This window comes from Thalassotalea insulae (assembly GCF_030161395.1).
GTDB lineage: Bacteria > Pseudomonadota > Gammaproteobacteria > Enterobacterales > Alteromonadaceae > Thalassotalea_E > Thalassotalea_E insulae.
Genome location: NZ_BSST01000001.1, coordinates 3,631,865 through 3,689,535, shown reverse-complemented (window position 1 = coordinate 3,689,535; position 57,671 = coordinate 3,631,865). Strand labels below are relative to the sequence as shown.

Sequence of the window (57,671 nt, the reverse complement as noted above, 5' to 3'; positions counted from 1 at the left end):
AGCATATGAAGCCAGGTCAGTTATATCGAATCTATTTACCCTATAATAATCAACCACTAAAACTTAGAGTTAAAATGCCTGATGAAACCTTTGCTTTTAGTTGGCTATGGATTGATCCATATACCGCCGAGGTGATCAAAAGCTACGATGCCAGCAAGGCTAATTTGGCCACCCGAATTTGGAATTTTAAATATTCGTTTCATACTGGTGATTTTTTCGGCATCGGCCTTAAATTTATTTGGTTACTATTGGCTTTATTACCCGGGATTTTTGCCATCACAGGACTTTGGCTGTTCGCTAAAAGAACCCAATCAAGTAAGATTAAAGCTATTTAATACCAATAAGTTATACATTACTTCACCCTAGCTCAGTTTAATATACCTGTGCAATAAAATGACAGAACACAGAGTGGTTTAACTCGCTTCCACTTCTTCACTTAATCAAATAATCATAAAAATAATATTTAGTACTTGAAATCCCTTGCAGATCTAAATGATAATAATTATCAGACGCATTTGAATTATATCGGTAACACATCGACACTCTGGAACATCAATTTAATTAAAGGGATAAATTTATGACAATCACACGTATGAACTCAGTTGGCGCTAGAGCAGATCATTTTACTTTACAAAGTTTTTTGAATTGTTATCTACGCGAATATGCCAGGCCACAAAATCATCTTAGCTTTACTCAACAGCCAGATCTTAAATACTGGCCCTTATCTTTGCGTCAACAATGGGCTAAATGTGCAGGTTATGTATTGCGTATTCATTTGCCTTTACAGCAGCAACAAGCATTAATATTGGTAGACAATAACAACCCACAAATTAACTTGCGTTATTTATCAGCTTGCTATCTTGGAACTAGCCCAGAGAAAGCCTCAAGCAGTGACATAATTACACTGTTTATCCGAGAGCTATGCCTCCATTTTCAACAACCTTTGAATGATGAATTAATCGCACAAATAGCTAATAGCAGAGAGTTTTTGTTTAAGTTGCTAAGCTCAGCGCCCGTTTGTCAACGTATGGCCTCTGTTAGTCAGGACTATTTAAGTAGTGAACAACAAATGGCGCTAGGTCATGCTTTTCACCCTGCTCCTAAAGCAAGAGTGGGTTTTACCGATGCGCAGCTACGGCAATACTCGCCAGAGTTTGGTACCGGCTTTCAGCTCCATTATTTTGCCGTACCGCTGGAACTTATTCAGCAAAAGGGCTTATCAGATATTTGTGCTAAAGAGATTATTAATACTGACTTACCAGCCGAACTTACATTAGCTGACAATGAACAGGCTATTCCCTGCCACCCTTGGCAAGCTCAATATATTAAACAGTTGCCTCAGCTCGCAACACTAATTGAGACAGGAGTCATAAGAGATCTTGGTTGTTTAGGGCATACTTTTTATGCCACCTCTTCTGTACGAACCTTATACTGCCCTTACAGTAACTATTTCTATAAAGGCTCATTACATATCAGGTTAACCAACTGTCTACGTAAAAATGCAATTTATGAATTAGATACTGCCATCGCACTGAGTGATATTTTAAGTAAAGAAACCGTACTCACTAAAAAATTTCCACAGTTAGTGTTACTACAGGAACCGGCCTATATTACCGTTAACCCAAACTTGGCTAATGCTGAAGAAAATAAAGCAGTACAGGAAGCATTTGCGATAATATTTCGTGAAAACTTTTCTGATGATCAATTGCACTTAAATCAACCTAAAGTCGCTGGCGCCTTGTTTTCTGAAAACCCCTTTGGGCCAAATCGCGCTCGTAGCCTTATTGGTCAGTATGCTCGCAGTACGGACAAAAGCTTCTACCATGCAGCATTATTGTGGTTTGGCGCTTATGCCAAGCAATTAACGCACAGTGTACTATTTTCGTATTTTGAGCGTGGTCTGGTTTTTGAGCCTCACTTACAAAATGTAATTATCGGTTTGCAAAATAGCTTTCCAAGCAAAATATTTATGCGTGATATGGAAGGAACAAAACTAGTCACTGATCACCACGTAAAACGTAATATTGATCATTTATCTGCCACAGCGCGCAACGCAGTATTTTATAGTGCAGAAAAAGGCTGGAAGCGTGTTGCCTACTGCTTGTTTATCAATAACTTATGCCAGTGTATTTTTTATATTTCGGGTGGCGACCCTGTGTTAAGTAAACAATTATGGGCTCAACTAGGTGATATTATTAATGATTATCTTAACAAGTACCCCTCGCCTCTGGCACAGCAAAAAATAAGCGCCTTGTTAAGCGGCGAAGATCTACCTAATAAAGGCAATTTATTGATCAGGGTACAAAAACATGCAGATAAACAGGCAGAGTATGTTCCTTTAGTGAATCCTATCGTGGCTCCACTAACCGATGACGTTTTAACAAATTTTATTAATGATGCCGTGGCATAAGGATGTAGCTATGTTGACTCTAGATTATTGTGCAAAATCCTTACCGCAACACAAACAGGCGTTTAGTGACTTTTTAGAGCAAGCGGATCAGCAATATGCGTTGTCTACTGTGGGCTTGCATTCATCATTAGTTATGGAGCAGTTTGAATCTGCCCACCAACAAGTCATCATCAAACTGATAAACTCGTTAATGCGCGAAAAAATCATGCAATTAGATGGCAATTTACTAATATTGCCAAAACCTGAGTTACAACAACATACTTGGCGCATCGATGGGCTAAGATGTGCGAGCAATGGTGAAGTGCTCAGCATGCGACGACTATGCCGTGTAGATCAGATGCAAGCCGTTTCCTGTATCGAGTTAATATCACCACTAACTGAGCTATTTGACAGCGAAAAATTAGAAGAATTTAGCCTAGATTTACAGCAAACATGGTTTAATACCGCCCTCGCCTCGGCCTACCGAATAATATGGGGTCAACAACTAACGCCAAATAAGCAAAATTTCTGGCACTATATCTCTCAACTTCACCGCTCGAATGCTTATGCGTTATTAGAGCAGTGGGCGGCAATTGGACACCCGTCACATCCTACGGATCGTAGCAAACCGGGGTTAAATCTCACTCAAATATTAGCGTATTCACCTGACTTTAATGCTCGCGTTAAACTCATTTTGGCTGCACTGCGAACAGATCATCTGTCCGCCGATAGCGTTACTAAAGGAGAAGCAATCACCCAAGACGAAATTTTTCACTACTGGCAGAAATATTTCCCACAACAAATGCAAGCTTGGCAGCAACAACTTGTAAAGCAGGGGCTTAACATACAGGACTATTTACCAATCCCTATTCATCCATGGCAAGCAAAACACTCTGTACCCTACTTATTTAGTGATGAACTGCAACAACAGAAATTAGTCTTATTTGAACAGATCACCATTGATACTTTACCTGCATTAAGTTTTCGTAGCATGTTGCCACTGGCAGATAACGCGCCTTGTCTCAAAGTTCCAGTAGCCATTAAAATGACCAGTGCTCAACGTTTGTTATCCACCCGTTCAGCCCATATGGGACCGAGATTCTCCAGATTAATGCAGCAGCTATTACAAAAACTGCCACACGTTGCTGAGCATTTTTCACTACAAGCCGAAGAAATTGGTGTGCATTATCAGTCCCCCAATACAGTTGATGACAATATCGCCAGCCATTTAGCTTATATTTGCCGACAAAACGCCTGCCAATTAGCTAAAAATGGCGAAATAATGATCCCAGCTGCCAGCCTAGTTGCCCGAGATCCACAAAACCAACCATTATGGTTAAGCATTTTGCAACACCAAGGTAATGACGATTGGTCCGCAGCAATGACGCTATTAGCCCAATACAGCAAAGTACTATGTCATGGACCGTTAGCCTTTTATTTACATACAGGCATAGGATTAGAAGTCCATCAGCAAAACACGGTATTAGTCTGTGATCAACAAGGAGAAATTAAACGTAGCCTAACCCGTGATTTTGGCGCATTTAGGGTATATTTACCCCAGTTTGCCACTACGGATTCAGCGCTGGAATTTCATCATGACAACCGATTACAAACAGACGATCCGGCGCAGGCTCGAAATCGATTAGTTCATGCGATGTTTATCAGTCAACTGGGGGAGTTTATCAAATCATTATCCTGTCATTATCAACGAGACCAAGCCCAAGCTTGGCTTATTGTTAGAACAGCGATTGATGACCTTGCCTCAAGTCTTGTATATCAACTGGACAATGACTGGCTAGCACAGGAAATTAATGCCTTTTTAAATGCGCCATGGCCAATGAAAGCATTAATGCGCATGCGTTTGCAAGCGGCTGACAGTTATCTATATTTCTCAGTCGATAATCCACTAGCTAAGGTATAAACATGTTATTGCAACATTGGCGGATGCGCTTACATTTTTTATGGTTAGTGCAATTATTAACCATAGCCACCATGGAAATGAGCGGCCCGTTTTGGCCGCTTTATTTTAAACAATTAAACCACACCTACTTAGCAGAAATTAGCAGCCAGTGGGCCAGCATATTAGGTGGATTAGCCTATATTTTACCTTTAGTTGCTGCCATGTTTAGTGCGCCATTTTGGGGGAAACTTGGTGACAAATATGGCCACAAACTTATGCTGCTACGTGCCTTATTTGCTTTGGGGTTTAGCCAACTGCTATTAGTTTACATTACCGATCCGATATTAATTTTACTGGTTAGGTTTGGACAAGGCTTAACCGCTGGCACTATTGCAGCATCTCAAAGTTATGCCGCAAAAATGAGTCCGTTTCAACATCGAGGTCAGATTTTTAGTCGAATTCAGGCCGCCACGGCAGCAGGTTCATTACTCGGACCTTTAGCTGGCGGGTACTGGTTAGAGCACATGGAAATGACGGGGTTATTTGCCCGTTCAGCGATAATATTCCTCATGCTTTTTTTAACCTTATACTGCTTATTACCTGAAGACAATAAAAAACAATCCCTGCAAAAAACCAGCAAAAACTCCCCCGAAGTCAATCAGGCTAATATTTTATGGCCGCCACTAGTACTGCTGGCTGCAATCTGCTTAGCTCAGATCGCAAAGCGAATGCCACAAAGCTTTTATGCCTTATATGCTGAGACAATATTAGGCCAAGGCAGCATGATGATCGGCATCCTATATTCAGCAACAGGTTTAGGCATTTTAATTGCGGCTCCTTTTAGCGGTTATTACTTTGATAAGCTAAAAAATGGACAAGATAAACGAAATTTTTTACAAGGGGTTTGTCTTTTATCCTTACTACTCATGCTATTACAAAGCCAAATCAACAGCTTTTATCCTGCTTTAATTTTGCGTTTCTTTTGGGGAATCTGTCTGGCGGCAATCTTACCTTTATTATCAGCCCAGCTTAGTGCGCAAGGCGGCATAAAAGCGATAGGTAAACAAGTAGGCATCAGTCATAGCGCGATCAAACTCGGTGGCATTGTCGGCATAGCAACAGGGGCGGTGATTTTTTCGTTATTAAATTGGCAATGGGCTTTTGCCACTATAGCCCTGACTTATGTGCTCTTGCTGTGGTTGTTGAGCAAACAAACCGCCACAGAGCCTGACACCCGCGAGGAAGTAAAGCTTATCAGCTAGTCTCTAGATCCTACAATTGGACTAATGCGTTCAGGTGACAAATCCCCTACATTTGGGCGTTTCCCACCTGAACTTCATAACAATTAATCTTCTACCCTAACACCCCAAACATCGTGCTCGTCGGCATGAATAATTTGTACCCAAAGTTGATCACCAGGTTCAGCATCATAGTCATCAGATAGATAAACCTTACCGTCTATTTCTGGCGCATCCATGTATGAGCGTCCAACAATACCTAGCTCATTGACTTCATCAACGAGGATCAAATATTCTTGTCCTATTCTGTCCTGTAATTTTTGTGCGCTAATTTCAGCTTGTACCGCCATAAAACGCTGTAACCTGTCTTCCATCACTTCTTCTGAGACATGATCAGGCAAGTCATTTGCCGTTGCGCCCTCAACCGGTGAGTATTTAAAACAACCAACACGGTCAAGTTGCGCTTGACGCAAGAACTCGAGTAATTCTTCAAATTCCTCTTCTGTTTCACCAGGAAAACCGACGATAAAGGTTGAGCGAATGACTAATTCTGGACAAATCTCCCGCCATTTTTTAATTCGTTCCAATACGCGTTCTGAACTGCCCGGACGTTTCATTAATTTCAAAATACGTTTATTGGCATGTTGAAACGGAATATCCAGATACGGCAGAATTTTACCTTCAGCCATTAACGGAATGATATGATCGACGTGTGGATAAGGATACACATAATGCAAACGCACCCAAACGCCTTGCTTAGCTAGTTCTTCACATAGCTGCTGCATATGCGTTTTTACTGGCATACCTTCGTAAAAATCAAGCTTATGCTTCACATCGACGCCATAAGCAGAGGTGTCTTGCGAGATCACTAATAATTCTTTCACGCCAGCATTTGCCAAACGTTTTGCTTCCCCTAAGACATCGCCAATTGGACGAGAATCCAGATCACCGCGCATCGACGGAATAATGCAGAAAGTACAGCGATGGTTACAGCCTTCTGATATTTTCAAATAGGCAAAATGCTTTGGTGTCAGCTTAACGCCTTGATCAGGAATTAAATCAATAAACGGATTATGTTTGGGTTTTTCCAAATGCTCATGCACTTGTGTTAACACTTCATCATAAGCATGCGGGCCAGTCACCCCTAAAACATTAGGGTGAAGTTCAATAATTTCATCTTTTTTCGCCCCTAAACAGCCGGTCACTAGCACCTTGCCGTTTTCTGCTAACGCTTCACCTATAGTATCTAAAGATTCCTGCACCGCTGAATCGATAAAGCCACAGGTATTAACGATCACCATATCCGCATCGTCATAACTTGGCACAACGTCATAACCTTCGGTGCGAAGCTGCGTTAAAATACGCTCAGAATCCACCAGGTTTTTCGGGCAACCAAGCGAGACAAAACCTATACGTGAACCTTTAGTTTGACTGTGATCCACCTGATTTGCTTGTTCCTGTAATACTTTACTCGGAGTTTCCATCGTTGTTGTTGGATTTGCAGGGTTTTGCGGGTCAAAATGTTCTACAGTCATTAGCTACCTTGGTTAAAAATAAAGCAAAATTTAAAGTGCGCGGATTATACGGGAAAAACAAGCAATTTTCATTGTTTATAATAGCTGAATAATGTTCCCATATTTTTACAAATAAAAAATTGGCTTAGCTACAATTAAAAAATTTAAGCTACCACTACACCCACGGCTTCTCTTGTTTTAAATTTACCTACAAACCTCACGGCCATAAATTAAAAGCGTAATGATTTATATAAATAAATAACATTTATATCGTTAAAAATAGGACAACATATAAACGATGCTCTCCTATCCTTTCAAACATTATCAACTATTAAAAGATAGTCTCACAGCCAATTATTATGACCGACAGCCATGAAATAAGGTATATAGGAGTACGAATATAAGCAGTCCCCAAAATATAAACCAACGCATGACAAACGCGAGCATAGAAGAAAATTGTCGCCCATAAGTTAACGTATTCAACATTCACATTGGAATTAAAGCTCGCCGCCACAATAACAGCAACAAAAGCAGGTAAGGTTTCAACAAGGTTTAAGTGAGCTCTTTGCGCCCGCGTCGCCCAAGTAGATTTTACTTGCATTGATGCGGGAAAATCATCTCGGTAGTTTCTTATAAAATCAGCAATCCCCCATTCTAATAAGCGATTAACAATATAAGGTGCCCATAAAACTACGGTTAATATGCCGCTCGCAGCAAGATAAAAATATGTTGTTTGCATTTAACTCGTCCTCATTAATTTGTGTCTCATTACATTAAAAAATTTAGATTAAACATTTCATTCTGTATTATTGATCTCAACCATCCCCTTCATAAGATAAGGCAACAAGTTGACTAAGTGCTTGCAGCGAGAAATTACTTTGCGCTTTAAGCTCATTGAAAAACGACTGGGCTTTTTGTTGATTAGATTGACTAGCAATATTTCCGGTAATGATTTGATGCTCAGCAAGGTAGCCTTCAACATCAGGGGAAAGAATAAAAGTATCCTTACCGAGCGTTCTAAGAGCCCGAGCTCCTGTAATACCGCCTAGCCTACTACCATGTTGTTTTAAGTATTGCCACAAACCAATAATTTCATCACCTGGCCAGTTAGCAATAAAAACGGCACTAGAGCCATACTTCTCACTCAAATCAGCAATTAATTTAACGTTTTGTTTAACGGCTAAAATCTTTTTGCTATTTCTAACAATTTGCGTGTTTTGCTGTAAACGGGCATACCATAGCTCATCTTTATGTTGTAACTCAGCCAAATCAAAGTTTAAAAAGGCAACTTCAAAGTGCGGCCATTTGTCATTAATTTGTTGCCAATTAAACCCAGCCTGGAATATTGCCTTTGTCAGCGCAGATAAAATATCTGCATCTGACAATGAAGCAATTTTTTCGGGCGGTAACGGCTGACTCAACATAGTTAAAAGCGTTTGTTCGCCACCTTTTCTTTGACAAGCTCTTTGATAAATTTGCTTAAAGGTCTCATATAAAACCATCGTCTTACCTCAATTATCCTCGCTGTAAACCAATGCTACTGCTTAGTCGCAATAATCTGTAAATAATGACCACCGATAATCGTGGTGACATCGTTTTGCTGCTGGCAATTTTCAATAAACATCGTTTCAATATCTGCTTGCAGTTGCTGTGCTTTATCATCTTCTATTTGACTAAATGCTTTACGAACAGGGCCAAAAAACTCTTTAAAGATACTGACAACGTCTGATGGTGACCCAGGAAACGCCCATTGTGAATAAACACCATGAGTCAACTTGATATCATTAAAATAGCCATGTAGCCGCTTTATTACTGTTTTTTCATCTCCCCACAACAAAGGAGACTCAATTTTTTGATTTGCAGGAGCAAGCTGAGAAAGTCGCTTAAACATACGAGCTGGCAGGCTATTGTCTCGCCAATTAACCATAAACAACTTGCCCCCAGGTTTTAGTACCCTAAAAAACTCTTGTACGACTCTTTCTGGGCGAGGAGCAAACATGGCACCGAACATTGAAATAACATTATCAAAGCTCTCATTTTCATAGGGCAATAACTCCGCGTCACCAATATCGAATATCACATCAAGTTGCTCCTTGTTTGCTCTTTGGCGAGCAATCGCTATGGTATTTTCTGCAATATCAATTCCAGTCACCTTGTGACCTTTTCTGGCTGCTGGGATCGCTGTTTGGCCAGCGCCACATCCAATATCCAGTAATGATGTGTTTTCTCCTAATTGCCATTGATTGAGAATTTCCAATGCTCCTGCTTCCATGAATTTTGCAAAATAAGCATAGTTACCTTCTTCCCACGTTAATTTGTGTTTCGCTTTTAACACATCAATGGCAGATGTATTTTTAACTACATTCGAGTCCATATTCACTTACCTCATTTCATTGGTGGTTGTCTTAAGTAAATACTTTGCGCTTTAGACTCAAAGTAAACTAGTACAATAAATGTACTAATCTGAAAAATTCAGTGTTTCTCTGACTCTGAATTTTTTTAACAATTAACTACAGAAAATGTACTAGTTATAACAAGTGTTATTATCTATATTGATAAAAGGTAACAACATAAGGTGTGAAAAATGAAAGGTTATGGACAGTTTTGCCCTATCGCTAAGGCTTCAGAAGTGTTGGGAGAAAGATGGACACATTTGATCATTCGTGAACTTCATATGGGCAGTAATAGTTTTAATGACTTAAGAAAAGGTATGCCGCTTATTTCACCCACATTGTTATCCACCCGATTGAAATCTTTGGAACATCACGGAATCGTGTTAAGAAAAGAACAACAAAGTCATGTTAGTTACCATCTTTCCGAGGCTGGCCATGAGTTAATGCCAGTAATAATGCAGATGGGTGCCTGGGGACATAAATGGGTGAGAAGTGATTTATCAGAAAAAGATTTAGATCCTTCCATGTTAATGTGGGATATCCATAGAAATATCGACACCAGTGTTTTTAAACACCCTCGCACGGTAATACAATTTGTCTTTACTAACTTCACTTCTAAATTTAGGAACTTTTGGCTGGTAATATCAAATGACGACGTAGATGTTTGTTTGAAGGATCAAGGTTATGATGTCGACTTAGTGATATCGACCAAATTAAAAACTCTCGCTGAAATTTGGATGGGGGATACTACCTTAATGAAAGAGATGCGAGCTGGCCACTTAAAAGCCTCGGGAAACGACTACTTAAGACAAAATATGATCAATTGGCTGGGGACAAATTACTACGCAGATATTAAAGCTGCTCGCTAGCACCAGCTTTACTGACTATCGCCACTCAATATATGTTTCCGTTATCCGTTTGGTTAACGACTCTGCCTATAGCAATAAAGTCACACCTGTTTAACACACTTACAGCTCTAAACACTGTCAAAGATCAGCAATAAATCCTAATAAAAGGTGCAGTACATTTATTGTACTATTTAATTTTTCCTTCCTAAATCACACTGTAACTCAAATCAACGAAGCGCTTATTCGATCGATGTTGTAACAAACGTTATGGCACTAACTAAAGCATTAACGTGTAGTCCGTAATATGACGATAACCACTAACTTGCTGTGATATCGAAAAAGCTTTTAACAAACTGGCAGGTGATAAAATGAGTTTACAAATATTTAAGACAGGCTCAAGCAACAGGGTCGATCGGTTTGCCCTCTATTGGGCTGAAGTGATTTTGAAATACCGGTGGCTCACCATTATTATTTCACTTTCTTTATGCGCGGTATTAACAGCTGGCATAACCAAATTAGACGTTTCAAATAACTATCGTGTATTTTTTAGTGATAATAACCCTGATCTAAAAAAATTCGAGCAGTTTGAAGCGACCTATAGCAAAAATGATAATTTTCTTATCGTAATAAAACCTAAAGAAGGCGAGATAGATAATGCTTCAGTGATGTCAGTTGTTGAGGCACTAACCCAAGAGTCTTGGTCTATTCCATACGCGAGCAGGGTCGACTCCCTCACCAACTTTCAGCACACTTTTGCACAAGAAGATGAACTAATCGTAGAAAATCTTATTGAAAGTGCTAAAGAGCTTTCAGCAAATGAGCTCACCAAACGTATTAACATTGCGTTATCAGAACCCTTATTAAAAGGACGTTTGATCGCATTAGATAAAAAAGCTACAGGGATCAATATTACCCTCCAGTACCCCAATATTAAGTTATCTGAAGTACCTGAATCACTTAACTATACCAGAGAGCTCGTTAACAAATTTAAATCAGACAACCCGAATATTGATTTTGCCATTACCGGCGTATCAGCATTAAATGGTGCATTTGCAGAAGCGACCGTAACTGATGCAAAAACCTTATTCGGTCCCATGTTTTTACTGCTGGTTTTTATTACTTGGCTAATATTTAGAAGCATTTCAGCAACAATAGCTACTGTGATAGTCATCAACTTAGCTACTATGGTTGCAATGGGGGTTGCTGGTTGGACAGGCTTAACCGTATCTCCATTTTCAGGCAGTGCGCCAGTAGTTATTCTAACCTTAGCTATTGCTGACTCTATCCATATCCTAATGACAGTAATGCAACGCCTTAAGTATGGCGACAACAAAATTGCCGCCGTAACAGAAAGCATTAAAGTCAATTTTCTTGCCGTATCGATAACCAGTTTAACCACTATTATTGGTTTTCTCGCCCTAAATTTTTCGGATGCGCCACCATTTAACGTGTTAGGAAACATTTCCGCTGTCGGTATTGCGACGGCATGGTTGCTCTCTTTGACACTGTTTCCAGTCATGTTAACCCTTTTACCATTGACGGTTAAAAAGTCTGCTCAACATAAACAGCAAAACAACTCATTACTACAACAGTTAGTAATGAAGGTAACAGAGTTTGTTATCAAACATACAAAGAAAACCTTGGTCATTTCAACATTGGTTACCATCGCATTATTAAGCGCGATCCCGATGATTAACTTAGATGATCAATGGATAGAATATTTTGATCATCGTGTTGAATTTAGAGGTGATGCTGAATTTGCCAGAGATAATTTAACCGGTTTGTACCTATTAGAATATTCAGTCCCTTCTGGTAAAGCAGGTGGCATCAGTGAGCCTGAATATTTACACCGCTTAGCGCAATTTACTCAGTGGTTAAGAGAACAACATCAAGTAAGACATGTATACTCCTACAGCGACATTATAAAGCGTCTGAATAAAAATATGCATGGCGATAACCAAGCATATTATCGACTAACGGATAATCGAGAGTTAGCTGCTCAATATTTACTGTTATATGAAATGTCATTGCCATTTGGTTTAGACACTAATGATCGTATTGATATTGATAAGTCATCAACACGTGTCACTATCACTCTAGACGATATAACCACGAAAGAAACCCGTCATTTTTTAACAGAAATTGATAATTGGTGGCAAGCAAACAATCGCCAAAATCAAGGTTATGCAACGGGAGCAACCTACCTATTTTCCTTTATTTCTGAGCGCAACATTATTGACATGATAGGTGGCAATCTAGTCGCCGTGTGCTTAATAGCAATAATCATGATGTTTACGCTACAGAGTATTCGCTACGGATTGCTAAGTCTTATCCCTAATATCGCCCCGTTAATTATTACATTTGGACTCTGGAGCTTACTTGTTGGCCAAGTAGGCATGGCCGCAGCAACGGTATCCGCTACTTCACTCGGCATTATTGTTGATAACACTGTGCATTTACTTACTAAGTACTTAAGGGCGTTAACAGAGCAAAAATTAACAACCGAAGATGCGGTGCGTTATGCATATCATACTGTAGGTACAGCAGTAGCAGCCAATGCCATTATTTTAACGATAGGCTTTAGTGTACTTGCGCTGTCCTCTTTCAAAATTACCGCAGAAATGGGAATTTTAACGTCACTTGCCATTTTGGTAGCGTTGATCGTCGATTTCTTCCTATTGCCTTCTATTTTATTAACCCGTCCAAATACACAAACATCAGGAGAAGATCATGAAAACATTCTTACTCAACAAGCTGCCTAGTTGCTTATCGTTAATTTGCGTATTCATGCTTGTCATTACAAATGCTCATGCTATTGATGCCCAACAAAAAGGCTATGAAATTGCTAAAAAGTCCGACAGAAGTGATCGTGGTTTTGCTAGCAGTCAAGTAAAGCTGAATATGGTGTTAAGAAATGCATCTGGCAATGAATCGGCCAGAACATTGGAAATTTGGACATTTGAAATGCCAGATGAAAGTGTCGGTGATAAAAGTTTGATTATTTTTTCAAAACCTGCCGATGTTAATGGCACGGCATTATTATCACACGCAAAAATATTAGAACCTGACAACCAATGGCTCTACTTACCCGCGTTAAAAAGAACAAAACGCATATCCTCGAAGAATAAATCAGGACCTTTTGTCGGTTCTGAATTCTCCTTTGAAGATATTACCGGGCAAGAGCTGAATAAGTATCAATACAAATGGTTAAAAGCTGAGCCCTGCGGTGAGAGTACTTGTGATGTGATAGAACGTTATCCGCTTTATAAAAATTCAGGCTATACCAAGCAGATTGGCTGGGTGAGTCAAGCAAATTCTCAACCGATAAAAATAGAGTACTACGATAGGAAAGGTCAATTACTTAAGACTCAGAAGCTAAGCAACTACAAGCTGTACAACAACAAGTTTTGGCGAGCATTGCTTATAACCATGACCAATGAGCAAACACATAAAAGTACCGACCTAATATTTTCAGACTTCACCTTTGATGTCGGACTTAATGAAGGAGACTTTGTCAAAGGAACCTTAAAAAGGCTTTAACTTAAAGGTGAACACGATGAAACTTTTACCGCAAATATTCTTAGTATCTTTCATTTCGATAACAGCTAGCTTACCGCTAGCTGCGACACAAGTTACTAATGACCATAATGAGTTGAACATAACTGGCTCGATTTCGATAAACTCTAGGTACTTTCCCGAGCCAGCGGCTTGGGCAAGTCAACTTGAAGGTAATCAAATCTCCATATCTGCAGAGCCAGAATTAAATTGGCTCGCCTGCAATCAAGATTGCAAAATTCAAGTCATGCCGTCCTTACGCTTGGATAGTAGAGATAATGATCGAAACAAATTTGACCTAAAAGAAGCATATTTAAAATACAGTGACAACGATTTACATCTAACGCTAGGTATAAATCAAGTATTTTGGGGAGTCACAGAATCAAGACATCTAGTAAATATCATTAATCAGATTGATGCTCATGAAGATGTAACTGAAGAATCCTTTCTTGGTCAATTTATGCTACAAGCCAATAAACAACTAGATATAGGCGAGTTTAGTTTTATCATCATGACGGGGTTTCGAGAACGAGCACTACCAGAGTCACAGGGACGTTTAAGAAGTAACGTGACAACAATTAACCATGCTCGTTATCAAAGCAACAGTGAACAATGGCGCCCCGAGTTAGCGCTTCGCTATTCACACTTTATCGGTGATTTCGACTTAGGTGTTCATTACTTTAACGGTATAAACAGAGAGCCCAGCATTTTATATGCTAACAATGAATATACTGCATTCTACTCCAACATCAATCAATTAGGGCTTGACTTACAATACACGGATGAGGCGCTACTGTTGAAGTTCGAAGGTATTTTAAGAGAAGGTCAGGGAAAGACCTTTTCAGCCTATGTTGCAGGATTTGAGTATACCTTTTATCAACTAAAAGACTCAGACATTGATGTAGGACTGTTAATAGAGAAACTAAAAGATCACCGAGATAAAAGCGTTTATCCAACCGTATTTAATAACGATATTTTCATTGGCAGCCGGATAGCGCTCAATGATTTTGACAATACATCTGCTCTCATTGGTGCTTATGTTGATAGAGATAAAGGCTTAAGCACTGTAAGAGCAGAATTTGAATCCCGGATAAGCGAAAGCTGGAAACTAACCATCGAAGGTCAATGGTTCATTGAAGAAGATCCTCAAGAAGTTGTTTCTGCCTATAAAAATGACAGCTTCATTAACATTGAGCTTTCATATTATTTTTAATTAATCGACCACTTAGTGAGAATAGACATGTTTAACAAACAAAAATGGCAAAACTTGAAAACCAAAGCCCAAAAGTTACTAGAGTTGATGTCAATGAGTACAACCGATTACCTAATCGATGAAGTGATTGAGATCCACCGACTTACAGAAGAGATAAGCACAATGAAAATTCAGATAACAAGGCTACAAAATAGGGTAAATCAGTTAGAAAGAAATTTGGTGTAAATTGCTATATCCACAATGTTTATCGAGGTATATTGAAATGACCAGATTTTCCTAGACACATATAAGTAGTAAACTTTGTGTATTAGGAGGATGAATGAGCGCCAAAAGATTTCCAGAAGAATTTAAGATCCAGGCTGTTAAACAAGTTACTGAAAGAGGTCGTTCAGTAGCAAGGGAGTCCGGTTTTATACCCAAACTTCTGTTCAATTTTGGCAAGTTTTTTATTCAAAAATATTTTTTTTAAGCCTTGCTCGAATGATTTTTTAAATAAGTTACTTTTGGGAGATGATTTGGGAAATGCAACATGTGAGGACAAACTACCTAATTTATTAGCTAAGACATCAAACTCATTTATATATTTTTTAAATGTATCTTTTTGGTTTTTGTCATTGAACCCTTTATACATTTGTAAACTTGTCGCCACCAAGTCTATTCTACCTTGCTTTAGCATTTCAAATAGTTGCTCAGTTGATGTCACTTGATATTTGTTTAAATAACTGGCCGAATCAAACTCTGGCGAAATGGTCCATCCCGTCACCACGCCTATAGTAACATCTCTTAATTTTGATAAATCTCCATCATATGAAATCTCATTAGCCTTAGACTTTATAAAAACGAGATCTTCAGTTAGATAAGGTGATGATAATAAAAACTGTTCATTTCGCTCATGGGTATACCAAACAGCGAAAGCCCCATCAAAAGTACTTTTTTGAACTTCCTTAAGAGCCCTTGACCAGGGCATATAAACAAACTCTACTTTATATCCACTTGCATTAAACGCTGCTTTGACTATTTCTCGATGAAATTCAGGCCAACTAGCGATTGGGGAAGCTAATGTTTGAGAAGCCAAGGTGATCACCTTGGCCTCTGCATTTACTTGAGTATGGGTAAGTATCAGAAAAATAAAAATGCTAATTTTGCTTATTTTTATAATAAAGCGTTTCACATCTTATTCTCCTTTTTGCTACCTATGTATATTGCTAGCCTTTTCTTCCGCTAAATGTCCTATTTCCTTTGCTAACTCTCCAATAAAGTCATCTTTGCGGTATGTTATTTTGCCACTTTTATTTATTAGAATAGCGTAAGGATTAGAAAATACATTATATAACTTAAACAGTTTATTCTCCGTATCCCAAATAGTCGAAACTTTTATATTAAATTTCTTATTGTAGTTAATTACATCATTTTGGGTTACATAATACCCTTTTACTACTTGCAAAAAATTAACCTTGGTATCAAATAATTGGGCCACTTGTTTAAACTTTTCAATTTTAGCTTCACAGTTAGGCAAATGATGAAATGGGCATAAGCTATCTGAAAACAAAATCAATAACGGTTTATCTAGGGCATTCATTTTGTAAGATATGGGAGCTCCAGATAAAGTTTCTGCTGATATATCAGATGTAATAGACATTTGATTATAAGCGTTAGCACTATAAGTAAACCAAAAAAACATTAGAAAGGTTCCTAATAATTTAAAATAAGTTTTCATCTTTATTGGACTCCCATTAATAGTGACTCTATTGCAGGCTGAACATCTGCTGATGGGCTTTGACTATAAAACTTAACCTTACCGCCTTGGCCTATAAGTATTTGAGTTGGTTGATCCCAGGCATCAAAGGCTCTAAATATTTTGTTGTCTTTATCAAATACGACCGGAAATTCGACACCTTTATCTGAAGCAGCCCACTGGGTAATTCCTGTATTGTTATTAATTCCGGGGGCAAGCGCTATAAAAGTCATACTTTTTGAGTATTTTTTAAAAAGTAATTGAGACTGTTTTAATATTTGTGCATTGTATGGGTCAAAAAACACTAAATAAATTGGCTTAGTGGTTAATAATTTGGTGCTATTAAGTTCAGTACCATTAATAGCTTTGGTATTTAACAATGGCGCTTTAGTGTCGATAGTTAACGCTCTACTTTCGATACTGATTAAAGACGAACACACTAATAGTGCTAACATAAAAAACACTTTAACTAATTGATTCATATGCCCTCCTAAGATTATTTATTTGAAAGTTGCACAATTTTATTATGCAAGTCGTCAGTGATAAGAGCAGAACGATGCACTATTTTTCCTTGTTCATCGATCAAGATATGTTGCGGTGTACCTCTGATCATGAACTTTTCAACTAATTCCCCTTTTTCATCAAAAACAACGGGTAAGTTATATTGGTACTTTTCAAAAAAACGCCCAATGCGTTTAATTGAATCATTCATGCCTATATTGATAGCAACCACTTCAATATTGTGACCATATCGATCAAATATTTTTTGTAAATGAGGCATCTCTTCTTTGCAGTAGCTACACCAAGTTGCCCAAAATTTTAAATAGATAGGTTTTTTATCTTTCAGTAACACGCTATTGACGAATTCCCCAGCTAATGTGGTCACATTAAATTTTGGCGCGATATCTCCGGTATTAGTCCCTTCTTGGGCAAATACTGTTACATTTAATGAAAGCACTATTAATATTAAACTTGCTATTGCACTTATTTTGTTAGTGATTAAGGATGATAAACTCATGACGACCTCCTAAAAATTAATTACTTTTTCATACTTGTACTTAGAATTTTTTGCCAATACTCCGCTTCTCCCGTTGGTGTCCAAATAACCAGAGTCTTCACTTCTGTATCAGATATCGCCCGATGTGAAACCTTAATATGCTTAGGTGCTATACCTATATCACCAGCTTTTAAAATAACGCTTTTATTACCAATTTTATGCTCCAGTTCACCGCTAAGCACATATATGTATTCATCAGAATTGTGCGTATGTCCTGGTACATTAATTCCTGGTGGTATCGTTATTTCAGCCAGCTCAAATGATGCAGCTTCATAATTCCTTTTTTCTAACAGAATTTTAAATACTATGTTTTCATTGTTTTTATATTGAGTGATAGGTTTCGGTGCTATAACGCCAGAATACACAGAGGCGTCATGCTGAGCATTTGTCTTCTCTGTCACATGTGCGTGGCTGCTAAGACAAACAATTAAACCAACTAATAAAATAGTTTTTTTCATATTTTTTCCTCAAAAGAGTAATTTACTTGCTTCAACTAAAAAGTATTCTGCGCTCAATAACATGATTAAGCTCATTAGATATTTGTTGTACTTCATCCAGGGGCCGGGTTTAGGCAAGCGAGAGAACCATTGTGAAGAAAACGCCAAGAGCAATAACAATGCACCTAAACCATAGGCAAAAGAAATCATTAAGATTGCGCCATATACAATATCGCCTTTAGACGCAATATATAACAGCAACATACCTAAGACGGGGGCAGTACAAGGGGCGGCAACTAAACCAGATGCTCCCCCCATAAGAAATAGACGTATATATGGATGACTAAACCGGTTTTGTACGTTCTGTGCGACAGTAAAGTTAGGAAAATTCACCCATCCCATCATCCAAGCTGCAAAAATGAGACACAAGTTAGCGATCAAAATATAACCAAACGGGCTCGTTGATATCTCGCCAAATAACTTTCCTGTAGACGCAGCAAACACCCCCAAACCACCATAAATTACAGCCAAACCACCTATATAAAAAACAGGACCTAACTTATTGTTCGCCTTGTTTTTAGATTCATAACCAAAAATACCTACGGTAATAGGGATCATTGGATAAACACATGGAGTAGCACTTGTCAGCACTCCAGCAAAAAATACAAGGGCTATTGCAACAAAAGATAACTCTCCCGTAGATAAGTAACTTTGTATAAGGCTTTCTATAAACTCCATGACTTCCCACCTTTCATTTATCAATTTTGGTGAGAAAATTATGATGAATGTAAAGATAAAACTTATGAAATTGACATGATATTTAGCTAAAATTTTATAAAATGAATCAGATCAAATAGTGTATTATAAAAAAAATGTTAGAGTACTCGCTCTTTATGCGCTTTAATCTTAATTATGGCTATATACACATTTTCAGAATTTACCTATAACACCGATACTCGAGAACTTATAAGCCCGGTAAAAAGTGTTTATCTGCGTAAAAAAGTGGCTGACGTACTTTGCTACTTAATAGAAAATAAAGACAGAGTTGTAAATAAAGAAGAATTGTTGCAAGCCATATGGATCCAAGCTGACTATAGAGAAAACTCACTATTACAAAGCATTCGTGAAATAAGAAAACTTTTAGGTGAAACTTCTAAGGCACCTAAATTCATCCGAACTGTACATATGAAAGGTTATGAATGGATTTATAATGATGTTGAAGAGGTCGCTTCAAAAGCTAATATTGAAAACGATAACGACACAGCTTCAGAAAAGCCCTTAAAAAAACATACCTTTAAGTTGATATACACAGTTCCAGTTATCTTCATTTTACTCATTGCAGTTTTCACACAATATCTTTTTGAACCGGTTGAAAATCCCCCCCAAGAAAGCAAAGAGAAAATTGTGGTTCTACCATTTAAAAATGACACTGGCAGCGAAAATTTTCAGTGGCTTGAACTCGGTTACTCCGATATGTTCATAGAAGGACTGGGAAAAATAACTAAGGCTTCCATGGTACCCACCTATATAACTCAAGGCATACTCGCACAAAATAACGTAAGCATACACACATTAGATAAAAACAATATTTCTCAAATAATAAATGAGTTAAACGCCAAATTAGCAATCACTGCAACAATAAGCCGAGATGGTAATAATTTAAGGTTTAATTACCGTATTCACTACAAAAATGGCGAAGTAATTAGCGGTAGTATTAAATACCCGAATCTCCCCTCTTCTTTACCCTCATTAGTAAGCCAAATATCAAATATTATTTATAAAGAAAAAAAACTACCAACAGTAGATAATTCGTACTTTACCAACAGTGACGCAGAGCAAGATTATGCCAAAGGCATCCAAGCTATGCGTGGTAAAGGTGCTCATTTAGCCATCAAGTATTTCGAAGCTTCATCATTACATGAGCCAAATAACAATTTAGTAAAATTAAAACTTGCAGAGACATTTTATACATTAGGAGACTGGCAACGTTCTGAAAAACTATATCAACAATTGCTTAAAGATATTAACAATGTTGATGATCCATATTTAATCATTGGGACATATAACGGCTTAGCCAGTTTAATGATACAAAAAAACCAATATCACAAAGCAAATCATTTAATAGAAGAAGGTTTAATCATCGCCAATAAAGTCCAATTGCCCTACAAAGAAGCTGAACTTTTAAGAACAAAATCGGACTTAATGCGCCATACCGGGAAAAGTAAAGAACATCAGTTATTACTGTTACAAGCAGATAAACTTAGCCAACCGTACAAGTCACTGCAAAATGAAGCTGATTCATTGTATTACTTAGGAAGTCCAAGTAATAAACATTTAGAAATAGATCCCGACATTAATTTAAGGCGTAATAAAGAAAAGTTATCACAAGCACTAAACTATTATCAGCAGCTTGGCGACCAAACTGGCATCGGCCGAACTAATTTAGCCATTGGACAAAACTACTATTTTGATATTCCGACAAGAATAAACGCATTAAACAAAGCACAGGAAATATTCAAGAATACAGGTAACCTTATTGAACTCATCGATACGCTAAATTATCACGGTTACTTCTATATACAACTGCATAAGGGGCAATGGTCATATAAATACTTGGCTGAAGCGCAACATTTATTAAATCAAATTAACGCGCCTAAAAAATTACAAATTAATTCGTTTTTAAGCGCTTTTGCATCACTAGATCAAGGTATTGACCGGGGAAATGGAATCAATGTCAAAGCCTTACAACAAGCCATTAAAGGCTTTAACGAAACAATTAACGATTTTGCTAAGATAAAAAGTGGCTCGACAACTGCTGATAGCTATTATCTTCTGGGATGGGCCTACTCCGAGTTAGAGCAACACGAAAAAGCATTGGGCTACATAAATAATGCAATTAAACGATACCAGAAGCTAGGCTATGTAGATTCAGTGAAATACGCAAACACATCAAAAGCTGAAGAATTATTGCATTTAGGCCAATGGCAAGAAGCCGTCAATGTCGCTGAAAAAGCCAAGCCTAGTTACTTATTGTATCTATATAAAGCTAAAGCATATTATGAATTAGGCAACCACCGATATGCGATTGAGACACTACAACTGACTAAGCAAAAATATAAGGAAAAATGGACTAATAATGATGAGAACACTCTGTCTCTTTATGAAAATAGTTTGATTGATAATACTAAAACACCATTGAATCCAATAAAGAGCTCTCACCTTGTTTATTGTGAATCTTTATGGAACCAGGAAGGTATAGAAAAAGCTGTATTAAAGTTGAACAATCCCGTTAAATCGATACCAATAACTTAGATGCTTACTAGTTGCTTTTAAATTACTTTGGAATTTGCCTTGGTCACTTTAGTACAAACTTTATCACTGTATAGCAACGCGCTTAATCTACCTGACTTGCCTGCTTTTGTAATACTTTGTTTGGCGTTTATAGCGTTGTCGTTGGTTTTAATAAAGCAAAAATTAAAGTGCACGAATGATATAAGAAACCAAGGGGTTAGTGAATTAATGCCCATTGGTAAAATTCAGTAGCCCTTTAGTTGTTCTTTAACACCGCAGGTGATATAGCTAGAAAGAGCCTTAAGTTTTCAGGCATCCTTATTCAAATCAAAATTTTGTACAGCTTTCATCGGTTCTATATTGATAATTTTAGAGCGGTTAATTGTTATTTTGAAACGCTGTATGTACTCTTCACTTTTCTTATTGCTTTGCACTAAAACCAATGTCATTTGATAACGACGTTCAACCCCTTGATTAGAAATTTTACTGCCGTCAAGCGAATACAATCGTCCTTCGCCTTTTTTAAGGTAGCGAACAAAGGGCGTTAAATTAAACAGTATTTGATTCTGTATTTCGTCATAGCCTGGCAGAAACTCTTTTGATAAAACTTTTGATACACAACGAAAATGAAGCAGTTGTGCTGCTTGTTTATTTTGCTGACGCCTTTTTTGTAATTGTTGTGAAACATTTTTCGGCAAATGTTTTTTACGAATATATTCAAGCCATATGGTTTGCGAACAAATTTTGGTATGAGTGACGCTATTACTAAAGATATGCTGCCATTTGGCTCTTCCCCGCTGAATTTTACGCCAAATAATACGTGTTATATCTTCTTTAAATGTTTCTCTTAGTCCGTAGATAAAACCAAGCAAAGCAATCAATACAACGGACACTTCGGTAAATGCCGATCGTGCATTCAGTATGATGGTCATAACAAAAGCCATAATGACCGCAGTAACCGTACCGCGTACAACACGCTTTAAATTAATATTTAAATGATAGGTTTTCTTTTGAAAAACAACGCCATATTCGCTTAAGCGCTGTAACAGTCGCATTTTATTAGTAATACGATTAGGATCGTCCAGCGTGACTTGTGAGTTATATTCATGCTCAATACGATAAGCGTTTTCTTGTCGACATAACTCAAACAAACTTTCCCTTTGTTCAGATTTTTCACTACTTTTAGGGCCATTTGCTAGCAAGTTTAAGAATGACTGTTCAACATACCAACTTAAATAGTTATCAACATTATCAAAATATGAGCTGAGCTTAGGATCTGATGGCGTGTAACGTCGTAGTTTTTTCAATAAATTTTGAGTTTGCTCGGCTAATTCAGTAGCGCTTTGATAAAAGTCATCAGTCGATTCATTTTGCAATGTTTGTTTTAAATCAGCATCTAAGGCCATTCTTAATTGATAAGAAAATAAATTTAAATTGCTGCGATAATCACTTTGTTCACCTTTTTGCTTGCTGATAAAACGGCTATGTACCAAGGGTAAATGAATTTGATCTGAATAATATGCGCAGTGCGCTTTAATACTACTATAAAAGTAACTTTCTTCACTGAGCGTGCTGGCGCTTATGCCCATTTCATCAGGTATTGAGAAGTAAAGGTCTAAGCATTGATATTCTTGAGGTAATAACTGATAGCTTATTTTAAATGATAAATTTTCATCTTGTATCAATGATGTTTTTTTCACCGCGGCAATATGCTCCTTTAAACTTTAGTGATCCTTACTAATAAATGTGTAACTCGATTAATGAAAAGTGGCTATTATTTTGTGATATTTATTTAGAGCGTGTTGAACTTTGCTGTTTATTTTTACAGCTCCAATATCAACACGCTTTAGTAAAACTCGCTATGTAAATAACGAAACGTGTTACTTAAGTATCTGTCAATTTTACTAATTTTGCTATTTTAATTTAATTTTTATCTTAACGTAAAAACTGTAATGGTTTCTCAATAATCTTTAATTGAAGCATGTGAAACACATTTCACATCCATTTCACAACCGTACACATAAAGTGTTTATCAAAGAGCAGCAATGCTTAACGTTTAATTTCCCTGAAGGAGCACCTTATGATTAAAAGAAATTGGAAAAAGTTAGTGTTTGTCACCGTCGGAGCTATCGCCACTATTGCAGCTATCTGGTACATCGTTTTTGGCTTGAAACCATACCATGTAACCACAGAGCAACTAAAGCAAACTTATAGCTATCAGAAAAAAGACGTGAATATTAAATTACAACCATTGGAGAACGGACACTTTGCGTTAGAGTACCAAAGTTTTGACGGCGCAACAGTCAACGGTCAATTGGTTTACCCAAGCAACTATGACTCAACAAAACCTATCCCGGTAATGATAGGTGTGCATGGCATGGGTAGAAGCTATGTACGCTGGTTACAAGAATCTATTAAAGGAAAAGACACGGTAGAACAAACCGATGAATTAGCAAAGATGGCATTGGCTAAAGGTTATGCGGTAATTGTAATTGATGCCAGAAACCACGGAAAACGCAAGAACCCTGATTACAACATTAAAGATGTAATGTATGATCTTTGGTTTTGGGGCAAACGAGCGCCTTATGAGGAGATGATGATTGATACGGTAAAAGATCATCGCATACTGTTAGACTGGGTCGCAGAACAAGCTCAATTCGATCAAAACCAAATCAGTGTCGCTGGCTATAGTATGGGCGGGCAAATTAGTTTGATTTTATCGTCATTAGACAATCGAATAGACAAGGTGTTGTCAATTGTCCCACCAGCATCAAGTGATACTGTAGCACGAGTCTCACCTCACAATTTCGTTAACACGCTTGATGTTGAAAAAATCTGGTTAGTCACCGCAGACAATGATAAGTACGCTAGCGTCAGTGAAAATGTCGAGCTATTCGAGACTATTAACATTAAACAAAAGCGTCATATCATCATCGAAGGTGAGCACGAGCTACCAGAAGGTTACTATAAGAAATTACAAGGTTGGTATTAATGAAAACAAGCTCACAGCTGAGTGTATTAATTGTTGAGGATAATCTGGCGATAGCCAACAACATCGCCGATTACTTCGACATCCAGGGTGAAAGGTTAGATTTTGCTTATACCGGAAAGCAAGGCTGTGAGTTAGCTTTAAATCAATATTATGACTGCATTATATTAGACATTATGCTGCCCGATATTGAAGGACTGGAAGTCTGTCAACGCCTTAGAAATGAGGCTGACAGACACATTCCCATCATAATGCTTACCGCAAGAGATACGCTTGACGACAAGCTGGCAGGCTTTGCCCAAGGGGCCGATGATTATCTGACTAAGCCATTTTCGTTGGAAGAGTTACACGCACGCTGTCGTGCATTAACTTATCGCCATACCCCGGAAAAAGCGGCAAGAGAACTCCACTTAGCACAAGGTGATACACGCTTATCTCTGAGCTATCAAAGTCAACAAATAGCCAGAGATGATACGCCACTGATGTTACCGCCAATTCTGTTTAATCTGTTAAAAATATTAATGGAAAGCTACCCAAGAGCAGTATCTAAAACCGAATTGGTTGAACGTATATGGGGTGAAGAAGGCACAGATTCAGATTCGCTGCGCTCCCATATTTATCAACTGCGCAAAGTGGTGGATAAACCATTTCCAACGGCCATCATAAAAACCGTGCATAGCGTCGGTTTGGTGTTAGATCTTTAATTCAACACAGAAGATTAAAATGAAAACAACCCAACTTAGAAACCGCATCGTTACCTACTTTGTCTCAATTGTCATGCTATTGAGCCTACTCTTTTCGCTGATGAACTTAATGTTTAGCTACGTAGTTGAAGACAGTTTTTTCTATCAGATTTTAGACAGCGAAAAACAACAAATTGCCTTAACACTGCAACAGGGTGAAACACCTAAACCACATTTTAACTTTATCAGCTATCATAGCGATCGCGATTCACTGCCCACGTCTGTTAAAGAGTTGTTGATTAAAGAGCCAAGACGCAAAGAATTCAGTGACGGAAGCAAGCATTATCATATCGCATTTTTAAATGACAATGAGCGCCAGCAGCACATACTATTGGCAGAAGTGGGCGGACAGCTGGTGGTAGAACAATTAAAAGGGCAAATTTTTGGCTTTTCCTCTGGATTACTGGCAGTCGGATTAATTATTGCCCTACTCCTTGCCTTTGGTACGGTGCGACTGGCAAAAAGGTTAATCAAACCATTGGATGATTTAATGGAAATTGTCGAAAGCAGTCCGGTTGAAAAATTACCGACCAAATTTGCAGCGCAATTTCAGCAAAATGAAATAGGCAAATTTGCCCAAACACTTGAAGCGGCGCTTGAGCGGATCAGTGAGTTTGTTAAGCGAGAGCAACAATTCACGCGCGATATTTCTCACGAATTAAGAACGCCGTTAACCATCAGTCAAGGCGCATTGAGCTTATTAACTCATACGGAACTAGATGCTCGACAAAAAAAATTGGTTGCCCGAATAGCCGACGCCGACCAGCAAATGCAATCAACAATCGAAGCACTACTGGCCCTCGCGCGCGAGAAAACCAGCGACGCACAACAGACCAACCTCAAATCAACCATTGAAGCGTGTATTATTAACAATCACGCCTTGTTGCAACAAGAAACGATACAGATAGATGTGCCAGACGATGTATCAGTTGCCATGGGCGCACAAGAGCTACGGCTGGTAATACAAAATTTACTGCAAAATGCGGTTCATCATGGTCAAGGTAACCAAATTAATATCAGTTACCACAACAAGACACTTGTAATTGCCGATAACGGTCAAGGTTTACCGGAAACATTAAAGACCAATGAAGCTTTTGAGGCTGGCCATCGTGGCCCAAGTAGCAACGGCTCAGGGATTGGATTATCGCTAGTTAAACGTTTGTGTGAAAAGTATACAGTGCAAGTAGAGCTTAAAAGCAATGATAATGGCGTTTCGGTATACTTAAGCTTTGCATAACACCGACATTACACTTATCAGATAATTAACCATACAAAGTTATTAGAGAAATACATAAATTTCAATACCTTGTAGCCACAATAGTGTCCAATCATTTTACAATGCTATTTATTAATAATCATTTAAAAATGCCAATACACTGAAATAAAACAATTTTAATTTATTGGTATAGTTAATGTTTGCCTGCAATCTAAAATAACAACATCAATACTGCCTCTACGTTAAGAATGTATTATCAGGAAAGTTCAATGAACATAAAAATATTAAAAGCAGCTTTAGCTGGCTTGAGTCTATTTATTAGTGGTTTTGCTAATGCCAGCTTAATTAACCTCAGTGATTTTGGTGGCTCAGAACAATTATTTGATTTCAATTCAGTTGTACCTACTAATGGCACCCCATTATCAGGCGCCTTCATTGCAGACGACTTTTTCATTCATTCTCTAATAAATACCTCCTACAAGCAGGCGGTGGAAGCATACTTGGCACAACGGGAGCGGCTTACAATACGTGGGGAGATAACTTAGACGGCAGTGGTAACCAAGACGCTACTATTGTATTTGACAAAGCTGTATCAATGTTTGGCATGGTATTTGGTACAAAATATCGCTTTTCATTAAGTGCTACCGTTTCTTCATTTGATGAATACAATAATTTACTAGAGCAAGTCAGTTTTCCAAATTTTGGAAATACCTTTGTTGGCTTTAGCTCAACCCTTGGTATCAAATCAATATCAATAGACCGTACCGATGACACGGATTACTACACCTTCATTGATGATATTCGTTATCTATCCAACCCAAGTACCTCTGTACCAGAGCCTTCTACCTTTGCCATCTTCGCATTAGGACTTATGGGTTTAGCGGCAAGAAAACTTAAAAAGCACCATTAATTGGTGCTTTTTTATGTCTACTAATATTAACTTACCAAGCTAATTCAATTTACCAAATTCAACGACTAGCCCCAAATAAATATACTATGTACTACGCTTATGTTTAGGTACATAATTTAAGATTGATATCGGTACCACTTTTTTCACTGGAAAGCCTTCAAATTCCTTTCGTTCAATAAGATAACCTAAACGACTTTCGATAGCGCACAGTTCACGAAAGTTATCTTTTGATACTAAGGAAATTGCTTCCCCACTCGCCCCTGCCCGGCCAGTGCGACCAATTCGGTGGATATATTCATCGGCTTGCGCGGGTAAATCATAATTAACCACTCGGGTAAGCTCACCAATATCAATACCCCGAGCAGCTATGCCAGTCGCAATTAAGATTTTGATGTCACCAGCTTTGAAATCAGCGAGTATTTGTTCGCGAACCGCTTGCGTTCTACCGCCGTGAATAGATTCAGCATTAATACCGCGCTTTGCCAGCTGGCTGACCAATTTAGCCGCACCATGTTTTGTTTCGATAAATATTAGCGCCTGTTGCCATTGTTGTTGTTGAATTAAATGACAAAGCAACGCCGATTTTTTATCTTTATCAACGGTAACCAGCCATTGGGTAATGTTGGGCACAGATGCATTATTTTGACCAACGGTTATTTCAATCGCCTTATCAATGGTTCTTTTTGCTAACGCTCGAACTTGCTCAGAAATAGTGGCAGAAAATAATAGGTTTTGCCGCTGCGTTGGCAAACGTTCAATAATTTTATTAATATCCTCAATAAAGCCCATGTCCAGCATTCGATCAGCTTCATCCAGTACTAACATTTTTAATTCATCAAAATGCAATGCCCGTTGATGGGCCATGTCGAGCAACCTACCGGGGGTTGCCACCAGAATATCGACGCCCCAGATCAATGCCTGTTTTTGCGCGCCAGCATCTACGCCACCGTACATTGCCAACGAGGATAAATTTAAATATTTAGCATACTGCGTAATACTCTGTTCAACTTGCTGCGCAAGCTCACGTGTGGGGGTGAGAATAAGAGCACGAATACGCTTAGCACGCACGGTATTACCATTATTTAGCAGCTCAAGTAACGGCAACACAAAGCTCGCCGTCTTACCTGTGCCCGTTTGTGCCGCGGCAATTAAATTTTTACCTGATAACACCACAGGTATCGCTTGTTGTTGGATCAACGTTGGCTCACGATAAGCTAAATCTTTAATCGCATTAACAATAGGCTCTGATAAGCCAAGCGTGGAAAATGACATAAATAACCTTAAAGTTTATTAGCAAGTACAGTACAGTTACGCGACTTTTTTCTGACGATTAGAAGCTGCGCTATTTTTTGCCTGTGCCTCTTGTTCGCTCGCTAAATATTCGTCTAACGTGCCTTGAAAATTAACAATTTTTTGCTCTTTAATATCAATAATACGAGTCGCTAAGCTAGAAACAAACTCACGGTCATGGCTGACAATAATTAATGTCCCTTCAAACGCTTTTAAGGCATTATTAAGTGCATCAATAGCTTCAATATCCATATGATTGGTTGGTTCATCCATAATTAACACATTGATGTCTTGCATCATTAGCATGCCAAATAACAGACGATTTTTCTCACCGCCCGAACAGTTACGCGCTTTTTTGTTGGCATCGTCTTCAGTAAAGAGTAATCGCCCTAACATACCACGAACCATTAAATCGTTATGGCAAGGCCTGCGCCATTGAGACATCCAATCCATCAAGGTTAAATCATTATCAAAGAAATGACCGCTATCTTGTGGACAATAACCAACAGAGGCATTTTCTGACCATTTAACCACACCTTCTTTATGCGTTATTTCATTCATTAAACAACGCAACAAGGTCGTTTTACCGACGCCATTTTCACCTATAATCGCTAACTTAGCGCCAGCTTCTAATAGTAAGTCACCTTGTGTAAATAACATGCCATTATCAAATCCATGGCCTAAGTTTTCCAGCTCAAGTGCCTGACGATGCATTTTTTTACCGGCTTTAAAAGCAATATTGGGTGTGATGCGACTCGATGATTTCACTTCATCAAGCTTAATTTTATCCATTTTTTTAGCACGTGAACTCGCTTGTTTCGCTTTAGAGGCATTAGCGCCAAATCGGTTAACAAAGTCTTGTAATTCTTCAATTTCAGCCGCTTTCTTGGCGTTACCTGCTAACAGTTGCTCACGCAGTAAGCTCGATTGCGCAAGAAAATACTCATAGTTGCCCGGATAAATTCTCAACTCACCATAATCAATGTCAGCCATATGCGTACAAACAGCATTTAGAAAGTGTCGATCATGCGAAATAATGATCATGGTACATTTACGTTTGTTCAATTCAGTTTCTAACCAACTGATGGTATGAATATCCAAGTTATTGGTCGGCTCATCCAACAATAAAATATCAGGATTAGCAAACAGTGCCTGAGCAAGCAGAACCCGTAATTTCCACCCTGGTGCGACTTGTTGCATTGAGCCATAATGTAATGATTCATCAATGCCCGCTTCTAATAAAATTTCACCGGCTCTGCTTTCAGCGCTATAACCGTCCATTTCAGCAAATTGACTTTCGAGATCACCTACTCTCATACCATCGGCTTCACTCATTTCTGCCTGTGCGTATATGGCATCTCTTTCTTGTTTAACTTTCCAAAGCGCTACATCTCCCATGATCACGGTATCAACTACGCTATATTGCTCAAACGCAAACTGATCTTGGCTTAATGTGCCCACTTTATAACCGGAGGTGATCGAAACATTTCCTGACGTTGGCGCCAGCTCACCACTGAGTATTTTCATAAACGTTGATTTACCGCAGCCGTTCGCACCGATCAAACCATAGCGGTTTCCGTTACCAAATTTTGCAGAAATATTTTCAAATAACGGCTCAGCGCCGAATTGCATAGTGATATTCGATGTAGTGATCAAAAAGAATTTCCTAAGTTATACAGGTTGAATTGAATGGCTGGTTGTAAAATAACGCGCGAGGACAGATTAAAGAACATGCAGACTCAAAATATAAGGTCGCGCAGTATACAGCATAAAATGCAATCCCCCTATCAAATTGCGTGTTTTAAAGACTATTTTTTCATCAAGTTTATTTAGCACAAAAAAGCCAACGCTGTTTTCTGCGCTGGCTTTAGCATAAATTATCAAGGTCAGTATCAATGGCTATTATTAACCATTAGCGCTTGTATAGCGCAATTATTGGGTTATTGGCTGTTTTCTCTATTTAGCATAAACAGCTAATTGCATGTGTAGTTGTTCTTGATCTTTAAGATCATTGGTTCTCAATAAAACCTTGTTGTCCTTGATTAATATTAACGTCGGTAAATCATTCACTGCATATTGATGAAAAAGCTGATTCGTTTTATCAAGTGCAATGGGATGCTCAATAGTATATTTTTTCTTATAGGCTGATACATCTTTCTCGCCAGTCCATAATCGTGAAATTACGCCTTGCCAAGCAATTTGCGGATACTGCTGATAAAGCACATTCGCATTTTGCTGAGCGGTGATACAACTTTGCGAGACTTCAGGACGACTATCTTTAAGATACCAATCACACCAAGTTGCGGTAAATAACAACGCATGAGTTTTTCCGTCATTGAGGTTGAGTTTTAGATCTGCTTCATTTTCCTGTAATTTGTTTGAGGCGAGTAAATCAACATTTTCTTGCTGTGATAACAAGGCAATTTTATTATCGAGTGACTCATTCGCTTTATGGCCGAGGTGGACCAAATTCATCTGCTTATCAAATAATAAATGATAAGGTGTGCCGATAAAGTGAAACGCTTTTGCCAGATCACCACTTTTATCTATGGTCATCGGCATAGTTAGATTAAACTTTTTAACCGTTTGGGCGACAGTTTCTGCATCATCATTTAAGCCAAGGTTGATACTGATAACCTCAATCGAATCGCCATATTGCTGCTGAATATGCTGAAAATGTGGCATTTCTTTTAAACAAGGTTGACACCAGGTCGCCCAGAACTTCAGGTAAACCGGCTTATTACCTTGAAAGTCAGCTAATGTTACTTGCTTCCCTGACAACAAGGTAATTGGTTGATGCAATAATTCGTCAGGCAAATTACTGGAAAACACATTAAACGAGGTGAATAGCGCAAACAGCGCCAATAGTGATTGACGATAAAATTTCAACATAATCATAACCTTACAAATAAAATAAATTAATTTCTAAACAAGTAGGCTTGCAATACCTAGAAATGAAACCGAAGCAAACAGTGATGTAGAGGGAAACCGAAACGGATTAATATTACCTTTGAGTGCGACTAACGCACTCAAGAAGGCAAAGGAAACATTTAAAATACTGAGAAAGACAACCAGTTCAGGTTTATTCGGATTAAATGCTACGTAAGCGTATGCGCCGCCCATCAACAAGGTATAAATAGTGGTAATATGCCAACAATAATAATTGAGCCACTTAGACGCTAACGGCAGTGAATGGTTGGCTAATAGCGGAGCAGCAACTCTAGCACTACCGACAAAAGTATGAATAGCAAACGTCACCAGACTCATTAGGGTTGCCCCCCATAAAAAATAAACTTGCATCGTATATAGCCTCCACCCTTAAAATGAAAATTATTCACAAATATGCATTCATGACACTCATGTGACCTAGATACATCCATTTAATGACACAAAACAACATAAAAACGACTAACTAAGTAAACCACACCAATATTGCAATACTCAATAATACAATCCAGCCAGGATGCTTGGCTTTAGTCCCTAGCAACACTAGGGTAGCACCACCACACATGGCTATCGCAATAACCTGTTTGAGTTGCGTGATCAAAGTCGCTGGTGCATTGTTAACATCTGCGAGAAGAAATAAAAGAATTCCCAGCGCCCAGCCAAAAAGTGTCACTAAATGCCAGCTGACCCATAGAATTCTAATTTGCCTTAAATTGAATTTATGACCAGTAAGATTAGGTATAATTGAGTTCTCTCTCAAACGTTTAAACACTAGCACCTCTCCTAATATTGAATGAGTGATACCCAGTAAAATAGCTAAACATCCCGCAGCAAATAGCATTTAAATCTCCGATGCGTAATCACAACATAACTGAGTTGCTTCCCAATAAAACGCTGAGGCTAGTATAGCGAATAAACAGCTTGTAAGAAGTGTAGGTTTTTCATTATATTAATGAATATAATTCATAATTATAATCTTACGATGGATAAGTTTAGAACGATCACGCTTTTTGTCACGACAACAAAAACAGAGAACTTTACCGAGACGGCAAAATTACATGCAACCGACCCTTCCACGGTCAGTAAGGCAATCAAGCGATTAGAACAAGAACTCGGTCTGCAATTATTTAATCGTTCCACCAGACAGCTTAAGCTGACGTCTGCAGGGGCACGATACGCAAAAACAGTGGAAGAGTTACTAGCGAAACTTAAAGTCCATGAAGAGGAGTTAAAGCAAGACTCACAAGAAGTTAAAGGCTCATTAAAAATCAATCTTCCCGTCTCATATGGACGGCAATATATAATGCCAATGCTTTGCAAGTTCAGAAGCGCTTATCCGCAAATTCAATTAGATGTCAGTTTTAGTGATGAATATGTCGATATGATCAAAGAGTCGGTTGATATTTCCATTAGAAGCGGCACTATTTCAGACAATAGATTAGTCGCCCAAAAGCTTTCGCCGATAAAATTTGTTCTATGTATTAGCCGTCGTGCTGATGTGTCAAATTCTATTGAAATCAATCAACAGTGCTTATCACAATATCCATGGATTCTATTTCGCTTTAAACAAACAGGCAAAACCATGCCGATTGATTTCAAATACAAAGGAAAACGGATAACAATTGAACCCGCCATAAAAACGATTGTCGACGATGGTGAAGCTATGGCTGAATTTTGCGCCGAAAACGCCGGTATTGCACTTATGCCACACTTTATTGCCAAGAAGTGGGTTGCCACCAATCAATTAAAAATAATCGCTACCTTAGATGATTCTCAAGCAATAGAGTCAGGGGTTTACATCATTTACGCTAAAAGAGAACATTTACCGAAAAGGCGACGCGTGTTTATCGATTTTGTAAAATCTTATATTGAAGAACTAGGCGAAACGCCATTTAAAACCTGGTTAGATTAATAATCAGAAAAACACCATACACAGAAAATAAGCGTATTCTGCTGTCGATAAAAATCTGCTAGCATCTTCAAGTTACTATTGTAAAAGGAAAAAACATGATTGATTTTCGTTCTGACACCGTGACTCAACCCTGCGCTAAAATGCGTGATGCCATGGCAAATGCCGTAGTTGGTGATGATGTATATGGTGATGACCCAACCGTTAATGAGCTGGAAAACTGGACAGCAAAGCGCCACGGATTTGAAGCCGCGTTATTTTGCAGCTCTGGCACACAGGCGAACCTGCTTGCACTAATGAGCCATTGTCAGCGCGGTGATGAATATTTATGTGGTCAGCAAGCCCATAACTATAAATTTGAAGGCGGTGGAGCAGCGGTATTAGGTTCGATTCAACCGCAACCGATTGAAAATGAAAAAGACGGCAGCTTATCACTTGAAAAACTCGCCCGAGCAATCAAGCCTGACGACCCACATTTTGCCAGAACGACTTTGATCAGCATTGAAAACACCATCAATGGTAAGGTATTACCGCTGGACTATTTATCTTCATTAAAAGCCTTTGCCGAACATCATCAACTAAAACTACATTTAGACGGCGCCCGAGTGTATAACGCAGCAACGGCACTAGATGTTGATATTACCGAGATTGTCCAGCATTTTGATTCTATGACCATATGTCTGTCTAAAGGCTTAGGAGCACCGATTGGTTCTTTATTACTGGGTTCCAGTGAATTAATCAAACAAGCAAGAAGGTGGCGTAAAGTTTTAGGTGGCGGTATGCGTCAGGCAGGTATTTTATGTGCGGCAGCCAAAATTGCCCTAACCGACAATATTGCCAAACTCAAAGTAGATCATCGCAATGCAAAATATCTGGCAGAGCAAATAAATGCTATCGATGGCTTTGAGGTCAATCTCAATCAGGTCGCTACTAATATGGTGTTTGTCAAAGTAGCAGAACACATAGATATTGCTGTGCTAGCAGAAGCACTGAAAGTGAAAGGGATATTAATTGCACCTAACCGTTATATGCGCTTGGTCACTCATTTAGGCATTGACCAATCAGCAATAGACAGCTTTATTACGGAATTGAAAACGCTTTCCCGCCAATAAAACGAGTAGATTCAAAAAAGCCAATGCATTACTTCACAAATATCTCGCATTGGCTTTTTCTATAACCTGCTTATCAGCTAGCGGCTTTTGTACTGCGCGCGTGATGAAGTTTCTTGTAACTTTCGATTAACCGTAGGTGCTTATCTAACCCTTCAAGCTGAATACTGGTTTCGGTTAAGCCATAAAAACGCACTTCACCCGTTACCGAGCCAACAACATTCGTCATTTGCTCATCACCAAACATACGCTTGAAGTTAGCGATAAAGTCATCAAGTTCTAATTCATCATCCAGCATCACTTCTAATACCGTATGTACCGCCTGATAAAACAGACCGCGTTCAACGGTGTTATCGTTATACTGTAAAAATTCACCAACCAATTCAATCGCAGTTTCCAGATCAGTTAATGCTAATGCGATTAAAATTTTCAACTCAAGAATGGTTAATTGTCCCCAAACCGTATTTTCATCAAACTCAATACCGATTAAGGTGCGAATATCAATGTAATTATCGAGCTGACTGTCTTCCAAACGCTCAAACAAGCTAACGAGTTCATCATCAGATAAGCGATGCAGGTTTAAAATATCTTCGCGATAGTGCAGGGCTTTATTAGTGTTATCCCAAATCAAATCTTCAACCGGATACACTTCTGAGTAATCTGGCACTAAGATACGACAAGCAGATGCCCCCAATTCAGTAAATTCAGCAACATACACTTCTTTATCCAAGCTTTTTAGAATATCCATTAACTGGCTATTTTCTGCTTCGTTTGTGTCGTTAAAATCCCATTCAACAAATTCATAATCCGCTTTACTGCTAAAGAAACGCCATGAGATCACACCGGTAGAATCGATAAAATGCTCAACAAAGTTTTCCGGCTCAGACACTGCCATGCTGTTAAAGGTCGGTTTTGGCACATCATTTAAACCTTCAAAACTACGCCCCTGTAGTAATTCCGTTAAACTACGCTCTAATGCAACTTCAAAGCTTGGATGAGCACCAAACGAGGCGAATACCCCACCCGTTTTTGGATTCATTAAGGTGACACACATCACCGGAAATTGCCCGCCTAAGGAAGCATCTTTTACCAAGACAGGAAAGCCCTGCTCTTCTAGCCCTTTAATACCTGCTAAAATACTCGGATATTTTTCTAATACTGCCATAGGTACATCTGGCAATACGATTTCCTGTTCGATAATTTGGCGCTTAACCGCACGCTCAAAGATCTCAGATAAACATTGAACATGCGCTTCATACACATTATTCCCCGCGCTCATGCCGTTACTTAAAAACAGATTTTCAATGAGGTTTGATGGAAAATAAACCGTTTCACCATCCGACTGACGAACATAAGGAATGGCCACTATGCCACGTTCTTTATTGCCTGAATTGGTATCAATTAGGTGTGAACCGCGCAACTCACCATCCGGATTGTAAATTGCCAGACAATAGTCATCTAGCAGTCCTGAAGGTAATTCGTCATTAGCGCCCGGTTTAAACCACTTTTCATTCGGATAATGGACAAAATCAGCATTGGCGATGTCTTGACCAAAAAACTGATCATTGTAGAAAAAGTTACAGTTTAACCGTTCGATAAACTCACCTAATGCAGAACATAAGGCGCTTTCTTTGGTCGCCCCTTTACCGTTAGTAAAACACATTGGCGATGCCGCATCACGAATATGTAATGACCAGACGTTAGGCACAATATTGCGCCAGGATGAAATCTCTATTTTCATACCAAGGTCAGCCAGCATTTTGCTCATATTGGCAATGGTTTGTTCAAGTGGTAAGTCTTTCCCCAAAATAAAGGTGCTATGATCGGCATCCGGTTTAACCATCAACATTGCCTGTGCATCTTCTTCAAGGTTTTCAACGATATCGACTTTAAATTCTGGCCCTGTTTGCACTACGCGTTTAACCGTACAACGATCAATTGAGCGAATGATACCTTTACGGTCTTTTTCTGAAATGCTTTCCGGGAGCTCAACCTGAATTTGAAATACTTGGTTATATCTATCTTCCGGGTCAACAATATTGTTTTGTGATAAACGAATATTGTCGGTTGGAATGTCGCGCGCATTACAGTAAACCTTGACAAAGTACGCGGCGCACATCGCCGAAGATGCTAAAAAGTAATCAAATGGCCCTGGTGCCGAACCATCACCTTTATAACGAATGGGCTGATCAGCAATAACGGTAAAATCATCAAACTTGGCTTCCAGTCTGAGATTGTCGAGAAAATTAACTTTGATTTCCATTGATTAATATCCGATGTCGTTTTAACAGCGGTGAGGTTATCAGTAACCTTTTATTTAAGCCGCTGTAAGTTGCATTTAATGGTGCTAATTATCGGCCTTTTTTTAACAATAGTCTTGGAAAAGTTTGTCGAACGCAGCAAAAAAACAAATTTTTACCAGTATTTAGCTTCATGGTCTCGCCGTGATCGTTTATTATCTCATGCAAAAATAACAATCAAACTCGGTGTATCTAGTGCACACTCCGCTAATAAAATTCGGCCCTTTTGTCTTTGACACTCAGTTAGAACAAATAAGTAATGCTGATAAAGTTTATCGCTTAGAGCACCAGCAAGCCAAACTGTTAAACTTATTGCTAGAACACCGCGATAAAATACTCAGCAGGGAACAAATTGCCGACACTATTTGGCAAGATGTGATTGTTGAAGATAATACCATTAGCAAAGCCATCACCCGTTTACGAAAAGTATTAGACGATAGTGCCAAGTCGCCACGGTTTATTAAAACCATTCCGAAAAAAGGTTATCAGTTCATTGCTGACATTGAAAAAATCAACAAGCCCGAGCCAATAACACCTTTAACGAATGAACCAGATAAGCGCAATCACTCTAATAACGCTAACGCCATCAAATCGATAACGGTTATTGCTGCCGTTAGCTTCGTGATTATTATCTGGCTATCGACACATACTGCTAACGAGCATAGCGCAACGCCTAACAAAAAAACACAAGTAAAAGCCACTAGTGTTGCCACTCAAGCTCAAGCGCTCACTTACCGCGAAGGGATCGAGTACAATGCCCATCTACACCCTGACGGCCAGCAGTTACTTTTTAACGGTAGTGATAAAAACGGCTATGGTATTTTTTACAAAAAAATAAATGATGCCGACGCGAAACAACTCACCAAAGTAAACTCCAGATTGAGCTTCCCTAAATGGCTACCGAGCAAAAATCATAGCTTTGTGTACAGCGAATTATCCGCTGTTCAACAAAAACAACAATGTCAGATAATCTCAGCAACTCTTGCACCTATCGATGTAGCAATTAAAGAAACGCAAGTTATCGCGTCCTGTGTTAGCGACAAACCCGTTGAAGTATTTGTTAACTATGCAGAAAACTTGCTGATTTGGCAGGACTTATCCGGCGTATGGCAATATCAACTAACAACCAAGAGTCGTCAACAATTACCTTTTGCACTTGAATTAGGTGAGTATCAAGTGCCTTCACCTGACCTTACACTGTGGGCAGCGCTAAAACAGATTAACGATAAATCACAATTAACCGTTTATCGCTTTGATAATCAAGAAGTTATTTATCAGAAAATGCTCGATTACAGCATTACACATTTTAAATGGGCAGCGAACAACCAGGCTTTGTATCACTTAAGTGAACATCCTGCCCATCAATTAATCGCTCAAGCATTCGATGGGCAAGAAACCGTACTGTCCACGTCCTCAATAGGGTCAATCACGCAAATTAGCGATACACAACTTGCAGATACACTTGAATATGTGATCAGTGCTATCGATATTGATGTTAGCTATTTTCATAATGGTCAAACCGAACTGATTGTTAACTCAACGTTTCCGGATTACAGTCCGTCTTTCTCTTCCGATCTAACACAATTAGCGTTTGCTTCAAAACGCACCGGTTCTGCGCAAATATGGTTAAAACAAGCGAATGGTCACTATACTCAACTAACAAATTTTACACGTGCCAGCTACATTTACGCCGTGCTCTGGTCGCCAGATAATAACCAACTATTAGTAAAACGTAATAACAGCATATACTTGATTAACGTCAGTAATAAAGCAATACAGGAGTTGCCAATAAACGCAGAGCATAAATTTGCCTGGCAATGGATATCAAACCACCGCATCGCCTTTATCGATCAGCAAAGCCATGCTTTATTCAGCTTCGATACCCAAGATCACAATCAACAACTTCTTAAGACTGATGTAAGCTATGCCCAGTATACAGCGCAGCATTGGTACCTTTCAGACAAAGAGAATCGCGAGCTAATCCGCTACAATTTAAATTTCAAGCAAGGTGAAACAATGTCAACCAAATTAAATGGCCGTTTCTGGCGCATTAATGCTCAAACCCTTTATCTGTTTAATCAGCAACCCGCCGCCTTAGTTAAAGTCGAACAAGATGGCAAAGAGACAGCAGTCATTTCAGATAGAGCGATCAGTCATTTATCGGTGCAAAATGCGGGAAACCAAGGATTTATCTTCCATCAAGTCAGTCAAAATGAAGCCAATATTTATCAGCTTCATTTAAATGAATAACATAGCTTAATAGATAAAATAACTTAAAATATCCAATTAACTTTTGCTGTCAGGCTCTTTTGCTCAGGATAGGCCACAGCGTTTGACAACAAATCACTAAAGTTTGTGCCATTTTCGTCACTATTATCAAAGCCATTGTGCCCATAAACCAGATAAAAGCTTGAACCTGAGTTGAACTTGTAGCGATACCTTGCCTGAAGCGCAAAGCGGCTAACATTAAAATCCGCACCGGCGAAAAAGTCACTATCATTAACCGATCTTCCTTTGGCCTTAACGCCATACCACTGAGTGGTTAGTGTAAAGTCTGAGTGTTGATCTAACCTAGCTACTAATTTGGCATAAACCTTATTAAGATAACGGCGATAACGTTTTACTTGTCCGCTGGCATTGCCTACCAACCAATCATCACTGTCGATATAAGTATAATTAGCGTCAAGTCTGATACTGTCAGAAAAGTAGCTAGTGGTATTTAATGCAAATTTATTTGCCCAATCCTCAAGTCCTTCCTGTAAATGATGATAAGTCATATCAAATGAAAACACCGCCGGTGATGGTGAATCATAGAAAAGATGGAAATCTCGTTGCGTATCCATAGTTACATAACCAAGTTGGCGGGTAATTAAATCATCATTACCACGGTTAAGCTGTTTTACGCCCACACGAAATGCATGTTTATTTTTTAGTTGCAGATAATAACTAGCATACCAATTATCGCGTAAATTTAACCCCTGAGTATTACGCTGAGAGTGATATTCACCATAAAACCGCCCTCTTAAAATAAGGCTTTGAGTGCTAAATTGTACATCATCATATTGGCTGGTGATGGTGATATTAGAAAGATTATTCCTTTGCTGGTATCCCAAATCATTAATATCAAGCGCATCGTCTAAGTAGCTCCATTCCAGGGCATTTTGCCAATAACGCTCAGGAACATAACTGGCTTTTAAGGTCAGTCCTTTACCGATATTTTTTTCTAAATTTTCCTGATTATGGGAATAAATGGCGTTAGCAAACAGGTTGATTTGCTCGTTTAACTGATAACGAACGTCGTGATTAACCACCAGAGAGTCCCTGTTTGCCAGCGGATCATCAACAAAGTTGGCTAACTGACCAAAGCTCACATCCCCAACGGAAGAATACCAACGAGCGCTGGTAAATTTTTTGCCGTCATTAGCAACTGCATCATCTTCCTGGGCATATAAAACACCTGCATTAACCGCTGAGCCATTATAGATATATTTACCAGCGGCGATAATATCATGCACTGTGCCAGCATCTAACTGAGCATTCGCCCCTATCCTTCTGGTATTTACCAGCTTTAAACTATTCGGTCCCTGAACATCAAAAAGGCTTTGATTCTCGGTAAAAAACGGCCGTTTATCGGTACGTAAGGTTTCAACCGCACTGTAATTAACGATAAGTTCATCCGATTCCACCTGACCAAAATCAGGGTTAATGGTCGCGATTAACTGATGGTTAGCTTTTGGTTTCCAGGTAAGATCCAGACCAAGCTCCATCTCATTTTGCTTATCGACAAAGTCATATTGATCTGCCAAATATAATGTCGAGCGTAAGCTTTGCTGTTGATAATTATCAACAGCTACTGGCGTATATTCATAAGTAAAGTTTTTACGGCCTCTGTGGGTGTCAGGAAAAGAATAAGCCTGACTTGCGACTACGTTATAGCGCTGAAAATACACACTAATATCACGCTTATCGCCCGCCTTTTCCTGATAAGTCGCCGTTGTCCAGGGGATAAAAAACTCACTGTACCAATAATCCCCCTGCTCACTGACCTGTACCTGCCATGTACCATCCCAGTCACGATTCGATTGATTACCCCGGCTATAGGTACCGTCCATAGTGCCACCACCTAAAGTAGCAACAAACTCATAAGTGGTATCGCCGTCATTATTAAAATCGATAAACACCATATCAAAATCGGCACTGGTGTATTGATCATGACCACTATAGGTGCGCGAACGTTCCGGCTGATAGTTTTCAAAGCCAATATAAATGCCTTTTTCATCGGTTAGCAAATAGGTAGTCGTTGGGTATTTTGGCGTTTCTCCAGTATTGGGAAAACTTTGCACATATGATGAAAATACTTGTGCATCACGCCATTCATCTGGCATTAGTTTGCCATCTATGACCACTTTCGCCTGAACGATTGAAGCTAAGACTAACGATGAAATCGTAACGGTTAATATAATGAAAAACGATTGAATCTTCATTGCCACTTTCCTTAATTTAAAGTGGCTAAACCATAAATGACAGGCTCAATAAAAAGGTGACCAAAAGATGACAAACTAAGGAAGTTAAGTGACTCAGCGACTAGAAAGCCATAGTAAACGTCCGCTTACCAGTTCGCTTAATGTAATGGGTATTGATAAAATTTTACTTGTTCTTCACTCATTGATTGCTCAACAAAACCGAGCTTTTCTAATAACGCGGATGATGCTTGATTGCTCCGTTCGACACCGGCGATTAATTTATCCCAACTTTCCGTTTGTGCAACTTGTACAACAAAAGCTTTCAATAATTCACTCGCCAGTCCCTGACGCCAATACGCTTCGCCAAGTAAATAACCGATATGAGCAGCACTGTCATTTTCTACGTAAGCAAAGACAAAACCGATGATTGCATCAGCATCTTTTTGCTTAACAACAAACAAACGACTCTCAGACATCATACGTTCCAGCCACTCCTTGGCATCAGCAGCAGAGTTAATACCGTGAAAATATGGTGGCAAATTTTCAACGACTTTTGGCGTAAGCAGTTCAGGCACGAGAGCTAGCAAATTGGACAAATCATCTTGAGGAGTATCCGACAAAAGCTCAAACACACTGAGTCTGGATGTGCTAAATAATAATTTCATATCTACCTCGGGTTATACATGGCACCAACAACATGTTCAGGAGTTCGCTCTGTAAGAAACTTCACTCAGAAAAACTCATTTTTAATTGATATTACAACTAATAATGACACTTACTACGATTTCTTTAACTATTTTACACATGAAAATGTTGATTCTTAACTTCATCAAGATAAGTTTTCGATACCGGTACTTCTAGCTGATTAATCATCACTAAAATAACTTTCCGCCCGTCCCGCTTGACCGACTGTACCGCCTCTTTCGCTATCCACCAGGAACGATGTGTTTGCATGCCATCAACCAAATCTAGCATGGTTAATGCGTCTTTAAACCTCAACAGTAACAGATGATGGCCTTTATCCGTGTGCACTTTCAAATAATGATCCGACATTTCAAGGCAAATGAGTTGACCGCGTTTTTCAACCGGTAATTGCTCAATAAATAGCTGTAATTGCTGACCAGCTTTATCATCATTTTCCTGAATTTGCTCTATTTTTTGCTCAGATTCTTTGATAATCACTTGCTGATGCTGAATATGATCTTTAACTATGGTCGCAATAGATAACGCAGTACCGATAATAATTGCCTTAGGCAGCATTGACCAAAACTGGCTGGCATAATCCAAAGGAATATAAAAAAACAACCAGGTTAGTATTGGCACAACAAAACTCATAATGACACTCGCCAGCAATGCCGAAATTGCAAAACGCAGCCAATGCCGATTGATAAAAGGTAACAGCACCAACTCTCCTAACACTGTCGTTGGCATATAAATCAAATAACCACAGACACTGGTACATACCCAAAAACTAATGCTCAAAAATAATGGCGTACTATCCATGCCAAATGGTGCCAAAAAGCCGATAAACATGCCGACGACACTAACGACTAACAGATCATGTCGTATTTTTTTTAAATTAAACCTATCACTAACCATTTGATTTTTCATGTACATTTCGCGAATCGTGAATAGAGCAATACTCATTTGAGGACATTTTACGAATTGATTAACAGCATTCGCGAAACATCACTATAAATTTCAAAGCAGTCATTCTATCGTCTTTTCAAACCGGTGCAACGCCAAGTTTTTTCGTTGTGCAAAGTAACTCTTAACTAAAAAGAAGGACATACTATGAAACTTACTTCGACATTAGCCTTTGTTTTCACTACCACACTTGTCAATCAAACAGTTTTAGCCAATACGGTTAATTTTGAAATCAATGCAGTTAAAAACGATAGCGGTAAAATTTACGCGCAAATATTCAAAGGTGAAGCTAACTACAAGCAAAACATTGCCGAATCTTCCGCAGTGACCAATGCTAAAAAAGGTAAAGTTAAAGTAACATTTAACAATCTACCAGCCGGCGATTATGCCATTCGTTTTTTCCATGATGAAGATAACGACGGTCAATTGGCAACTAACTTAATTGGTATGCCAAAAGAGGGCTACGGCTTTTCTAATGACGCAAAACCCAACTTCGGCCCGGTAGACTTCAAACACGCTAAGTTTGTCATTAACGGTGAAAATAGCGTCGTCATTAATAAAACCACCGCTATTTACTAAACCTTAAGCCATTCAATCCTTTTTTATAACAGAGCCGGAGTTTTTATGAACCGTCGCCAATTACTTAAAACTATGTCTAATGCCGCTGCTGGTGCGTTAGTGCTCAACGCCAGCAAAGGATTTGCTTTGCCTTTTTCAGATAAAACATCAAGATTCGCAGCGAACGATAACCAATTAGCCTTTGCCGGAGCTTTGGCAGATAACGATAAACTTATCGCATTTGCTAATGTTGAACAGAATTTTTCGCCAACTCAATTAACAATAGAAGGAAACTTACCGAAAGATTTACATGGGACTTTTTATCGCAATGGCCCAGCCAAACATGAACGTGCAAATATTCGTTATCAGCACCTGTTTGAAGGCGACGGCATGATCCAGCAATATAAAATAGCCGATGGTAAAATTCATCATCAGGGAAAATTTGTCAACAGCGCTAAATTTCAGCAAGAAGAAAAAGCACAGCGCTTTATTTACCCAGGCCCTGATACTCAAGTACCTAATGCCTTATCTGTTTTATCACCTGATACCATTAATACCGCCAATACCAGCATTATTTCCGTTGGTGATGATCTCTGGGCATTATGGGAAGCAGGCTCAGCAACAAAAGTCGATGCAAATACCTTAACCACTAAAGGACTTGTTTCTTTAGGCCAAGGCAGTAACTATGGCGAACAACTTAACGGTCTGCCATTTTCCGCTCACCCAAAACAGGAGGCCAATGGCGATATCTGGAATTTTGGTTTTATTCCTAATGGACAGGTGGTGCTTTATCACTTAAATAAAAACGGTATCACCAAAAATGTTAAGCTCATTAACAGTCGTTATCAGGGACGAATGTTGCATGATTTTTTAATCACAAGTAAGCACATATTGCTTATCTTACCGTCACTTAAGCATAACGGTGATCAAGAGCACTTATTCGGTGGTATCAGTTTTGATAAAACACAGCCAATGCGAGTACTCATTATCGATAAACAAACGTTATCGATAATGAAAGAAGTAGAATTACCACCAGCTTTTGTTTTTCATTTTGGTAATGCCTGGGAACGCAACGATGGCACCATTCATTTTGATGCCAGTCTATATAACAACGTAGATATATTACATCATTTGGCTAATGTAATGCGGGGTGAACAACTGGAGAAACCCAAAGATATGATGGCAACACCTGTATTATTTACCATCAAGCCCAATGGTAGTGTAGAACAACACGCTTTTGCCGGCTCTAGCGAGTTCCCTAAAGTGCATGATCACCTGGTTGGGCTACGTAATCAGCACCTGTTTTATATTTCATCTCAGGCTGATAGTTTATGGAACGATACAGTTACCCGTTTAAATACCGAAACCGGCAAACAAGAAAGTTACTTCTATGGCAATGATTTTCTGATTGAAGAGCATGTTAACATATGCCCTCAGCAAAAAGCAGGCACAGGTTACCTCATAGGCACCGCACTGCACGTACCCAGTAAACGTACCTGCTTAAATGTCTTTAAAGAAGATAGAATTACAGATGGCCCGATTGCCAGAGCCTGGTTATCCCATCATTTGCCACTAGGGTTTCACGGCCATTTTGTTGCCAGTTAATAGATAGCCAGTAGATAAGATAAATACTCTTATCCCTCCTGCCAAATTAATGCCCGCTGCTTTGCCAACGGGCTATGTTTCACCCAATAAAATAAATACATCATTATGACTTTAGTGATACCGCTGGTCACTGCTAACACCATCAATGGCCAGCCATTATCAAGTCCCATCGATAAAGCAAAAGCGATTGTCGACAGATCCATGACAAAAATAAATTGACTCATTTTTAGATTCACCGCCCCGGTCACACCGGATCTGACAATCAAGCTTATTTGATGGTAATAACCTTGAGCGATCAACAAAGAGATCAACAAAATCAAGAATGTAGAAATCAGTCGCCCTTGATCAATGTAACGCTCACCAAAAGCTAATCCTATGCTACCAAGTATTAGAAATAAAAACGAAATCAATATTACAGCTAGTGATGCCTTATTTTTTCTGTCATGCCAAATTTGATACAGGATCATTGCCACTAATAACGCGGCTATCAACCTTGGCCAGACAATGTAGTGATTAAAGGGCGCTATTGAATAGCCGTAGACAAAAAAAGAAAAATAGGCGAGAAAACTGACTGAAAATTGATTCAATGACAACTGCGTGGTAACACTTTCTTTTAGCGTTTGCTGAAGTTTCTCTCGCTGTTTTTTACGTTCGAGTACAGTGCGTAACTGCGCATAAACACCAAGTAAACTTAAAAAGATACAGAAGGTATTTATACCACCAAAAATATTATAAAAAGACATTGATTAACTCACCACAAAACAATATTGTCGACAATATATAGATCTCACATAATAAAATCAAACGATATCACTTTGAAAAACAAATATTGTCGACAATAAGTTATTCTCCGGTTAGTACCTGCTGGAAACGCTCAGTTAATACCACACCTGGAAACTGTTCAACGTCGGCTAAATTGGCCTGTAAAGAGAATATACGTTCTGACGGTTTTGGATGAGTTTTATAAAGTAATGCCAAACTGGAATCATCAGCGGCTATCGCTTCAACTACCTGTAGGCTACTGATAAAAGCAAATGGGTCATACCCTGCTCGGGCTAATAATGCCAAGCCCACTTTATCTGCCATTAATTCATCTTCACGATCTAAACCTTTACTATATAAATCTTGTGCGGCATTGGTCACGGTTTTTGCCCAGGCGGCATATTCGCGTTTCTTTCTATCAGCCCCAGTATTAGCTTGATAAGCATCAGCAGAGACAAATAGGGTTTCTGTGACCGCGCTGCGCAGAGCACCATCTTTTATCGCTGTTAAATGATGCTGTAAGGTAACATGACTGATCTCATGCGCCAGCACCGCTGCCAGCTCAGCTTCACTATTTAGCTGCTGCAACATCGATGATGTAATAAAAACAAAGCCACCAGGGGCTGCAAAGGCGTTGATGGCGTCACTATCAATGACACCAAATTGCCATGGCAAATCCGGTCTTGAGGAATGCATCGCCAACCACATGCCAACATTATTAACATACCGATTAATAGCTTTATTTTTATGTAATGGCCGAACCCCTAATAACACCGCGGATATATTTTGGCCAAACTGGACTTCCTGCTGCTGATCGATGTTATTCGCATCCCAAAGTTTGACCCCTTGATTTACCAAGCGCCCGACATCCAAATTACCTATTTTCAACCCCGTACTTTGACAAGATGACAACAGCAGAAGTAATAACAGCGTATTCAATGTTTTCATTACTGCCTCCTAGTTTTGTGTCACAGCTGTTGAAATAGCAAGGTTTGACTTAATCTTGCCAGCACGGGCAAAGTCTTTTGCTCTTTTGGCATTGCCCTGATAACTTGCTAATAAGTCTAACTGCTCCAAATCTGCCTTCGCCGTTTTTAACGCTTCTTCATCAAAGCCTCTAATACCAGTCGATGCAGTCGGTGTCACTTGTTTCGTTAAGCTGTCAAAAACACTTTTTACCCCAAGCTCTCCTTGACGTTTCATCACTCCCACAAATCGGACATTCAACATTTTGACCCAACCCCGTTGCTGCTGCGCAGTAAGTACCTGATACCAGGCTCGATGCCGCCTAGCGACATTGACATTCTCATTTGCTAGTAGCTGTGTGAGTACGTCACTTTGATACTTAGGCTGTTTATGCAAATCCGTATTAGTTGTCAGCTTCCCAGCCTTAACACTTTGTTGCTCTGCAGCTACATTTAGCGAACTAAATAAAATGCAAGCTAAGAGCATTAATATTTTTGTTTTCATATTATCTCCTAGTCGGTTGATATAATTTGACACCTGCTTGTCGGCCTTTGACCTTAAATTCTCCTACCTCCTCGAAATCATAGGCTTGCTGCGCCAATAGCATCGTCTGTTCAGAGACTAAAATACGGCATTGCCCCTTAGTTAAGCCTTCGATTCTACTGGCTAAATTCACGGCATCACCAATCACAGTATAGTCAACTCTTTGTGCTGTACCGATTAAGCCTGCAATCGCCTCTCCGCTATGAATACCAATACCAATGTCAAAGTCTTGTAAATGCTCAGGTAAGTTACGCTTGAACGCCAGCAAATTGTCTTGCATCATCAATGCGGCACTAATTGCATCTGTAGCTTGAGTAGTACTGGCAATCGGCGCTCCCCAAAACGCCATAATGCAATCACCAATAAACTTATCTAAAGTCCCGTTAGTGGAAAAAATCACTTCAACCTGGCTGGAAAAATAATCATTGAGTAATTTCAATACTTGGTTAGCAGAATGTTGTTCTGACAACTGGGTAAACCCTCTAATATCTGAAAATAAAATAGTCAGTGAGGTTTTTTGATTAAGAAAGCCTGCATCTAACTTGCCTTCAGATAACAAGTTCAACACCACTTTAGGATCAAGAAACCGACCAAACATGGATAATGCCTGGCGCCGCTGTAAAAATTCCACATAGCCAAAAACAAACGCAAACAATACGCCACTAAGGGTAATAATCAGTAATGGTGAAGCAATAAAAAATGCCTGATTTTTCTGGAGCAAGTGAATACTGAAATACCCACCAGCTAGCCAGCTGCCACTAATAATCATCAATAGCGAAAACAACTGGTGAGAATAATGTTCAAAAAAGTAAAAACACAACCCGATAAGCATAATTAACAAGCTCGCCAATATCATCTGCGCCTGCCAGCTCATTTGGCGGTAATAATCTTGATGTTTAATATTATCCAGCGCTGTGGCCAGCATATAAACACCAGGTAAATTATGATTAATCGGTGTAGTACGGGCATCATATAAACCCGCCGCCGTTGCGCCAATCAGCACCGTTTTACCGGAAAATTGTTGCAAAATGTCGCTATTTTGTTCGACAACCGCACGATAAATATCGACATAAGAATAGGTTTGATAAGGCTGTTGTTGAGCTCCACGCCAGTTCAATAAAACACGAGATTGTTTCGGTAGTTCAGTTAGGTGGTTCAACGCCAGTACTGTTGCCAAAGAGGGAATTTTCCAATCGCTAGTTTGCTGATAGATGTCATAGTAGCGTCCTACTCCGTCTAACTCTGCGCGATAATTAATGCTGCCTAGTCGCCAATACTCAGGCTCAATAGCGAATGGCAGTAGTAATGACGACTGAGCTTGAGAGTGCAATTTACCTTTAGACAAATCTTGCCAGTTAGTGAGTAATGGCGCCGCACTTTCGATGTGAGTACTACTTAGCACTAACATCGAGAAAAAGACATTAGTATAATCCGAGAGTACTTCGTTCAAATAGCTATCGGCATCCGGGCGATATATGTCTTTTTCTGAAAATAAAATATCAAAGGCAATCGCTTGAGGAGCAAAAGCCTGCAAACCTTCTATCAATTCAGCATGAACGCTACGTGGCCAAACCCAGCGTCCAGCAACTTGCATCATCTGCTCAAGACTAACGTCATCAATAGCGATAATAACAATTTGTTGATCCGCCGGCTTACTCGTTAATAAAACCTGTTGCTGACGATCAAACAAATAAAAATCTGCCCGCAAAAACCATTGCTGATAAAGCGCTACACAGCTTATTAATAATAAGCCAAGAGTTAACATGGCAATAATACGCGTTTTTTGTCTCGACGGTTTCACATCAATCTTTTTACTGATTTGTTATTACTAACTAAGCTTAATGCAAGCTGCTGATAAATCGAGCAATGACAATAATAAAATTTAAATAGTACCAACAGGAAAAAATTCAATAGGAATCTATACTTAACTAGATAATGAATATTGCTAGTTTAAGAAAGAGACCGGTAGAGACGCAAATGGAAAATATTGAGCATTTTATTGAAATAGGCATCGCCCTCTCCACCGAAAAAGATCATCAAGTACTACTGGAGAAAATTCTGCTTAGCGCCATGGAATTATCACATGCCGACGGCGGCACTATTTATTCGGTAAACGATAAACAGCAACTAGTATTTGATACCTTGATCAATAAAAGCTTAAATATTCACTGGGGCGGCACCACAGGTAAAACAATCGATATACCTGCAATTCCACTGTACGAGTATCAACAACCGAATGAATCTGCGTTAGTCTCTATCGCTGCTACCAGTGGTAAGGTCATTAATATCAAAGATGCCTATCATGTCAAAGATTATGATGTTACTGCCGCTAAAGAAATGGACAAAAAAAATGGTTACCGCACTCGTTCAGTACTGACCTTACCAATGAATAATCATGAAAATGAGCTAACCGGCGTGCTACAGCTCATCAACGCCACCGACGAAACGGGTCAAGTTATCGAGTTTAGTCATTCAGTAGAAAGATCGGTACATGCCCTTAGTTCATTAGCAGCAGTGATCATCACTAATAAACAATTGATTGACCAAATGGAAGCGCTGTTTGGTTCATTTTCTCAGTTAATCGCCTACGCCATCGATAAAAAATCCCCCTATACCGGCGGACATTGTCGACGTGTACCTGAAATTACCATGCTGCTGGCTAAAGCCTGTCACCAGATAGCACAGGGTCCCTTAGCTGAATTCAACCTTTCCGAAGAAGATTTTCACGAACTCAGTGTCGCCGCCTGGTTACATGATTGCGGTAAAGTCGCGACTCCTGAATATGTTATGGACAAAGCGACTAAGCTGGAAACGGTATTTGATCGTATTGAATTGGTGATTGCTCGTTTAGAAATCGCGGCGCTCAACATCAATCATAACCCTAAATATGACACCAATGAAAAAGCGAAACGTTTAAAACAATTAGCTGACGACAGAGAGTTTTTAATTCATGCCAATAAAGGCGGGGAGTTTTTTGACGATGATAAAATTAATCGTGTCTATCACATCGCAAAAAATTATCCAGTCACTATCAATAGCGTCACTCAGCCGGTACTCTCTGACGATGAAGTCTACAACCTGATCACTAAACGTGGCACCTTAAATGATAAAGAACGCAGGATCATTAATGGCCATATGGATGTCACTGTCGATATGCTCGAAGCGATGCCGTTCCCTAAACACTTAAAGAATGTTCCTGAATATGCCTGCGGCCATCATGAAAAAATGGATGGTACTGGTTACCCAAAAGGATTAAAGCGCCATCAAATGTCTATTCCGGCCCGCATTATGGCAATAGCAGACGTTTTTGAAGCATTAACCGCGAATGATCGCCCTTATAAACCGCCCAAAACGTTAACTGAAACTATAGCAATTATGGACCGAATGAAAGAGAATGATCATTTAGACCCTGATTTATATGATGTTTTTAAAAATGAAAAAGTTTACTTAACCTTTGCCCACCAGTTTTTAGATAAAAGTCAGATTGATATGAGCTAATGATCTTGCGTTATAGCAGCTAATTATTTCATAAATATTAAAATTATGTATACTAAACGTAAATCAACAAGGACAAAGGTGTTCAAAGAAAGAACCTAAAATACCGATTGTTAAAAGTAGGATATAAACTTGCGTAGTACCGTCATCCGGTTGTCAGTAATCGTTGCACTGATATTAACTGTGTTCCCTTATAATATGCTATCAAAGGCATTCGCTATTTCTCTTAATGCGACGATTGTTCCAGCAACAATCGTAATGCAAATAATCAGTACCTATATTCTGCTATTCGCCTACAGAAACAGCCAGTCAGAATCATTAAAGTTGTTTTGGCAGTATTTTATTTTGGCCATTTTAGGTGGTTTGGCAGCAAGTATCAGCCAAACTATGCTACCAGACGCTCGATTAACTAATGACTTTATATCGTTATTTAGTTATTTCTTCATTCTATTAGCCATTGAAACAAATCCACATTTAAATGAAACTCCCATGAATAAATACTTAAGCGGAAGAGTGCCTGCCATTTTCTTTTGCCTGGTAAGTTTCAGTTACTTTGTATTATTGCCTTATGAGTTTGCCGACAAAAATTACAGTAGTTCTCTTCCTTCGGCAATGTTTCACTTATCGATCACTGCCCTTATCTGTCTTCGCTTAGTACTCAATACCGTACGTTGTCAATCTCTTTACTGGCGAAAAATTTATGGTCTGCTGACAATAGGCGGTAGCTTTATTTTCATTGAAACCCTACTCAACTTTAACCAAGCTTATTATCATGGAAATCTGCTAAATACCACCCGCTCTATTCTGCTGTTTGTGCCTTATTTAACCTTAATATTAGCTGCGGTTGCTTCGACTCAATTAACAAAAGGTATTCAAACAGAGCGATATCCTGTTCATTCAGAGCTTTATATATTACTTCTGGTACTTTATAGCTTAGTAGTCCACTTTATAGGCATTGAATATCAACTATTCTACTTATCATCACCTTTGTGGCAGTCGGTTGTCATACTTAGCTGGGTAGCAATAGCTGTACTGTTTATTACACTAACAACAGATAAAAAACAGCGACTCTATCACACCCTTAAAAGTTCCTATCAAAAACAATTTGATCGAAGCCAACGTTTAAAAAAACTCAATAATGAACTGAGACACTCATTGCTCAACAATGAAAATAAGGCGATAGTGCATGCATCCAATAATGCAATTTTAACAACATCAACCGAAGGTGAAATTCTCTCGGCTAACCCGGCCGCGATTCAAATGTTTCAAATACTTGAACAAGACCTTATCCATAGCAATATTAAGCAGTTATTTAGTCATGAAGATAAGATGCATTTCTTTTTTGATTTTAAAAGTAATGTTTATGCCCTACAGCGTAAAGAACAAGGGGTATCGGTAGAGTCTACTGCCATTCGCTCCGATCACAGTGACTTTCCAGTACAGGTAGAGTTACATTGGGCAGAACGCGAAGACAACGCACTAATAGTCGTTACCTTCATTAATTTAACCGCTAGAAAGCTGGCAGAGAAACAAGCACTCGAGTTAAAAGACAAATTTATTGCTAATATTTCTCATGAATTTAGGACCCCATTAACCATTATTAATGGCATCCTCGATCGTTATCTAAAAAAATCAACGACTCAAGATGAAAGCCAAGAGTTGACTACGGCAAAACGCAACGGCTTAAGATTAGTGCGCATGGTCGAGCAATTGCTTGAACTTTCGAGGTTAAGTGATAACCCTGAGTTATCGATCGCTAGCTATCGTTTAAAAACGCTTATGACCATGCCATGCGACTCTTTCGATCGCTTAGCGAAGCAAAGTCAGTTATCTTTTACTGTCAATATCCCTGATGATTTATGGCTAGAGTGTGATGCTCAGGCATTTGAAAAAATTATCTTTAACCTGCTCGCCAATGCAATAAAGTACACCCCCGCGGGAGGAAAAATAAGCGTTAGTGCTTACCTAGAACAAGAAACTATTATCTTAGATGTTATAGATACTGGAATCGGCATAGATAAAAACTCACAAGCTAAAATATTTGAACGTTTTCAACGGGCAGAAGATCAAAAAAACAAAGCAATATTTGGTGTCGGGATTGGCCTTTCACTGGTCAATGAACTGGTAAAAGCCCATCATTGGCGCATCAATCTTGTGAGCGAATATAATCAAGGTAGTAAATTTAGTTTATCTATCCCCGCTGCAAAAGCATTATCATTGGAAGAGCACTTACCTCACAGTGTTTCTGAAGAGGAACTGTCTTCGCTGATCGTTGAGCAAAATAGTCAGCCAAAAAACACTCAGCCTCATTCACAACAAGTAGTACTAGTGATAGAAGATAATGTTGATATGCAAAGCCATATTAAACAAGTGATAGAACAGCAACATCACTGTCTGCTCGCCAGCAGTGGCGAATTAGGTTTATCATTAGCACAAGAATACCTACCAGATCTGATCGTCTGTGACATTATGCTCACAGGTATTGACGGATTTGCCGTATTACAGCAGTTAAAAGAAAATGAATTAACTTCACATATTCCGGTGATTCTATTAACCGCTCGCTCAGACTTAGACAGCCGATTACAAGGACTTAATTTACATGCAGATGACTATTTAAGTAAACCTTTTAACCAGCAAGAATTATTAGTACGAATTGCAAATTTAATGGCAACAAGAAAACAACTGCAGAATAGCTACCTCAAGCAATTTAACGAGAAACAAACCAGTAAACGTAAGGATGCCAGCCACGAGAAAGTTGCCAGCCTGACTACAGAGCAATCACTAGAATCTCTTGATGAAAAATTTCTGACTAATTTAGAAAACGCCATCGCGAAAAAATATACAGAACCTGAGTTAGGTATATCCGATCTGGCCAGTGATATGGCAATCAGCGAACGACAGTTACAACGAAAAATTAAAGTGCTACTGGGAACTACCCCAAATAACTTTATAAAAGAATTTCGTTTGAAAAAAGCCCAAGAGTTATTAAGAAGTGGCGCTCAAATTGGCCGTATAGCCTTAGATGTAGGCTTTTCCTCACAAACATACTTCGGCCGTTGTTTTAAAGAAAGCTTTGACTGTACACCAAAACAATACCAACAGAAATTTATTTGATAAATGCCGCAATCAGTAATCCATTCGTAGAGGATTTATGACGCCTAAGCTAGTCACCCGATCTTATCAGGATCTTTTGTTGTAGCTCCGCCAAATCTGCGGCTTGCAGGATATCGATATAATTAAACGGCTGCTCTTTCGGTTCATACAAGCCTAACCAAAAGATATCACTATTATGTTTAACCATCTGTAGCGCCTTTTCAATCAGCACACTAATTTGATCCCAAGACATATCTACTGGCTGTTCCCGGTTAAAGGGATAAAATGAATAAGCAATACTGACGTTAGTCGACGCGTCGTTAAAACGATGAATAAGTCGACGGCTCAATTCCACAACATTGTTTTCTTTTTCATAACCAATGATGGCAAAGGTATCGTCTGACCAACGAATAACTAAGTCATCACTATCCCGACTATAAAGCAGTAGATCAGTAACATTCATTAGCTGACTATTATTGATCGATTCAATGTCATTTATTTGTATCATTAAAATATACAGCCGTGGCAATATATTACGTTGTACAGGTAGCAAATTCTGGTGAATTTGATTCATCAGCTGGCTAGCCTGTTCGATATAAATGTCCAAATATCGTCGGCTTTTTACTCCCGTTACTTTGTCTGTTGTTGCCGCAAGTTCCAGTTTCTTATTTACCTGCTCCAGCTCAACATTTTTTGCTAAGTAATCTTGAGTTTTTTCTTTAACCTGACGTTGCAGATCTTCTTTATGCTTTTGTTCAGTGATCAACTTTTTATTGAGCATGCGCGAATAACTCAATAAGGCGAATGCAACGAGGCAAGCATAAACCATATAAGCCCACCAAGTTCGCCATGGTGCGGGTTCCATCACAATATTCAGTTGATAGGGCTCGCTCCAGATATCGTCACTATTGCCAGCGATAACCTGTAACCTATAGTTACCTTCAGGCAAGTTAGTATAAGTAGCTCGACGCTGCTGGCCGGCATCAATCCACTGTTCTTGAGAACCGAGTAACCGATATTTATAACGGGTTGATTCGGGTGCCGCATAATTAAGCCCGACATATTCAAACGAAATAATCTGGTCTTTGTAGGATAACTGCAACGATTCTAGCTTGGTAAGCGGTTGCTCAAAGCGCATCGGCTCATTAAGATTAAAAATATTGGTTAATCTCACTAAAGGTGCCTGTCGAGGCTTAGTAATGCGGTCTGGATTAATACTAACAAAGCCTTTCGCACTACCAAAGTAAAGCGTATTATCTAGGCTGTTAAAGACCGCACCATGGTTATACTCTAAATCTCTTAAACCATGGCTGGTATCAAAATGTTTAAAGCGCTGAGTGGTTAATGAATAGCGAGAAATTCCCTTATTAGAACTAAACCAAATATTGCCCTCTCCATCTTCACTAATGCCATAAGCCGTGCGGCTTTTCATGCCATTTTTAACGTCCAGATGTTTAAAGCGATAATGATTATTTAATCTATCTTCACTAGATAAAACATTAAATCCAGCAGACTGAGTCGCCACCCATAAATCATCACGACTGTCTAAAAACAAATACCAGGCTAAATCGCTACTCAAACTTTGATTATCGGTGGCCTGATGTTGAATATGAACAAAAGTTTCTGACTGAGGATCAAATTTATTGATCCCTGCACCATATGCCGCCAGCCAAATATTACCTTGCTTGTCTTCTATGATCTGTAAAATATGATTTGTGCTTGGTCCCTTATTATTAATCGGACTTTGCGCAGTATAACGGCGAAATGTACCATCACTGTTAAATCGATTTAACCCGTTATGATAGGTAGAAACCCATAAATTACCTCGCTTATCTTTTAAAATATCAGTAATACTATTTGCTGAGATCGAAGACTCATCTAAACTACTATGGTGATAGCGTTTGATCGTATTAGTTAGCAGGTTCACTCGATATAACCCAGATGTTCGAGTACCGACCCACAAATAATCACCTTCGGCCAATAAACTCACCACCCGCAATTCTTTAAATGCCTCATTAACTGGCAACGGTTGAATTTCATTAGATGACAGCAATAACTGGTACAAGCCACCACTATAGGTACTAAAATACAATTTTTGACTATCTGATTGGGCAAAGCCGCTGATATTATTACTTTTAAGTTGTGAATGTGTTTGCGCACTGTATTGATTAAACGTCGTCATATAAGGGTTCCAACGATCAACACCAGCAAAGGTCCCTATCCACATCATTTGGTTACGGTCTTCAAAAAATGTTAATACAAAGTCACTTTTTAAACTTAATGGATTTGCTACCGAATGATGATAACGCCAGAAGTTATCTTTGCTTTCATTATATATTGATAAGCCCTTATCTGTTGCTACCCATATTTTTTCATTACTATCTTGATAGATACTTTCTATAGTATTGCTGGCAACGGAGTTATCGTTATTACTATCATATTGATACTGAACGGTATGATGTGTATCTGGATGGTATTTTACCAGGCCATTTTCAACGGTGCCGATCCAGACATAACCTTGATGATCTTGATATAAGAAGTTGATGAGCTTAGTTAGCTTAAAAGTATCCTGATCTTGCTGAAACTTTATCTGCTTAATAAAGTTACCTGCTAAATCAAAAACGGAAATCCCACCGCCATTGGTACCTACCCAAATGGTACCATCGTTAGTCTCTAATAACCCTTGCACCATGTTATTGGTCAAACTCTTTGGGTTACCAAGTTGCTGCTTAATTTGTATGCTCTGCCACTGACCATCTACAAATTGTAGTATTGTTAAGCCATTTTCAGTGCCCACCCAGATTTTTCCTTCGCTATCTTCGAGAATTTCATTAACACTATTATCAGTTAACGCTGTATCAAGTGTTTTGGTGGTAAAATGTCTGAAATCGTGGGTGTTTTCTTGAAATAAATTTAGGCCACCACCGCGAGTTGCCACCCATAAATGGTTATTTCGATCAACCAGTAAACGGCTGATCACATCAGAGCCTAAAGACGATGGCACACTTGCATCATGATGATAACTGACAAATTGATGCCCATCGAAACGATGTAAACCTTCTTGTGAACCAAACCACATAAAACCATGATGATCTTGGGCAATAGCGCGAATAAACTGATATGACAAAGGGTTGTCGAGCGGAAATGAACTCAGTAAGTTTAATTCCTGAGCTGAAGGTTTAAAAGTTAAAGTTAAAAATAAGAAAAAGAATAGCGTTTTAATCACAAAAGTTCACTACAGATCGGAAAATATAGCTACTACCTTAGCGCATAAGGTAGTAGCTTTATAGATTTATTGCTGTTCAACCCAGTTGTTAACCGCAATAGGCTCTGCGCTGTTAAATTCAACGCTGTTTTTCCAGATTAAGCCACCATCCGTGTCTAAGCTGTTTTTCCAGATTAAGCCACCATCCGTGTCTAAGCTGTTTTTCCAGATCAAACCGCCATCGGTACCTAAACTATTTTTCCAGATCAAGCCGCCATCAACGCCAACGCTGTTTTTCCAAATTAAACCACCATCTGTACCTAAACTATTTTTCCAGATTAAACCGCCATCT

At 38.9% G+C, this 57,671-nt stretch carries 47 protein-coding genes and 1 pseudogene (2 of these 48 running past the window's edge); 22 read left to right on the top strand and 26 right to left on the bottom strand.

Annotated features, from left to right (window positions below; all coding sequences use genetic code 11):
• The 4 genes from QQK06_RS16490 to QQK06_RS16475 all read left to right on the top strand — a co-directional run.
• Positions 1 to 335, top strand: the final stretch of a protein-coding gene (locus QQK06_RS16490) for a PepSY-associated TM helix domain-containing protein (protein WP_284245889.1). It extends 748 nt beyond the left edge of the window; 335 of the gene's 1,083 nt are visible here — the last part of the coding sequence; its start codon lies beyond the left edge, outside the window; the stop codon is at positions 333 to 335.
• A gap of 242 nt (positions 336 to 577) precedes the next feature.
• Positions 578 to 2,410 carry an IucA/IucC family protein gene (locus QQK06_RS16485; protein WP_284245887.1) on the top strand — a complete coding sequence of 611 codons (1,833 nt, stop codon included), beginning with the start codon at positions 578 to 580 and terminating at the stop codon, positions 2,408 to 2,410.
• A 10-nt stretch (positions 2,411 to 2,420) separates the two neighbouring features.
• The gene (locus tag QQK06_RS16480) at positions 2,421 to 4,310 is read left to right on the top strand and encodes an IucA/IucC family protein (RefSeq protein WP_284245886.1); all 1,890 of its coding nucleotides are present in this window, start codon (positions 2,421 to 2,423) and stop codon (positions 4,308 to 4,310) included.
• A gap of 2 nt (positions 4,311 to 4,312) precedes the next feature.
• Positions 4,313 to 5,551 carry an MFS transporter gene (locus QQK06_RS16475; protein ID WP_284245885.1) on the top strand — a complete coding sequence of 413 codons (1,239 nt, stop codon included), beginning with the start codon at positions 4,313 to 4,315 and terminating at the stop codon, positions 5,549 to 5,551.
• A gap of 83 nt (positions 5,552 to 5,634) precedes the next feature.
• Here the strand turns inward: QQK06_RS16475 and rimO are convergent, their stop codons facing one another.
• The 4 genes from rimO to QQK06_RS16455 form a co-directional block, all read right to left on the bottom strand.
• On the bottom strand, positions 5,635 to 7,062 hold the full coding sequence (gene rimO / locus QQK06_RS16470; protein ID WP_284245884.1) for a 30S ribosomal protein S12 methylthiotransferase RimO: 1,428 nt from the start codon (positions 7,060 to 7,062) through the stop codon (positions 5,635 to 5,637).
• A 310-nt stretch (positions 7,063 to 7,372) separates the two neighbouring features.
• On the bottom strand, positions 7,373 to 7,780 hold the full coding sequence (locus QQK06_RS16465) for an MAPEG family protein (RefSeq protein ID WP_284245883.1): 408 nt from the start codon (positions 7,778 to 7,780) through the stop codon (positions 7,373 to 7,375).
• A gap of 76 nt (positions 7,781 to 7,856) precedes the next feature.
• Positions 7,857 to 8,543: a DNA-3-methyladenine glycosylase I gene (locus QQK06_RS16460; protein WP_284245882.1), complete on the bottom strand. Its 687-nt coding sequence runs from the start codon at positions 8,541 to 8,543 to the stop codon at positions 7,857 to 7,859.
• Between the two features lie 35 nt (positions 8,544 to 8,578).
• The gene (locus QQK06_RS16455; protein WP_284245881.1) at positions 8,579 to 9,415 is read right to left on the bottom strand and encodes a class I SAM-dependent methyltransferase; all 837 of its coding nucleotides are present in this window, start codon (positions 9,413 to 9,415) and stop codon (positions 8,579 to 8,581) included.
• Between the two features lie 210 nt (positions 9,416 to 9,625).
• Here QQK06_RS16455 and QQK06_RS16450 point away from each other — a divergent pair, with 210 nt between their 5' ends.
• From QQK06_RS16450 to QQK06_RS19745, 5 genes and pseudogenes are all read left to right on the top strand, one after another.
• Entirely contained in the window at positions 9,626 to 10,303 is a 678-nt protein-coding gene (locus QQK06_RS16450) for a winged helix-turn-helix transcriptional regulator (protein WP_284245880.1), read from the top strand.
• 347 nt (positions 10,304 to 10,650) lie between these two features.
• Positions 10,651 to 13,044 (top strand): efflux RND transporter permease subunit, encoded by a 2,394-nt coding sequence (locus tag QQK06_RS16445; RefSeq protein ID WP_284245879.1) that lies wholly within the window; start codon positions 10,651 to 10,653, stop codon positions 13,042 to 13,044.
• Positions 13,013 to 13,822: an outer membrane lipoprotein-sorting protein gene (locus QQK06_RS16440; RefSeq protein ID WP_284245878.1), complete on the top strand. Its 810-nt coding sequence runs from the start codon at positions 13,013 to 13,015 to the stop codon at positions 13,820 to 13,822. The genes QQK06_RS16445 and QQK06_RS16440 overlap by 32 nt, the downstream gene beginning before the upstream one ends.
• A 16-nt stretch (positions 13,823 to 13,838) precedes the next feature.
• On the top strand, positions 13,839 to 15,050 hold the full coding sequence (locus QQK06_RS16435) for a hypothetical protein (RefSeq protein ID WP_284245877.1): 1,212 nt from the start codon (positions 13,839 to 13,841) through the stop codon (positions 15,048 to 15,050).
• 319 nt (positions 15,051 to 15,369) lie between these two features.
• Positions 15,370 to 15,450 (top strand): annotated as a pseudogene (locus tag QQK06_RS19745) (transposase); the annotation flags it as partial.
• Here the strand turns inward: QQK06_RS19745 and QQK06_RS16430 are convergent.
• The 6 genes from QQK06_RS16430 to QQK06_RS16405 form a co-directional block, all read right to left on the bottom strand.
• Complete coding sequence (locus QQK06_RS16430; protein ID WP_431313665.1) at positions 15,439 to 16,017, bottom strand: substrate-binding periplasmic protein; 579 nt, start codon at positions 16,015 to 16,017, stop codon at positions 15,439 to 15,441. The pseudogene QQK06_RS19745 and the gene QQK06_RS16430 sit on opposite strands and share 12 nt — an antisense overlap.
• 222 nt (positions 16,018 to 16,239) lie before the next feature.
• Positions 16,240 to 16,767, bottom strand: coding sequence for a peroxiredoxin family protein (locus tag QQK06_RS16425; protein WP_284245875.1), 528 nt, complete (start codon positions 16,765 to 16,767; stop codon positions 16,240 to 16,242).
• A 2-nt stretch (positions 16,768 to 16,769) separates the two neighbouring features.
• Positions 16,770 to 17,267, bottom strand: a complete 498-nt coding sequence (locus QQK06_RS16420; RefSeq protein WP_284245874.1) for a thioredoxin domain-containing protein — start codon at positions 17,265 to 17,267, stop codon at positions 16,770 to 16,772.
• A gap of 14 nt (positions 17,268 to 17,281) precedes the next feature.
• Positions 17,282 to 17,803: a TlpA family protein disulfide reductase gene (locus QQK06_RS16415; protein WP_284245873.1), complete on the bottom strand. Its 522-nt coding sequence runs from the start codon at positions 17,801 to 17,803 to the stop codon at positions 17,282 to 17,284.
• Positions 17,804 to 17,823: 20 nt separating this feature from the next.
• Entirely contained in the window at positions 17,824 to 18,300 is a 477-nt protein-coding gene (locus QQK06_RS16410; protein WP_284245872.1) for a cupin domain-containing protein, read from the bottom strand.
• Between the two features lie 9 nt (positions 18,301 to 18,309).
• On the bottom strand, positions 18,310 to 19,017 hold the full coding sequence (locus QQK06_RS16405; RefSeq protein ID WP_284245871.1) for a cytochrome c biogenesis protein CcdA: 708 nt from the start codon (positions 19,015 to 19,017) through the stop codon (positions 18,310 to 18,312).
• A 174-nt stretch (positions 19,018 to 19,191) separates the two neighbouring features.
• Here QQK06_RS16405 and QQK06_RS16400 point away from each other — a divergent pair, with 174 nt between their 5' ends.
• The gene (locus QQK06_RS16400; RefSeq protein ID WP_284245870.1) at positions 19,192 to 21,591 is read left to right on the top strand and encodes a winged helix-turn-helix domain-containing protein; all 2,400 of its coding nucleotides are present in this window, start codon (positions 19,192 to 19,194) and stop codon (positions 21,589 to 21,591) included.
• A 287-nt stretch (positions 21,592 to 21,878) separates the two neighbouring features.
• Here the strand turns inward: QQK06_RS16400 and QQK06_RS16395 are convergent, their stop codons facing one another.
• On the bottom strand, positions 21,879 to 23,270 hold the full coding sequence (locus QQK06_RS16395; protein ID WP_284245869.1) for a hypothetical protein: 1,392 nt from the start codon (positions 23,268 to 23,270) through the stop codon (positions 21,879 to 21,881).
• A gap of 380 nt (positions 23,271 to 23,650) precedes the next feature.
• Between QQK06_RS16395 and QQK06_RS16390 the strand changes: the two genes are divergently transcribed.
• From QQK06_RS16390 to QQK06_RS16370, 5 genes are all read left to right on the top strand, one after another.
• A complete protein-coding gene (locus tag QQK06_RS16390) occupies positions 23,651 to 24,562 on the top strand; it encodes an alpha/beta hydrolase family protein (protein WP_284245867.1) in 912 nt (303 codons plus the stop codon).
• Positions 24,562 to 25,263, top strand: a complete 702-nt coding sequence (locus tag QQK06_RS16385; protein WP_284245865.1) for a response regulator transcription factor — start codon at positions 24,562 to 24,564, stop codon at positions 25,261 to 25,263. The genes QQK06_RS16390 and QQK06_RS16385 overlap by 1 nt, the downstream gene beginning before the upstream one ends.
• Before the next feature lie 19 nt (positions 25,264 to 25,282).
• Entirely contained in the window at positions 25,283 to 26,539 is a 1,257-nt protein-coding gene (locus tag QQK06_RS16380; protein ID WP_284245863.1) for a sensor histidine kinase, read from the top strand.
• Between the two features lie 248 nt (positions 26,540 to 26,787).
• A complete protein-coding gene (locus QQK06_RS16375; RefSeq protein WP_284245862.1) occupies positions 26,788 to 27,063 on the top strand; it encodes a hypothetical protein in 276 nt (91 codons plus the stop codon).
• Between the two features lie 50 nt (positions 27,064 to 27,113).
• Entirely contained in the window at positions 27,114 to 27,428 is a 315-nt protein-coding gene (locus tag QQK06_RS16370; RefSeq protein ID WP_284245861.1) for a PEP-CTERM sorting domain-containing protein, read from the top strand.
• Between the two features lie 84 nt (positions 27,429 to 27,512).
• On the opposite strand, the gene QQK06_RS16365 is transcribed toward QQK06_RS16370, so the two are convergent.
• The 5 genes from QQK06_RS16365 to QQK06_RS16345 form a co-directional block, all read right to left on the bottom strand.
• On the bottom strand, positions 27,513 to 28,700 hold the full coding sequence (locus QQK06_RS16365) for a DEAD/DEAH box helicase (RefSeq protein WP_284245860.1): 1,188 nt from the start codon (positions 28,698 to 28,700) through the stop codon (positions 27,513 to 27,515).
• Positions 28,701 to 28,736: 36 nt separating this feature from the next.
• The gene (locus tag QQK06_RS16360; RefSeq protein WP_284245859.1) at positions 28,737 to 30,374 is read right to left on the bottom strand and encodes an ABC-F family ATPase; all 1,638 of its coding nucleotides are present in this window, start codon (positions 30,372 to 30,374) and stop codon (positions 28,737 to 28,739) included.
• 300 nt (positions 30,375 to 30,674) lie between these two features.
• Positions 30,675 to 31,610 (bottom strand): redoxin domain-containing protein, encoded by a 936-nt coding sequence (locus QQK06_RS16355; RefSeq protein WP_284245858.1) that lies wholly within the window; start codon positions 31,608 to 31,610, stop codon positions 30,675 to 30,677.
• Between the two features lie 33 nt (positions 31,611 to 31,643).
• Positions 31,644 to 32,018, bottom strand: coding sequence for a hypothetical protein (locus QQK06_RS16350; RefSeq protein ID WP_284245857.1), 375 nt, complete (start codon positions 32,016 to 32,018; stop codon positions 31,644 to 31,646).
• 112 nt (positions 32,019 to 32,130) lie between these two features.
• Positions 32,131 to 32,505: a hypothetical protein gene (locus QQK06_RS16345; protein WP_284245856.1), complete on the bottom strand. Its 375-nt coding sequence runs from the start codon at positions 32,503 to 32,505 to the stop codon at positions 32,131 to 32,133.
• A 141-nt stretch (positions 32,506 to 32,646) separates the two neighbouring features.
• Between QQK06_RS16345 and QQK06_RS16340 the strand changes: the two genes are divergently transcribed.
• Positions 32,647 to 33,576, top strand: coding sequence for a LysR family transcriptional regulator (locus QQK06_RS16340; protein ID WP_284245854.1), 930 nt, complete (start codon positions 32,647 to 32,649; stop codon positions 33,574 to 33,576).
• Positions 33,577 to 33,671: 95 nt separating this feature from the next.
• The gene (gene ltaE, locus QQK06_RS16335) at positions 33,672 to 34,685 is read left to right on the top strand and encodes a low-specificity L-threonine aldolase (protein WP_284245853.1); all 1,014 of its coding nucleotides are present in this window, start codon (positions 33,672 to 33,674) and stop codon (positions 34,683 to 34,685) included.
• 73 nt (positions 34,686 to 34,758) lie between these two features.
• Here the strand turns inward: ltaE and QQK06_RS16330 are convergent, their stop codons facing one another.
• Complete coding sequence (locus QQK06_RS16330; protein ID WP_284245852.1) at positions 34,759 to 36,945, bottom strand: OsmC domain/YcaO domain-containing protein; 2,187 nt, start codon at positions 36,943 to 36,945, stop codon at positions 34,759 to 34,761.
• Positions 36,946 to 37,177: 232 nt separating this feature from the next.
• Between QQK06_RS16330 and QQK06_RS16325 the strand changes: the two genes are divergently transcribed.
• On the top strand, positions 37,178 to 39,232 hold the full coding sequence (locus QQK06_RS16325) for a winged helix-turn-helix domain-containing protein (RefSeq protein ID WP_284245851.1): 2,055 nt from the start codon (positions 37,178 to 37,180) through the stop codon (positions 39,230 to 39,232).
• 23 nt (positions 39,233 to 39,255) lie between these two features.
• Here the strand turns inward: QQK06_RS16325 and QQK06_RS16320 are convergent, their stop codons facing one another.
• The 3 genes from QQK06_RS16320 to QQK06_RS16310 form a co-directional block, all read right to left on the bottom strand.
• Positions 39,256 to 41,466: a DUF5916 domain-containing protein gene (locus QQK06_RS16320; protein WP_284245849.1), complete on the bottom strand. Its 2,211-nt coding sequence runs from the start codon at positions 41,464 to 41,466 to the stop codon at positions 39,256 to 39,258.
• Positions 41,467 to 41,603: 137 nt separating this feature from the next.
• Positions 41,604 to 42,110 (bottom strand): GNAT family N-acetyltransferase, encoded by a 507-nt coding sequence (locus tag QQK06_RS16315; RefSeq protein ID WP_284245848.1) that lies wholly within the window; start codon positions 42,108 to 42,110, stop codon positions 41,604 to 41,606.
• Between the two features lie 133 nt (positions 42,111 to 42,243).
• Positions 42,244 to 43,056 (bottom strand): LytTR family DNA-binding domain-containing protein, encoded by an 813-nt coding sequence (locus QQK06_RS16310; protein ID WP_284245847.1) that lies wholly within the window; start codon positions 43,054 to 43,056, stop codon positions 42,244 to 42,246.
• A gap of 183 nt (positions 43,057 to 43,239) precedes the next feature.
• Here QQK06_RS16310 and QQK06_RS16305 point away from each other — a divergent pair, with 183 nt between their 5' ends.
• Positions 43,240 to 43,671 carry a DUF2141 domain-containing protein gene (locus QQK06_RS16305; protein WP_284245846.1) on the top strand — a complete coding sequence of 144 codons (432 nt, stop codon included), beginning with the start codon at positions 43,240 to 43,242 and terminating at the stop codon, positions 43,669 to 43,671.
• A gap of 45 nt (positions 43,672 to 43,716) precedes the next feature.
• Positions 43,717 to 45,255 (top strand): carotenoid oxygenase family protein, encoded by a 1,539-nt coding sequence (locus QQK06_RS16300; protein ID WP_284245845.1) that lies wholly within the window; start codon positions 43,717 to 43,719, stop codon positions 45,253 to 45,255.
• A 29-nt stretch (positions 45,256 to 45,284) separates the two neighbouring features.
• Here the strand turns inward: QQK06_RS16300 and QQK06_RS16295 are convergent, their stop codons facing one another.
• The 4 genes from QQK06_RS16295 to QQK06_RS16280 all read right to left on the bottom strand — a co-directional run bounded on the left by QQK06_RS16295 (position 45,285) and on the right by QQK06_RS16280 (position 49,327).
• On the bottom strand, positions 45,285 to 45,998 hold the full coding sequence (locus QQK06_RS16295; RefSeq protein ID WP_284245844.1) for a hypothetical protein: 714 nt from the start codon (positions 45,996 to 45,998) through the stop codon (positions 45,285 to 45,287).
• A gap of 100 nt (positions 45,999 to 46,098) precedes the next feature.
• A complete protein-coding gene (locus QQK06_RS16290) occupies positions 46,099 to 46,965 on the bottom strand; it encodes a M48 family metalloprotease (protein WP_284245843.1) in 867 nt (288 codons plus the stop codon).
• 9 nt (positions 46,966 to 46,974) lie between these two features.
• Positions 46,975 to 47,487 carry an SH3 domain-containing protein gene (locus tag QQK06_RS16285; RefSeq protein WP_284245842.1) on the bottom strand — a complete coding sequence of 171 codons (513 nt, stop codon included), beginning with the start codon at positions 47,485 to 47,487 and terminating at the stop codon, positions 46,975 to 46,977.
• Position 47,488: 1 nt separating this feature from the next.
• Positions 47,489 to 49,327, bottom strand: coding sequence for a CHASE2 domain-containing protein (locus QQK06_RS16280; protein ID WP_284245841.1), 1,839 nt, complete (start codon positions 49,325 to 49,327; stop codon positions 47,489 to 47,491).
• 176 nt (positions 49,328 to 49,503) lie between these two features.
• Between QQK06_RS16280 and QQK06_RS16275 the strand changes: the two genes are divergently transcribed.
• Together QQK06_RS16275 and QQK06_RS16270 are read left to right on the top strand one after the other, a co-directional pair.
• Positions 49,504 to 51,024, top strand: coding sequence for an HD family phosphohydrolase (locus QQK06_RS16275; RefSeq protein ID WP_284245840.1), 1,521 nt, complete (start codon positions 49,504 to 49,506; stop codon positions 51,022 to 51,024).
• A gap of 129 nt (positions 51,025 to 51,153) precedes the next feature.
• On the top strand, positions 51,154 to 54,135 hold the full coding sequence (locus QQK06_RS16270; RefSeq protein ID WP_284245839.1) for an ATP-binding protein: 2,982 nt from the start codon (positions 51,154 to 51,156) through the stop codon (positions 54,133 to 54,135).
• Between the two features lie 49 nt (positions 54,136 to 54,184).
• On the opposite strand, the gene QQK06_RS16265 is transcribed toward QQK06_RS16270, so the two are convergent.
• Both QQK06_RS16265 and QQK06_RS16260 read right to left on the bottom strand, forming a co-directional pair.
• Positions 54,185 to 57,340: a ligand-binding sensor domain-containing protein gene (locus QQK06_RS16265; protein WP_284245838.1), complete on the bottom strand. Its 3,156-nt coding sequence runs from the start codon at positions 57,338 to 57,340 to the stop codon at positions 54,185 to 54,187.
• A 66-nt stretch (positions 57,341 to 57,406) separates the two neighbouring features.
• A protein-coding gene (locus QQK06_RS16260; protein ID WP_284245837.1) for a S8 family peptidase crosses the window boundary here: on the bottom strand, positions 57,407 to 57,671 show its 3' end. Its footprint extends 1,505 nt past the window's final position; the window shows 265 of its 1,770 coding nt (coding positions 1,506–1,770); the start codon falls outside the window, past its right edge; the stop codon is at positions 57,407 to 57,409.

Excerpts from the sequence above, each read along its gene's own strand:
- QQK06_RS16320 (WP_284245849.1), bottom strand. The coding sequence starts at position 41,466 with ATGAAGATTCAATCGTTTTTCATTATATTAACCGTTACGATTTCATCG.
- QQK06_RS16420 (WP_284245874.1), bottom strand. The coding sequence starts at position 17,267 with ATGAATCAATTAGTTAAAGTGTTTTTTATGTTAGCACTATTAGTGTGT.
- QQK06_RS16370 (WP_284245861.1), top strand. The coding sequence starts at position 27,114 with ATGTTTGGCATGGTATTTGGTACAAAATATCGCTTTTCATTAAGTGCT.
- QQK06_RS16355 (WP_284245858.1), bottom strand. The coding sequence starts at position 31,610 with ATGTTGAAATTTTATCGTCAATCACTATTGGCGCTGTTTGCGCTATTC.
- QQK06_RS16300 (WP_284245845.1), top strand. The coding sequence starts at position 43,717 with ATGAACCGTCGCCAATTACTTAAAACTATGTCTAATGCCGCTGCTGGT.
- QQK06_RS16450 (WP_284245880.1), top strand. The coding sequence starts at position 9,626 with ATGAAAGGTTATGGACAGTTTTGCCCTATCGCTAAGGCTTCAGAAGTG.
- QQK06_RS16295 (WP_284245844.1), bottom strand. The coding sequence starts at position 45,998 with ATGTCTTTTTATAATATTTTTGGTGGTATAAATACCTTCTGTATCTTT.
- QQK06_RS16365 (WP_284245860.1), bottom strand. The coding sequence starts at position 28,700 with ATGTCATTTTCCACGCTTGGCTTATCAGAGCCTATTGTTAATGCGATT.
- QQK06_RS16410 (WP_284245872.1), bottom strand. The coding sequence starts at position 18,300 with ATGAAAAAAACTATTTTATTAGTTGGTTTAATTGTTTGTCTTAGCAGC.
- QQK06_RS16445 (WP_284245879.1), top strand. The coding sequence starts at position 10,651 with ATGAGTTTACAAATATTTAAGACAGGCTCAAGCAACAGGGTCGATCGG.
- QQK06_RS16340 (WP_284245854.1), top strand. The coding sequence starts at position 32,647 with ATGGATAAGTTTAGAACGATCACGCTTTTTGTCACGACAACAAAAACA.
- QQK06_RS16350 (WP_284245857.1), bottom strand. The coding sequence starts at position 32,018 with ATGCAAGTTTATTTTTTATGGGGGGCAACCCTAATGAGTCTGGTGACG.
- QQK06_RS16310 (WP_284245847.1), bottom strand. The coding sequence starts at position 43,056 with ATGAAAAATCAAATGGTTAGTGATAGGTTTAATTTAAAAAAAATACGA.
- QQK06_RS16425 (WP_284245875.1), bottom strand. The coding sequence starts at position 16,767 with ATGAAAACTTATTTTAAATTATTAGGAACCTTTCTAATGTTTTTTTGG.
- QQK06_RS16400 (WP_284245870.1), top strand. The coding sequence starts at position 19,192 with ATGGCTATATACACATTTTCAGAATTTACCTATAACACCGATACTCGA.
- rimO (WP_284245884.1), bottom strand. The coding sequence starts at position 7,062 with ATGACTGTAGAACATTTTGACCCGCAAAACCCTGCAAATCCAACAACA.
- QQK06_RS16345 (WP_284245856.1), bottom strand. The coding sequence starts at position 32,505 with ATGCTATTTGCTGCGGGATGTTTAGCTATTTTACTGGGTATCACTCAT.
- QQK06_RS16385 (WP_284245865.1), top strand. The coding sequence starts at position 24,562 with ATGAAAACAAGCTCACAGCTGAGTGTATTAATTGTTGAGGATAATCTG.
- QQK06_RS16485 (WP_284245887.1), top strand. The coding sequence starts at position 578 with ATGACAATCACACGTATGAACTCAGTTGGCGCTAGAGCAGATCATTTT.
- QQK06_RS16285 (WP_284245842.1), bottom strand. The coding sequence starts at position 47,487 with ATGAAAACAAAAATATTAATGCTCTTAGCTTGCATTTTATTTAGTTCG.
- ltaE (WP_284245853.1), top strand. The coding sequence starts at position 33,672 with ATGATTGATTTTCGTTCTGACACCGTGACTCAACCCTGCGCTAAAATG.
- QQK06_RS16290 (WP_284245843.1), bottom strand. The coding sequence starts at position 46,965 with ATGAAAACATTGAATACGCTGTTATTACTTCTGCTGTTGTCATCTTGT.
- QQK06_RS16465 (WP_284245883.1), bottom strand. The coding sequence starts at position 7,780 with ATGCAAACAACATATTTTTATCTTGCTGCGAGCGGCATATTAACCGTA.
- QQK06_RS16275 (WP_284245840.1), top strand. The coding sequence starts at position 49,504 with ATGGAAAATATTGAGCATTTTATTGAAATAGGCATCGCCCTCTCCACC.
- QQK06_RS16390 (WP_284245867.1), top strand. The coding sequence starts at position 23,651 with ATGATTAAAAGAAATTGGAAAAAGTTAGTGTTTGTCACCGTCGGAGCT.
- QQK06_RS16330 (WP_284245852.1), bottom strand. The coding sequence starts at position 36,945 with ATGGAAATCAAAGTTAATTTTCTCGACAATCTCAGACTGGAAGCCAAG.
- QQK06_RS16475 (WP_284245885.1), top strand. The coding sequence starts at position 4,313 with ATGTTATTGCAACATTGGCGGATGCGCTTACATTTTTTATGGTTAGTG.
- QQK06_RS16455 (WP_284245881.1), bottom strand. The coding sequence starts at position 9,415 with ATGGACTCGAATGTAGTTAAAAATACATCTGCCATTGATGTGTTAAAA.
- QQK06_RS16440 (WP_284245878.1), top strand. The coding sequence starts at position 13,013 with ATGAAAACATTCTTACTCAACAAGCTGCCTAGTTGCTTATCGTTAATT.
- QQK06_RS16430 (WP_431313665.1), bottom strand. The coding sequence starts at position 16,017 with ATGCCCTGGTCAAGGGCTCTTAAGGAAGTTCAAAAAAGTACTTTTGAT.
- QQK06_RS16380 (WP_284245863.1), top strand. The coding sequence starts at position 25,283 with ATGAAAACAACCCAACTTAGAAACCGCATCGTTACCTACTTTGTCTCA.
- QQK06_RS16405 (WP_284245871.1), bottom strand. The coding sequence starts at position 19,017 with ATGGAGTTTATAGAAAGCCTTATACAAAGTTACTTATCTACGGGAGAG.
- QQK06_RS16415 (WP_284245873.1), bottom strand. The coding sequence starts at position 17,803 with ATGAGTTTATCATCCTTAATCACTAACAAAATAAGTGCAATAGCAAGT.
- QQK06_RS16460 (WP_284245882.1), bottom strand. The coding sequence starts at position 8,543 with ATGGTTTTATATGAGACCTTTAAGCAAATTTATCAAAGAGCTTGTCAA.
- QQK06_RS16375 (WP_284245862.1), top strand. The coding sequence starts at position 26,788 with ATGAACATAAAAATATTAAAAGCAGCTTTAGCTGGCTTGAGTCTATTT.
- QQK06_RS16305 (WP_284245846.1), top strand. The coding sequence starts at position 43,240 with ATGAAACTTACTTCGACATTAGCCTTTGTTTTCACTACCACACTTGTC.
- QQK06_RS16480 (WP_284245886.1), top strand. The coding sequence starts at position 2,421 with ATGTTGACTCTAGATTATTGTGCAAAATCCTTACCGCAACACAAACAG.
- QQK06_RS16315 (WP_284245848.1), bottom strand. The coding sequence starts at position 42,110 with ATGAAATTATTATTTAGCACATCCAGACTCAGTGTGTTTGAGCTTTTG.
- QQK06_RS16435 (WP_284245877.1), top strand. The coding sequence starts at position 13,839 with ATGAAACTTTTACCGCAAATATTCTTAGTATCTTTCATTTCGATAACA.